We start from the raw sequence: 57671 nt of genomic DNA, 5'->3' as shown, positions 1-57671 counted from the left end.
CTTCTCCGGATACGTGGTCCGGTCATCGGCTGCGGGGTTGTAGCCTGCGCTTTCCACCTGCATCAGGTCCTGTCGAACTTCTGCCCGGGTGACCGGCTCGTTCGACTGCGCGAACGACAGCACGGGCAACGCGACGACGGCGGTAATGGCCACTGCCTTGACGAGCGACTTCATGATCGACCTCCGGTTGTGATTGACGGCGCGACGGGTATGCGCACCAGCATCCGGTCTTCAGCACGCGCTGTGCCCGGCGCGGACCGCGCACAATGGATGTGCATGCGAAGCAGCTGAGGTATCCTTCGACCCGACAATCGGATCGGCGGGCCATTTCCTCCGCATTTCCCGGGACATTCATTCAAGGAGCGGGTATGTCGGCATTGCCATGGGTTGCGATCTTCCTTGCCGCCCCGGCGACGTGGGTATCCGCTTTCCGATGGCTGAGCCTCGCGCTCCTCGTATGCGGCTACGGCGCCGCGCTCGCGAACGGGCAACTCGGTTTCGAGGCGCTGATGCCTCTCGCGCTGCTCCTGGCCGCCGCCTGCGCGGTGCCGCAGGAACGCAAGGCGTGGCTGCGCTTTGGAGGACATGCGCTCTTCATCGTGCTCGCGGTCGCGCTGAGCATGCACTGGCTGCCGGGCTTTCACAATGCGCGGGTCATAGGTCCCGAGCGCTTCACGCCCGACGCCGTGCCCTTCACGATGTATCTCAATCTCGACAAGCCGCTGGTCGGCTTCTGGCTGCTGCTCGTGCTGCCGTGGGTGCGGCCGCGGCACACGGCAGGCGCCTCGCTGAAAGCGGGGATCGGCGGCATGTTCGCGACGGCGGCGGCTTGCCTGATCGTCGCATGGAGCATCGGGCTCGTGGCATGGGCGCCCAAGTGGCCTGCCGCGAGCTGGCTTTTCCTGCTCAACAATCTCCTGCTCGTCTCGTTTGCGGAAGAAGCGTTCTTTCGGGGCTATCTGCAAGGGGGACTGGGTCGTCTCCTCGGCGCGCGGCCTTCCGGCAAGGTGCTTGCCCTCGTGATCGCGGCGGCATTGTTCGGGCTTGCGCATGTCTCCGGCGGCTGGCAATGGGTCGTGGTGGGCAGCATCGCGGGTATCGGCTACGGTCTCGCCTACCGGCACGGAGGACTTCAGGCATCCGTGCTCGCGCACTTCGGCCTGAACGCCATGCACTTTTTTCTCTTCACGTATCCGATGCTGCAACGGGCAGCAACATGACCCCGACCTGTCACGCGCGCCATGTTTTACTGCGCGGGACCCGGCCGCTCGCCTTGGCAAACGCGCGAAATATGCTGTACGGCATGTCTCTTTTACAAGGGCCGTGCATGCGCGAGCGCTCCAGGTCCGAACGCGCCGATCCGGTCTGACCGACCGATTGCCCGCATGGGGCCTTCGCCGCAGCCTGATCCGCGCGCAAGAATCTGGCGGGAGCAACCAGGTTCACGTATCGTTGTCTTCCGGGCAACGCGACGGCGCACAGGAGCGCGAGAGGACATGCGAGAGATCAATCAGCAGCGGTTGCGGTATTTCCACGAGGTGCTCGTGCACGGCACGATTCGCGGCGCGGCGGACAGCCTCAACACGTCGCCGTCCGTCATCACGCGGCAGATCAGGCTGCTGGAGGAGGAACTGGGCGCAACCCTCTTCGTGCGGGAAGCGCGGGGGGTCAAGCCGACCGAGGCGGCAGCCCATCTGCTGGAGTTCTGGCGTGGCTACCGCTCGCATCAGGAGCAGCTCGAAGACCGGCTCCAGGCGTTGAAGGGGCTGCAGGAAGGCCGTGTGCAGCTCGCCATCAGCGAAGGCTACGTCGACGCGCTGATCGACGAGGTGCTCACGCCGTTCTGCGCCCGCTATCCGAAGCTCGAAGTCGGCATCCAGATTCTCGCAGTGGACGACGTGCTGGAGGAAGTCGCCGAAGGCCGGGCGCACATCGGCCTTGCGTACAATCCGCCGCCGCATCCGCGCATCGAGTATCGCGCGACTTCGGCGCAGCCGATCGTCCTGCTGATGCGCGCGGGTCATCCGCTCGCGCTGCGGGGCTCTCCGGCCACGATCGAGGACATGCTCGCCTACCCGCTCGCGATCATGCCGGCCACGTTCGGAATCGGGCAGGCCGCGAAGCTGCTGGAGTTCACCGAGAACATCAAGATCCGGCCGACCCTGACCAGCAACTCGCTCACCGCCCTGAAGCGCTTCGTCGCCAGCGAGAACTGCGTGACGCTGATCGGCGAGTTCGCGGCGTATCGCGAGATCGCGTCGGGCGAGCTGGCGGTCGTGCCGGTCGACTACCCGCTCTTTCGCGGCATCAAGGCGAGATTGCTCGTCAAGTCGGGCCGTCCGCTTGTCGCCGCCGCGCACGAACTGCTCGACTGGATCCTGCAAAGAATGTCGATGTTCGCAGGCGACGCCGGCGCGAAGCGAGCGTAGACGCGCAGGCGCGCGGCGCGCTTCGGCGCGTCCGTGAACGCGAGGCTCGCGCCGCGCGATATCATCTTCGCTTGCGGGCCGCCGAGGAGCGCTGGCGGCACGGCACAGGCTGACGCGCGCAGGCAACCGACCAGACGCAATCTTGACGAACATGAACCAGCCAGCAGACAACACGAGTCCGACATCGTTCGCGGAACTGCCCGCCACGGAGCAGCGCGGGCCGCTTCGCGTCGAATATCAATGGCTGAGCGCGGAGCGCGCCGGCGCGGGCGTCGCGGTGTTCCTGCACGAAGGGCTCGGCTCGATCGCGATGTGGAAGGACTGGCCGCAGTCGCTGTGCGATGCGCTCGGCTGCCGCGGGCTCGTCTATTCGCGCCCGGGCTATGGACGCTCCACGCCTCGCGAGGCCGGCGAGAAATGGTCGGTCGACTTCATGCACCGGCAGGCCCACGACGTGCTGCCCGCGCTGCTCGATACGATCGGCATCGACGCTGACGAACGCCGGCGCATGTGGGTGATCGGGCACAGCGACGGCGGTTCCATCGCGCTGCTCTATGCGGCCGCTTTCCCGCAGGCGCTCCGCGCCGCCGTGGTGATCGCGCCGCATGTCGTGGTCGAGCAGATGTCGGTGGATGCGATCGGCAAGACGAAGCACGCCTACGAGCGCGCCGGTCTGCGCGAGAAGCTCGCGCGCTATCACGACAACGTCGATTCCGCGTTCTTCGGCTGGAACGACATCTGGCTCGATCCCGCGTTTCGCGCGTGGGACATCACGGACGTGCTGCCCTCGATCCAATGTCCGCTGCTCGCCATTCAGGGCTGCGACGACGAGTACGGCACGATGCTGCAGATCGACACGATCCGGCAGCGGCTGCCGCACGCACGGCTCGTGAAGCTGCCGGATTGCGGACACTCGCCGCACCGCCAGGCGCCGCAGGAACTCAACGACGCGATCGTCGCGTTCGCGGCGAGCCTCTGAGCGCGCGGGTGCGGTGCGTCAAAGACCGCGCTTGTACGCAGTGAAGATGAGGCGCAGACCGAGCGCGGCGATCGCCCCCGCGGCCACGCGGTCGATCCACTTCTTCGAGCTCAGATAGATCTCGCGCGGGCGGCGGCTCGAAAAGCCCAGCGCCACGATCGTGTACCAGCCCGCCTCGATCGCAAAGACCGCGGGCGGCAGGATGAAATAGCACCAGAGCGGCGGATGCTGCGGCAGCAGCGCCGCGAAGATGCTTCCGTAGAAGACCGCCGTCTTCGGGTTGCTCAACTGGGTGCTGAGTCCGATCCAGAACGACTTGCGCACATCGCGATGCCCCCGCAGTTGTTCGCCGCTGAGCGCGAGCGGTGCCGGTGCGCCGCGCCAGATCTTCCACGCGAGATAGACGAGATACGCCCCGCCCGCGATCTTCAGGCCCGCATACAGCCACTCGACCGATTGCAGCAGCGAATAGAGCCCGACCAGCGCGAGACTGCTGAAGCACACGCCGCCGAGGCCCATGCCGAGCGCGGTGGCGAGCCCGTCGCGCCGGGAGAGGCCGATGGCGTTTCTCGCCACCACGATGAAGCTGGGCCCGGGACTCATGGCGCCTACCAGAAGCGCCGCCAGAATGGTTGCGATCGCCGTCGAGGGATTCATTGTCGTCTCCTGAATGGGTGGTCGATAGCGCCACTGGAAATCGCGACATTGTGCGCCTTTGGCCGCGCTCATGCCAGGAACGGGTCGCAGGCCTGCGAGCGCGCGTATGCTGCCGGCCCCGGATGATCCCGCATCCCTGCTTCAGCGGGATGAGCCGAACGAGCATGTTGATGATCCGTCGCGCGATTCACGCGCACACGGTCCGCCCGTAAAGTTCCGTCATTCCGTCGCCGACGGGAACGCTCTCGCAAAGGTGCATGATCATGAAACGTCTTCATCACGCTCTCATCGTCGCTTCGCTGCTCGCATTGCCGCTCTCGAGCCATGCAGCCGGTGACGCTTCGCTCTCTCGCGCGCAGGTTCGCGCCGAACTGATCGCCGCCGAACAGGCCGGTCAATATCCGCATAGCAAGGTCCACTACCCGGACGCCGCGGCGAGCCGCGCAGCGATGTACGTCGCCAGCCGTACGGCGCACGATGCGGAGGCGGGTTCGTCCTACGGCCCCTCCGATACGGGCGGCTTCGCTTCAGGCACCCACGCGCTGCATGCACGCATCGCGGCGGGCGGGCGCGCTCCCGCCGACGACATCTATCGCGGCCACTGATCGACTGACAGGTCGCCCCGGCCGCCGGCACCAGGTACCCGGCATCGATAACTGAAGTGTCTCTCGTTGCAGATGCGCCGCTGGCGAAGACGAGTCCCGCTCGGGGCAACGAGCGCTCCCCCTTCTTCGCCAGTGGCGTCTTTGCCATGCATGCTCGCATGCGCAACAACGATGTCCGTTCCGATGCGCCATCCACGAATCCATGTTTATCATGAATGTCCACGATAGAGCGCGGTGTCATGCGCGAACCCTTGTGGACAGGCGCATTGCGGCCGATCAACAGCCCCGCCGTTCCACTGCAACCGGACGACATTAGTCCAGCATCGGCAACACTGATGTACCTGCAAACAGGGTTCCTTGTGCGCGGCGTCTCCCTATACTCGGCGTGTCAGTGGAACAGCATTCACATGCGCGCAGGAGACACTCGTGAAGCAGTTGGCTATCGCAGCAGCAGTGGGTATGGCACTGGTTGCATCGACCAGCCGGGCGCAAAGCTCGGTCACGCTCTACGGCCTGATCGATGCGGGCATCATGTACACGAACAACGTCGACAAGGGAGGATCGCGCGGCCCCGTCTTGCAGGCGACGAGCGGCACGATCAACGGCAGCCGCTTCGGCTTGCGGGGCGGTGAAGATCTGGGCGGCGGTCTCAAGGCGATCTTCGTGCTGGAGAACGGCTTCAACGTCGATAACGGCAAGCTCGCCCAGAACAACCGCCTCTTCGGCCGGCAGGCCTACGTGGGACTCGCGAGCACGCAGTACGGCGCCCTCACGCTGGGGCGCCAGTACGACTCGCTGGTGGACTTCGTTGCGCCGCTTTCCGGCGCGGGCGGCACGTTCGGCGGCACGACCTTCGCCCATGTGTTCGACAACGACAACCTCGAGCACTCCGTGCGCATCAACAACGCCGTCAAGTACACGAGCCTCTCATACGGCGGGTTCAAGTTCGGTGCGCTCTATGCGTTCTCCAACAGCACGGATTTCGCGGGCAACCGGGCATACAGCGTGGGCGCGAGCTACGATCGCGGTCCATTGAAACTCGCCGCAGGCTACCTTCAGTTCAACGGAACCAACAGCACGAATACGAGCGGCGCGGCGGATGTCGCGGAGTCGGGTTCGAACGGCACGGGGGGCTTCCGGCTCGGCGCCGGTGTGCAGCGCACGGCGGGCGCCGGTGTCAACTATGCATTCGGCCCCGCTCTCGTGGGCTTCGTCTACACGCATAGCCAGTATGAGCAGACGGAGTCGTTCGGTTCGGACAACGGCACCGTGCGCTTCGACAACTACGAAGTCAACGGAAAGTACGCGCTGACCCGCGCGGTGAGCGAGGGTGCCGCCTATACCTATACCGACGGCCACGTCACCAGGACGTCCACCTTCGGCGAAGACCCCAAGTGGCACCAGGTCGACCTCCAGACCGTGTATTCGCTGTCGAAGCGAACGGATCTGTATGCCGAGGCGCTGTATCAGCATGCGTCGGGGCATGGATACGTCGCGTTCATCAATGCCTCGGGCGGTGCTTCGTCAACGGCCAATCAGATCGTCGGAACGGTGGGCATGCGCACCCGCTTCTGATGGCATGCCCCCGTGATGGCCGCCCAGCGTGCTGGCCGCCCTCACGCGGCCGCGCTCAATGATGGCCATAGACCGGCTCGCCGACATACGACGGCATGCTGTCGGTCGTGTGCTGATAGACCGCGCGGTTGCCCGAGTCGCTGCTGCCCGCCAGCGACGATCCATACGAAGGGTCCGCTGCTGCCGCCCGGTTCGCGACATAGGCCGCTGCGGCGCTCGGCTGCGCGGCAGGATAGTGGCTCTTGCTTTGCGGATACTGGCCAGTCCGCTGCGCTTCGACCAACTGGGCGCGAACCTGTGCGCGCGTCACCGGCGCCATGTCCGATTGCGCGTGGCTCACGAGCGGCAGCGACAAAACCGATGCGAAGATCAGGGCCTGGGGGAATCGTTTCATGATGCGCTCCTTCGAGTGGATTGCCGTCGGCGACGGTAAGAACCGACTTTAAGAGTGCGCAGCACGTTCGTGAATGCCGGAACGAGTCATTGATCTGCTCATTCGGCTCACTGCCCCGGATGCGAGGCCCTGGCGACGCGCTCAGTTGCATCGCATGGCTGAGACGCCATGACATGACCTGAAAGTCGTTCAGGAAAACTACCATCTCGCGGACCTCGTCCACAAGAGGGCACCGTTTCCGCTGTAGCCTGTCTTTCGATAACCATGGGCAATGCCGGAGCAGCCTCGCGCAACGTGCCGGAATAAGCCGCGCGCACAGGTGTTGCCATGTGCATGCCTTCAATTGAAAGCCACCCGCCCCGCGGCGTCGACCGATTCAAGCCAGAGGTTGAGCGGCTGAACGTTTCGTATCGTTCTGCAATCGGTACGGGAAAGCGCCCTTTTGTCCGCATGACGCAATCATCGGTTCTTACGGCTGCATGCCGCCGCACACCGCCCCGCGTGGCTTCAGCGCCCGTCGCGTGTGTTCATCGTGCGTCCCGTGCGTCGCCTCGAAACAGACGGTAAAAAAACCGTCGGTCAAAAGACCGGTCGCAGCGCATAGAATCGCCAGATAGCTTGCATGCGCCCGTTGAGCAGGAAGCCTAACGCTCGATGCAGGCGCTTCGTTTTATTTCACCGGATGGTCGCGTCCTTTACAGGAAGCATGCGTGAACATAGATTCGCTTTCTGCCCGCAGCACTCGTCGCACTCTGCCGTCGCTGCTGTTCAAATACCTGTTGCCGCGAAGCCTCGCTTTCGCGGCAACGCTCGCCATCGCCGCCTGCGCAATCGGTCCCGATTATCGCCGCCCTTCCGTTCAGATTCCCGAAAGCTTCAAGCAAGGTGTGGACTGGCAGCGCGCGCAAGCGAACCCGCAAGGGTCGCTTTCGAGCAACTGGTGGACCCTCTATCACGACGACGAACTCTCGCAGCTCATCGAACGTTCGATGAAAGCAAACCAGTCGATCGTCGCGGCTGAAGCGGCCTATCGCGTCTCGCTCGCCATCGTCGAAGCGAACCGGGCAAACCTCTTTCCGATCGTGACCGCAGGCGTGTCGGCCACGCGCGGCAATGCGTTCGCAGGAGGCACATCGTCGAGCATTGCGGGAGCCGGCCGGAGTTCCTTGACCTCGGGCTCGTCGGGCGTGGTCAACAACGTCCTGGCGAGCGCATCGGCAAGCTGGGAGATCGATCTGTGGGGTGCGATCCGCAGGCAGATCGAGGCGGCAAAGACAAGCGCGCAGGCAACCGATGCGCAGCTCGCCGGCGCCCGCTTGTCGATTGCGTCGAGTGTCGCCATCGACTACTTCGAACTGCGCCAGGCGGACATCGACATCCGCTTGCTGAAGGAACAGCAGGACATCAACAGCCGCATCCTCGACATGACGCGCGCCGCCTACGCGCAGGGCGAGGCATCGAACGACAACGTGCTCGCCGCGCAGGACACGCTCGAACTCGTGATCGCGACATTGCAGAGCACCGAGGCCGCGCGCGAGCAGGACGAACATGCGATCGCAGTGCTGGTCGGCGTGCCGCCCGGCGACTTCTCGGTCGCCGTGGAACCGGCGTATGCGTTCGTCGTGCCCAACGTGCCGCTCGGGCTGCCGTCGCAATTGCTCGAACGGCGCTACGACGTGGTGAGCGCCGAGCGCACGGCGGCATCGGCGAACGAGCAGATCGGTGCGGCCGAAGCGGCGTTCTTCCCGACCCTCACGCTTTCCGCCGAAGGCGGCTTCCAGCACAACACGTTCGCGAATCTGTTCTCACTGCCGAACCGCCTGTGGACACTCGGCCCCGATCTCGCGGCGACCATCTTCGACGGCGGCGCGCGCTTAGCCGTCGTGCACGAGACCCGCGCGACCTACGACGAGAACGTGGCGCTCTATCGCAACACGGTGCTGAGCGCGTTCCAGAGCGTCGAGGACAGTCTTTCGTCGGTCAATCATCTGCGGCAGCAGACGCACGCGTTCGCCGACATATACGACCGCAACCAGCAGCTGTTCGAGAGCGAACGCGCGCAACTGCAGGCCGGCGCCGCAAGCGAACAGGACCTGTTGACCGAGCAGCTCACGCTGCTTCAGGCGCAACAGAACCTGAACGACACGCAGGCGCTCCTCACGCAGGGCAGCGTCGCGCTGATCAGGAACCTCGGCGGCGGCTGGCAGAGCGACGACGCGGCAGCGCAAGCCGCAGGCGGGCGCCACATGGCGTCCGCGAGTACGCCGGACACCCCCGCAACCTCCCCGCCGCCTCATTGAAGTGCGCCCGGTCCGGCGCCGTCCGCCCGTGCCGCGACACGGCGGTGTAGCAGTTGCACGGCCGGCGGGTATGCCATGACGCACCGGCTGTCCGGCATCCGTCTTCATCGCGGTCAAAAGAATGGAGTCTCCATGAAGTCACATGCGCTGCGCGCCCCCCTGCTGTGTCTGTGCCTGGGCGCCCTGACTGCGCTCGCCGGCTGCGGCAAGCACAATCCGGCCGCGCCCGCGCCGCCGCAGGTCGCGGTGGTGAAGGTCAGAACGCAGACCGTGCCGCTCACGCGGCAGCTCGTCGGCAGGCTCTCGCCTTATTACAGTGCCAACGTCACCGCGCGGGTCTCCGGGCTGATACTCAAGCGCGATTACACGGAAGGCAGCGAGGTGCGGCCGGGTCAGCTTCTGTTCGAGATCGATCCGACGTTCTATAAGACCCAGCTCGACAACGACCTCGCCCTGCTTGAAGAGGACCGCGCCACCTACGTCAACGACCACATCACCGCGGAGCGCAACCGCAAGCTGCTGCCGGTCGGGTCGGTGTCGCAACAGACCGTCGACAACTCCGACGCCGCCGAACGCAGCGCCGCCGCGAAGGTACGCGCAGATCAGGCGACGGTCGAAAGCGCGCGGGTGAACCTGGCCTACACGCGCGTGACCTCGCCCATCGGCGGGATCGCGGGGCAGCAGCTCGTCACGGCGGGCGCCGTCGTCGGCAGCAGCACGAACGACACGGGCGCGGGCGGCACGCTGCTCACCACGGTCGAGCAAATCGATCCGGCCTACGTGAACTTCACCATCAGCGCCGCCGACCTCATCACGTTGCGCCGGGCGCAGGCAACCGGCACGGTCGCGCTCGCGCAGCAGAACCGGACCACCGTGCAGATCGGCTTGCCCGACGGCAGCCAGTACGAGCACACCGGCACGCTCGACTTCTCCGATGTCGCCGTGAACGCGACGACGGGCGCCGTCAACCTGCGCGCCCTCGTTGCGAATCCGCAGCACGTGCTGCTGCCCGGCATGTACGTGACGCTCACGGTCGACCTCGGCGCGCAGAACGACGTGATCCTGGTTCCCCAGCAGGCGCTGCTGCGCGACACCGTGGGCGCATACGTGTTTGCCGTCGGCAGCGACGGCAAGGTCGTGCGCAAGGACATCAGCACAACCGACAGCCACGGCGCCGACTGGATCGTGACGAGCGGCCTCGCGGACGGCGACCGGGTGGTCGTGTCGGGGCTGCAGTCCCTGCACGAGGGCGAGGCGGTGCAGGCGGCCGCGTGGCGGCCGTCCGCGGCGTCCGGAGCTTCCATGGCTTCGGCGGCCTCGCCCACATCCGCTCCGGCGGCCTCCGGCAACGCGCACTAGGAGACCCGCCATGCCCAGTTTCTTCATCAACCGTCCGGTGTTCGCCTGGGTCGTCGCCATTCTGATCTCGCTGTTCGGCGTCATCTCGATGCGCAGCATGGGCATCGACTCCTATCCTGACATCGCGCCGCCGCAAGTGACGGTCACGGCGACGTATCCCGGCGCGAGCGCGGAGACGATGGAATCCACCGTCACGCAGGTGATCGAGCAGCAGCTGACCGGCATCGACAACCTGCTGTATTTCAGCTCGACTTCGAGCGCCAATGGTCAGACGACCATCACCCTCACCTTCGCGACGGGGACCAATCCGGACATCGCGCAGGTGCAGGTGCAGAACAAGGTGACGCTCGCGCAGCCGCTTTTGCCCGCGCAGGTCACGCAAGAAGGTGTCGTCGTGGCGAAGGCGAGCCCCGACATCCTGATGTTCGTCGCGCTCCAGTCGAACAATCCTTCGATCGACGCCGGGCGCCTGAGCGACATCCTCGCCTCGCAGATCCAGCCCGCGGTCGGCCGCGTGAGCGGTGTCGGCAACACGACGCTGCTCGGCTCGGAATACGCGATGCGGATCTGGCTCGATCCCGACAAGCTTCAGGCATACGGCCTCTCGACGACGCAGGTGCTCAACGCCGTCAACTCGCAGAACGCGCAGTTCGCCGCGGGCTCGCTCGGCGCGGACCCGGCGGTGAAAGGACAGATGTTTACCGCGACCGTCTCCGGCGACGCGCTCTTTTCCACGCTCAAGCAGTTCAAGGACATCATCCTCGTCGCCAACAACGACGGCACGGTCGTGAAGCTCTCCGACGTCGCGCGCATCACGTTCGGCGCGCAGACATACGGCGAATCGCCCGTCTTCAACGGCAAGCCGGCGGGCGGACTCGCGATCTTCCTCTTGCCCGGCGCGAACGCGCTCTCGGTCGCGAAGGCGGTCAAGGCCGAAATGACGAGCCTCGCGCGCGACCTGCCCGCGGGCGTCACCTGGAGCGTGCCGTACGACACCACGCCGTTCATCACCGCGTCGATCTCGGACGTGGTGAAGACGCTCGTCGAGGCGATCGTGCTCGTGTTCTTCGTGATGCTCGTGTTCCTGCAGAACCTGCGTGCGACGATCATCCCCACGCTCGTGATTCCCGTCGCGCTGCTCGGCACGTTCATCGGGCTCTCGATGCTGCACTACACGCTCAATCAGCTGACGCTCTTCGGCATGGTGCTTGCAATCGGGATCGTGGTGGACGACGCGATCGTCGTGATCGAGAACGTCGAGCGCATCATGACCGAGGAGCACAGCAGTCCGCGCGAGGCGACGCGCAAGGCGATGGGACAGATCACCGGCGCGATCATCGCGATCACGGTCGTGCTCTCGGCGGTGTTCGTGCCTTCCGCGCTGCAGCCGGGCGCGACGGGCATCATCTATGCGCAGTTCGCGCTGACCATCGCGGTCTCGATGGGCTTCTCCGCGTTTCTCGCGATGTCGTTCACGCCTTCGCTGTGCGCGGCGATCCTGAAACCCGGCCATGGGGTGAAGAAGAACGCGTTCTACCGCGCGTTCGACAGGGCCTTCGAAAAGACGACCGACTCGTACCTGGGGCATGTCGGCAGGGCCATTCGCCATGCGCCGCGCTGGATGATGGTGTTCGCGCTCCTGGTCGTGCTGACCGGCTTCCTCTACACGAAGCTGCCGACCGGCTTCGTCCCCGACGAGGACCAGGGCTTCATCCTCGCGCTCGTCAACCTGCCGCCGGGCGCGACGCTGCAGCGCACCGACCGCGTGATGACCGAGGTGCGCGAGCGGCTCGCGAACAGCCCGGTCGGCAAGGACATCGCGGGGATATTCCAGCCGGAGGGCTTCAGCTTCGTCGGCACGAGCGAGAACGTCGGCATGGCGTTCATCAAGCTCACCGACTGGGACAAGCGCTCGCAGACCGCGATGCAGCTGATCCCGCAAGTCAACCAGATCCTGCACGGCATTCCGGATGCGCAGATCTTCGCGACGAACCTGCCGACCATCCGCGGCCTGAGCCAGTTCGGCGGCGTCGACATGTATCTTCAGGCGCGCGCCGGACAGTCGCGCCAGCAACTGGGCGAGGCCGAAGACACCCTGCTTGCGAACGCGGCGAAGAGTCCCGTGCTTTTCGGCATCCGGCCGAACTCGCTGCCGACCGCGCCGCAGATGCACATCATGGTGGACCGCGTTCAGGCGCAGTCGATGGGCCTGTCGCTCTCCGACGTGTATGCCACGATCCAGATGGAACTCGCGCCCTTCTTCGTGGACCAGTTCACCTACGCCGGGCGGGTCAAGCGCGTCTACCTCGAGGCGGATGCGCCGTTCAGGATGGGGGTCGACGCATTCCAGCACCTGTACACGCCAACCGGCGTGACGAATGCCGCAGGCGCCGCAAACGGAACAAACGGCACAAGCGGCACAAACGGCGCGGCGAGCGGTACGAGCACGATGGCGGGCACGGCGGCCCCCGCGGCGAACGCGAGCGGATATCTGACGCAGGTCAACCCTTCGGCGAGCAACACGGCGATCAGCCCCTACGACATGGTTCCGCTGTCGAGCGTCGTGAAAGCCCAATGGAACGTCGGCCCGCTCGTGCTGCCGCGCTACAACGGCTACTCCGCGGTCGAGATCGTCGGCAATTCGGCGCCCGGCTATTCCACGGGCCAGGCGATCCAGTCATTGCAGAACATCGTCGACCAGCAGCTGCCGCCGGGTTTCGCCGCCGACTGGACCGGACAGTCCTATCAGGAACTGCTCGCCGGCAGCTCGGCGACCGTGCTGATGGTGCTCTCGATCGTCGTCGTGTTCCTGTGTCTCGCCGCGCTGTACGAAAGCTGGTCGATCCCGGCCGCCGTGCTGCTCGTCGTGCCGCTCGGCCTGCTCGGCATGCTCGCGCTGTGCCTGTGGTTCGACGTGCCGAACGACATCTACTTCAAGATCGGGCTCGTGACGGTGATCGGCCTCGCCGCGAAGAACGCGATCCTGATCGTCGAGTTCGCGGTGGAAGGACAGGCGCGCGGCATGACGCTCCACGAAGCGGTCATGGCGGCGGGCAAGCTGCGGCTGCGCCCGATCCTGATGACGTCGCTCGCGTTCATCCTCGGCGTGTTCCCGCTCGTGGTCTCGACGGGCGCGGGCGCGTCGTCGCGTCACGAGATCGGCACCGGCGTGATCGGCGGCATGCTGTTCGCCACGTTCCTCGGCCTGCTGCTGATACCCGTGTTCTACGTAAGCGTGCGGATGCTGCTCGGCGACAAGCTCGACGAGGTGTCGGTGAAGCTGCCCCATCACGGCGACGACGCGACCGATGCGCCCGTCTGAGCGCGCGTGGCCGCGCGGGGCTGCTCAGCTGTACGCGAGCAGGCGCCCCAGCGTGCCCGCGACGGGCCACAATGCAAGCGACAGCGCCGCCTGGATGCGTCCGGCGAGCGGCGGTGCCCGGTCCCACTCGGCGAGCCGCTCCGCCCACACGCGCCGGAAGAGGAGCGCGTTCGCCGTTGCCAGCGTGATGCAGCTCAGCTTGACGAGAAGAAGCGGGTTCTTGTGCAGCGGCACGGCGTCGGCGCTGAAGAGCAGACATCCGCTGCCGATCAGCATGGCAAGACCCGCTATCGCGCAAGGCGTGAGCACGGCGGAGACGTCGGCGAGCGCGAACCGGCGTCCGAGCCCGAGCAGCCTCAGATCGAGCAGCGCGATGGGACCGATCAGCAGCGTGAGTCCGAGCAGGTGGACGAGATTGACGGCCGGATACGCCCATCCCGACCCCCGCATCCACGCGGCGAGCGGCGACGCTTCGAGCGAGGCAGCCAGTACGCCGATGTCCATGGGGTCTCTCTAGCCGTGAGTGCGCGTCTCTTGGCGCATGGCTAGCGGAGCTCGGCGGTCTTGCCGTCCACCGTGATGCGCTCGGCGCGAATCTCGTGGGTGCCGTCCTGCCGCGGATAGCCCTCGATCGTCACCACCTTGCCGACCGTGAGCGCCTGTTCGGGCACGCCGCGCGCCTCCATGCGGCTGATCGGCGCCAGGATGACTTCCCAGCGGATGCCCTGATACTGAATGGCCACTTCGGCGTGCGGGTTGCGGTAGCGGACTTCCGCAAGCGGCGCCTCGATCTTCAGGATCTTGTTCGAGTCGTACGAGCTCCAGCCGTGATGCGCCGATGCCGTGAGCGCGCCCAGCGCAAGCGCGAAGCCGACGAGGAACGGTTTGACGTGCATGCGTTTCACCTCCTGATAGTCCGCGAAGACGACACTGCCGCAACGACATGCAAGAGGTTGCGGCAGCCGATCGGGTAAAAGCTTACAGAATCATAACCCGGGTTTGCCGTCCTGCGTGCATCGCCGACGCGATCGAATCATGTGACCCATCAGACATATCGCGCGCGCTGCCCGGCCTATAGTGTTCGGGTCACGCTGCATTCAGTCCGCGCACGAACGCGGAGACGGCCAGGGGAAACGCATGAGAAAGCGATGCAGCGGCGAAGTCATCGTGTCGGTCCTGATCGGGCTGTCCGTGTTCGCCGTGTTGTGGATAGCGAGCCTGACCGGGTCGAAGCATGCCGATGTGAACGGGCCGCAACCCGTGATGGCGGCTGCCGGTGGTTCCGCCGGGAGCCCCGCCTCTGCCGTCGCTGCGGGTATTTCCGGCGCTCCTGCGCAGACGGTCGCGTCGACGCGCGATCTCTCCGATGGCACGAGATTCCACGGCCCGAACAACACGGCGCCCATGTTTCAGGTGTCCGGCGAGCCGGCACAGACTCTGACGCAGACGCAAACACAGCGGTAAAAATGGTCGCGCCGCCATGCGGCGGCGCGATGCCTTCCAGTCCGAAAACTCCAGTCCGGAAACGAGGAGCCGCGCACGGTGCGCGCGCCGCCCCTGTCACGCGAACATCAATGCCCCGCGGATTCGACCGCGCCGATGCCCGTCTCCGAGCGCACCGTCTGCGCTTCGAAACCGGCCTTGTCCACGCGCGCCCGGGCCGACTTGTCGGTTACCGAGAACACCCAGATCCCGAAGAAGCCGAGCGCCATCGAAAAGAGCGCCGGCGACGCGTACGGAAACGGCGCGCTCGCGAAGTGGAACACGTCCACCCACACCGCCTTCGAGAGCACCGTTAGCAGCACCGCCGACAGGAGCCCGAGGAAGCCGCCGAGCGCCGCGCCGCGCGTCGTGCAGCCGCCCCACAGCACGGACATGAAGAGCACGGGGAAGTTGGCCGACGCCGCGACGGCGAACGCAAGCGACACCATGAACGCGATGTTCTGCTTCTCGAACACGATGCCGAGCACGACCGCGACAATGCCGAGCACGACCGTCGTCATGCGCGACACGCGCAGCTCGCTCGCGCTCGTCGCGCTGCCCTTCTTGAACACGGTCGCGTACAGGTCGTGCGACACGGCCGATGCGCCGGCAAGCGTCAGGCCCGCGACCACCGCGAGAATCGTCGCGAACGCCACCGCCGAGATGAAGCCGAGGAACACGTTGCCGCCCACGGCGCTCGCGAGGTGCACGGCCGCCATGTTCGCCCCGCCGAGCAGCTTGCCGCCGCCGTCCTTGAAGATCGGGTTGGTGCCGACCAGCACGATCGCGCCGAAGCCGATGATGAAGGTCAGGATGTAGAAGTAGCCGATCCACGTGGTCGCCCAGAACACCGACTTGCGCGCCTCCTTGGCATTGGGCACCGTGAAGAAGCGCATCAGGATGTGCGGCAGGCCCGCCGTGCCGAACATCAGCGCGATGCCGAACGAGATCGCGGAGATCGGGTCCTTGATGAAGTTGCCCGGGCCCATGATCGAGTCCTTCTTCTCGTGCACTTCCACGGCCTTCGCGAAGAGCGCCTCGGGGCTGAAGCTGAACTGCGCGAGCACCATGAACGCCATGAACGAAGCGCCGGCGAGCAGCAGGCATGCCTTGATGATCTGCACCCACGTGGTCGCCGTCATGCCGCCGAAGAGCACGTACACCATCATCAGTGCGCCCACGATCACCACCGCGATCCAGTATTCGAGGCCGAACAGCAGCTTGATGAGCTGGCCCGCGCCGACCATCTGCGCGATCAGGTAGAACGCGACCACCACGAGCGTGCCCGATGCCGCGAAGGCGCGAATCGGCGTCTGCTTGAAGCGGTATGCGGCCACGTCGGCGAAGGTGAAGCGCCCGAGGTTGCGCAGCCGCTCGGCCATCAGGAACGTGATGATGGGCCAGCCGACCAGAAAGCCGATCGAGTAGATGAGGCCGTCATAGCCGTTCGCATAGACCGCCGCCGAGATGCCGAGGAACGACGCCGCCGACATGAAGTCGCCGGCAATGGCAAGGCCGTTCTGAAAGCCCGTGATGCCTCCGCCGCCGGTGTAGAACGCCGCCGCGGACTTGGTCTTCGCCGCCGCCCACTTCGTGATGAAAAGCGTGGCGACCACGAACACGAGGAACATGCCGATCGCGGTCCAGTTGGTCGCCTGCTTGACGGTCTGGCCCATGTCGCCGCCAGCGGCGATCGCGCCGCCGGAGAGGCCCATGAGCGCCACGAGCGCGCCCGCCGTGAGAATGTGCTGCCTCTTCATACGGCCTCCCGCTTGATCTGCTCTGTCAGTTCGTCGTAGGTGTTGTTCGCGTGACGCACGTAGTAGCCCGTTATCACGACCGTGAACACGATCACGAAAAGCCCGATCGGGATGCCCCAGGTCATCACGCCGCTGTTCATGCGCGAGGCGAGCAGATCCTTGTCGAATGCGATCAGCAGCACGTACCCGTAGTACACGACGAGCATGGCCGCCGTCAGCGTCCAGCCAAGTTTCGAACGCTGGGCGACGAGGCTGCGATACTGTGGGATCGCCTTGATTTTGCTGACCAGATCTTCATCCATGTGTGTCTCCTGCCCTTCTCGATGAATTGGTGAACGCTGCCCGGATACCTTCCCGATGAGCGGCGCCGTGAACGGCGCCGCGGAATTCGGACATGGGCTGCCGCATCGAAGGGCAGCACAGCACGCGAATCGGTTCTTAAGCGCCTAATACACGGCGCCATTTATCGGAAGGTCCATGCAGCAAGTCTTGCCGCGCCGGTGATACCGCAGGGGCGGCATCCGCGTTCACGACTGCGCATCGGTCGTTGGGGGGATCGTTGCGCATGGCGCTAAGGTAAGCATAGCGGCTTACCCGCTTCTTACGCGGGGCGTCTCATTTCACCGGGGTATACGCTAACGCGCACGCGCGGCGCACGGCGGTCAGGGCTGCGTATCCGCCGGGAGCGGGGGAAGCCCGAGCCGATGCATCGCGGCCGAATAGTCGGACGCGAAGCGCGCGTCGCCGTCCGCTTCCTTCGCGAGCCACTCGGAGAGTTCCTTCATGCAGGCAGGGTGCTTGATGCGCACGAAGCACTTCGAGCGCGCGGGCAGCATGGTCGCCGCCCAGTAGAAACCGTACAGCGTCCGCTTTTCGGGTCCGTCCATGGCGAGTGCGTCGGGGTCGTCGCCGGAGAGCCAGCGCTTCACTTTCACGCGCAGCGACGCTTCCGTCTCGGCGGTGTCGTAGGCGAACATGTAGCCGCCGCCGGACTGCGCGGTTCGAAAGTCGTCGAGCGCGACCGCCGTCACGAACTCGACGGCGCGCACATTCGTCACGAACTCCGCGGCACGCGCGTACGGCACGGCCACGCAGACGGCGACAACACAGACGTTGATCCAGTTCTTCACGATATGACGATTCTCTGCGGACGGCCTTCGTGGCCGGACTGCTAGTTCACGCGAACCCAACCGTCGGGGCGCTGTTCGAGCACGACGTGAAGCTTCGTCTCGCCTGCTTCCCTGGTTGCGGCGTCGATTTCGGGGAACGCGCGCCGCACATCCGACTCCTTCGCCCACGAGGCGAGTTCGTCGACCCGGTACGTATAGGTGACCTGCGAGCGATGCGTGGCGGGATCGGGCTGCGTCCAGGCATCCACCTTGTCGAGCCGCGCCTTGCCGAAGCAGAGCTTCCACGCCTGCGCGGCGTCCTGCGGATTCGCATCGGCGGTGCGGCGCGTGATCACCATGGCGGACTTCCGGCCTTCGTCCGTCAGGCTGAAGACGGTCGCGGCCTCTCGCGCATCGGGCTTGCCGGCGGGCAATCGCCCGATCAGGCCATGCTTTTCGAGCGCCCCGAGCTGCTGCCGCAGGCCCGCGGCCGTGGGGTCACCGAGGTCCCGGTCGGCGACGGTGACCGGGAAGGCATACGCCTCGCGGGCGCCGCGCAGGCACAGCGCCCCCTTGTCGCCTTCCATGCCCGACGAGATGGCCGCGCCGAGATTCGACTCGGTCGGGTCGTTCTTGTTGCCGCATGCGGCAAGGAGCGCCGCGCAAGCGATCACGGCGACTGCCAGGCTGTTGTTCATGTGATCTCCTCGGATTGCCCGCCGGCGCGTTTCTCCTGCCGCCCGTTGCCGGTCATTTTACTGACAGAACCCGCATGAACGGGTGCGATTCGCACGACACGGCGGGTAGCGCGATGCATCGCGCCGCCTCACGCGCTCAGTGCGACGATGCTTGCCGCGACCACCGGCCTCGTGAAGCCGCGCAGCGTGAGCGGGCCGACGGGCTCGATATCGACGAGATGCTCGACCGCTGCAAGCGTCCTGCGCTCGGCCAGCACCTGCCCGGCCGCGGCCTCGGCGCACAGGCGCGCGGCGAGGTTCGTCACGGTGCCGATCGCGCCATAGTCGATGCGGCCTTCGAAGCCGATCGCGCCGATCGTCGCGTAACCCTGAGCAATGCCTATGCCCAGCGCGAGATCGAAGCCGAGCCGCTGCCAGTGCTCGGCGAGCGCCGCGGCGGCGTCGCGCATCGCGAGCGCCATGCGCACGGCGCGCTCGGCCGGGTTCGGCACGACGACGGGATCGTTGAAGAAGATCATCATGCCGTCGCCCGTGAAACGCTCGAGCGTGCCCTGCCACTCGAGTATCAGCCGTCCCATCGCCGCGTGAAAGTCGCGCAGCACGCCCATCACTTCCTCGGGCTCGGCCGTTTCCGCAAAGCGGGTGAAGCCCCGCAGATCGAGGAACACGACGGTGACTTCGCGCCGGTGGCTCACGAGCGGATTGTCGGCGGCGCCCGACACGATCAGGTCCGCGAGTTGCGGCGACACGCAGCGCCGCAGCCGCGACAGATGCTCCAGCTGCTCCAGCTGCTCGGCCACGCGCTTTTCGAGCTCGTGATTCCATGCCGCAAGCTCCGCCGCCTGCGCATCGAGCCGCGCGGCCTGCTGCTGGACCGCATCGTGAAGCGCCTTGATGCGCAGCATCGATTTCACGCGCGCCATGAGCGCGTTGTGATCGACGGGCTTGGTCAGGTATTCGTCGGCGCCGGCTTCGAGCCCCGCCACGACATCGCTGGACCCCGACTTCGCGGTGACCATGATGATCGGCATGAAACGAAGCGATGCATCGCGCTTCAGCTCGCGGCACACCTCGATGCCGTCCATGCCCGGCATCATGATGTCGAGCAGGATCAGGTCAGGCGCGTGCTGCTTCGCCGCCGCCAGCGCCGCCGGGCCGTCGGTCGCCGTGAGCGTCTCGTAGCCGTGCGCCGCGAGCCGGGTGCCGAGGATGTCGAGATTCTCGGGGTTGTCGTCCGCGATCAGGATGCGCGCGCCCGTCGTCATGGCGAACCTCTCAGCGCGCGCCGGAAGAAAGATATTCACGGACCTTCGCGAGCAGCTCGCGCGGCCTGAACGGCTTCGTCACATACGCTTCGCAGCCGGCTTCATAGGCCTTGACATCGTCCCCGCTGAGCGCGAACGACGTCACCGCGATGACCGGAATCGTCCGCAGCACCGGGATCGCCTTGATGCGCCGCGTCGCTTCGTAGCCGTCGAGACCGGGCAGCTGGATGTCCATCAGGATCAGGTCGGGCCGGTCGGTCTGCGCCTTCGCGACGCCCTCCTCGCCCGTGACCGCCTCGATCAGTTCGAATCCGGCGCTCGTCAGCAGATCGCGCAGGATGCAGCGGTTGTCTTCCTGATCCTCGATGACGAGTATGCGCTTGTTCATTTCTCCTCCGCCTGAGCTTCGACACGCACGGGCAGCCGCACGCGGAACGTCGATCCCTCGCCGACGCGCGACTCCACCGCGATGCTGCCGCCGTGCAGCTCGATGATCCGCTTCGCGATGGAGAGCCCGAGCCCCGTGCCGCCCTTCGTGCGCGAGTTCGAATCGTCGGCCTGCTGGAACTCCTCGAAGATGCGCTGCTGGTCCGAGGCCGCGATGCCCGGCCCGGTGTCGGCCACGGCGATCAGGAATTCCGCGTCCGCCATGCCCACCTCGACGCGGATTTCGCCCGCCTCGGTGAACTTGATCGCGTTGCCGACGAGGTTCAGCAGCACCTGCGTGATGCGTCCTTCGTCGCCCTTCGCCCTTGGCAGGTCCGCCGGTGCCGCGATCCTGAGCGCGAGCTTCTTCTCGGCGGCGAGCGGCTCCATGTCCGCGGCGACGGTCTGCACGACCTCGCGCAGCGAGTAGTCGCCGAGCGAGAGGTGCAGGAGGCCCGCCTCGATCTTCGACAGGTCGAGCACGTCGTTGATGAGCCCGAGCAGATGGTGTCCGCTGCGGTCGACGCGCGTGAGGATCTCGCGTATGCGCTCGGGCACGTCGCCGTAGATGTTGTCGAGAATCAGCGCGGTGTAGCCGAGGATCGCGTTCATCGGCGTGCGCAACTCGTGGCTCATGTTCGCGAGAAACTGCGACTTGTGCCGGCTCGCCCGCTCGATCTCGCGGCCCTTGTCCTCGATCTCGCGAAAGAGCTGTGCGTTCTGGATGGCGAGCGCGAGCTGCTGCGCGACGGGGTCCACCAGGTCGAAGTCGCGCTCCGTGTAGGCGCCGGGCGTGAGGCTGTCGAGGAAGAACACGCCTACCGCCTTTTCGCCCGCCAGCAGTGGCAGCGCGAGCGTCGAGCGCACGCCTTCCTGCGCCATGAACACGTCGTCGGTGAAATGCTCCTCCGCGAGCGCGAGATCGCGCACGAGACGCGGACGCTTGTGCGTCAGTATCCAGTCCGCCGCCGTGCCTTCCGTCTGCGACCACGACTCGCCCTGCCACGAAGCGAGCGGCGGTTCCGCCACCGAGAGCGCCATCACCAGCCGCTTGCCCTCGGGCACGACCACGCCGATGCGGTCATACCCGAGCAGCGCCTTGACCGCCTCGGCAAATGCGGGGTACACCTCGTTCAGCTGCAGCGAGCGTCTCAGGACCGGCTGCGACGCCGCATAGAGCCGCGCGTGCTCGAAGGCCAGCGCGGCCTGGGTCGCGAGCAACTGAAGCGGTTCGACCATGGCCGGCTCGAACGCGCGGCGGCTGTATTTCCAGCCGGCGTCGAGCACGCCGATCGACTGGCCCTGCACCACGAGCGGCATGATCGCGAAGACCTTCGAGCGGAACGCCTCGACCGAGTCGTAGGGAAAGCTCGGCCGCAGCCCTTCCGGCTCCTCGGACTCCCCGTCCCAGATCACCGGCTGCCGGGTCAGGTAGGCCCGCGCGAGGCCGCCGCCTTCGGGGCCGATCGGCACGCGGATCGCGTCGAGCGGCTCCGGCGTGCCGGTGCTGGCCACGGCGCGCAGCCACTGGCCGGTGGGATCGGCGAGCAGAATGCTGAGCCGGTCCAGGTGCAGCACTTCGCGGCCCTTGCGCAGGAAATCGTCGCCCCACTTCTTCAGGCCGAGCGGCTCCTGAATCTTGAGGCTCGCCTGGTACAGCACGTGAAACGACTCGGCCAGCTTGCGCTGCGTGATGTCGGCCCACGAGCCGACGATCTCCACCGGGCGGCCCGCGTCGTCGAAGATCACCTTGAACGTGTCCTGGAACCAGCGGTAGTGACCGTCGCGGTGCCTGAAGCGATATTCGACGGTCCCGCCGCCCTGCGAAACCAGCCGAAACACGTCGGCGAGCACGTGCCGCGCGTCCTGCGGATGCAGATGCGTGGTCCAGAAGTCGGGGTCGTCGAGCATCTCCTGGGGCGCGTAGCCCATGATCTGCAGGAGGCTTTCGCTCACGAACGTGCAGGCGTAGTCGCCGGACGCCTCGTTCGAATAGATGATGGCCGGCGTGACCGTCAGCACGTGCTGCAGCCGTGCACGCGCGTCGCGAAGGTCGAGTTCGACGCCCTGGCGCGCCGCGAGTTCGCGGCCGAGCGTGTCGACGGTCCTGAGCAACTCCGCGTTGCGCTCGGTCACCCGCTTTTCCAGTTCCTGTTCGAATTCGCGAGATGCCATGCCGTCGCTCCCTTGCAGCGCGAAGCGCGCGCAAAGATGTGCATGCCAGAAGTCTAGTTGATGCCGCCCGCGCCTGCGAGGACGGCGCAGCGCGTGGCGCCGGAGCGGCGCTGCAACGCGCGTCGCGTGCCACCTGCGCAGGTGGGGTTTTGCGCGCCGCGGGCAACTACCCTTCAGCCTGTGGATACCGTGATACGCGATGGCAGGAGGGACACATCATGAAACACTCAATTAGATCGGCGGGCGGGGTGCTCGCCATGCTGGCCGCATTGAGCGGGATCGGATCCGGCGGGTTCGCCCTCGGCGCCGAAGACGCGCCGCTCACCCTGAATCTGGAGGCGCCGTCCGGCGGCACGGTGCAGCTCGTCTATCGCGAGCGCGACGGCTGGAGCTTCGGCGGCGCTGCCGTGCAGCCCCAGCGCGTCGCGACGAGCCTCCCCGCCGCCCGCGCGACGCCGGATGAAGGCGCCGAAGCGGACAAGCCGCTCACCGTGTTCATCGACGGCCCGACCGGCTACACGTATGTCTGGGTTGCCGACCAGGGCTGGAAGTTCGTCGGCAAGGTCACGCAGCGTATTCGCTAACTGCTGCACGGGATGCGCGGCCCGAAAACCGGTCCTCGATTCGCGCCGCGCCCGCCTATGCTTTGAGCATGCATCGAACGAATGCGAGGCAACGGGAGGCACGGCGTGAAGAACTCGGCGGCCACGGCGCACATCCGGCAGCTTTGCTGCCTCGGCCTCGGCGGCGAAGCGATCATGCCGGCGCTGCTGCGCGATCTGCACGACCTCGTGCCCTGCGATTCGGCCGGCTTCTTCTGGGTCGACGACAGCCACGAGATGTCGAACCTCTACGCCGAAAAGATGCTGCCGCCGGACCTGATGCGGCTTTTCTTCACGCGCTTCTATCACAGCGCGGACCAGCCGTTTCGCGGCGGCTTCGAGGCGCGGGCGAAACGCGGGCCGCCGATCGCCGTGGCCGCCTTCGACACGGACTTTTATCGAAGCGAGTATTACAACCTGATATGGCATCACCTCGACGCCCATCACGTGCTCTACGCGATGATCCGCGAGGGCGACCGGGTGCTCGGCCAGCTGAGTCTCTACCGAACGGCGCGCGATCCGCCGTTCGGGCGCGAGGATCAGGAACGGCTTGCGGGCGTCGTGCGCTACATCGCGCACGGGCTGAGCCCCGCGCCCGCGCATCAGGGCGACTGGACGACGCTCGCGCCCGATGCCGCCGAAGCGAACGGCCTCCTCATCCTCGACCGCGAGGGCAGGCTGCTGCAGGCGTCGTCACAGGGACGGCGCCTGCTCTTTCTCGCGGCCTGTCCGCGCATCTGCGGCGACGCGCTTGCCGCGCTGCGCAGCGACGTGCCCGCGCCGCTCGCCGATCTGTGCGTCAACCTCGGCCGCGTGTTCGCCGGCGAGCCCGCGCCGCCGCCGGCGCTGCACGTGCGCAACGCATGGGGCGATTTCGACTTTCGCGCGTACTGGATGGACGGCGCGCCGGGGGCTTCGGACGCCACCATCGGCGTCACGGTATGCCACCATGAATGCGCGCCGATCGCGCTGCTGCGGGCCATGAAGGCGCTGCCGCTCTCGTCCACGCAGAAGGCGGTCATCCTGATGCTCGCGCGCGGCGACTCGCAGCAGGAGATCGCGCGGCAGATGAACGTGAGCCTCAACACCACGCACTACCACGTGAAGCAGATCTACGAGAAGCTCGACGCCCACGATCCCGCCGACGTCATGCGCCACGTGTTCGCGGGCCGCGGCGGGAGGGAAGCGCGTCCACCTAGAACGTGAACGTGTCGAAGAACGTGTCGCGCTCGATGACCGTAAGCGCCGCGCGCTTGTGCGGGAAATCGAACTCCTTGAGCGTATAGAAGCCCATCCGGTGCATGTACGCGATGTGCCGCACGTGATCGACGCGTGGCTCGCCCACGAGGCGCTGCGTGCGCGGCTCGTCGACGAACATATAGTGAAGCACGCCGCTCCACCACGCCTTCAGCTTGCCCGCGCTCTGGAACTGCGAATCGCCGATCAGAAGATGCAGTCCGCGGTCGAAATCGCCCGCGTCGTAGAACGGCCCGATCCGGTCCTCCTTCGCCCAGTAGAACTCGAAGTACCCGAACGGCTTGTCGTCGAAATAGCCGATCATCGGATGCATGTGCGGGTCCGCGAGCCGCTCCGCGAGATAGGCGGCGTGCTCCTCGCGCGTGCCCTTCTGGTCCCAGAAGTACGCGACGCGATCGAGGTTCATCCAGCCGCTGAAGACATCGGCGTCCGCTTCCGGATCGACAGTGCGCAGGCTGAGCGTCATGCCGATCTGCGGAAAGTGGCGCTCGTAGATCGCGCCCGCGGCGTTCGGCGGGCGCACCGGATGGCGCCGCCCGTCGGTGACCGCATGGTCGAGCGGCATGTCGCTCGAAGCCGCTGCCTTGAGCCACGGGCGCGGCTGCTCCCAGAAGGTGCGGCGCGAAGTCGTCAGAAGCAGGTGGCCGTCGTGCGGCACGGCGCTGTCGATCAGCCCTGCTTCGGCCGCGCGCGCCGCGAACGCGTGAGCCGCCGCCGCACCGGCGTTCGACAGCGGGACCGCGAGCGTCGCGCTCCGCCGTCCGGTGTCGGGGCAGAACAGGTCGATGAGCGCGGGCAGCAGCGCCTCGGGCGTCAGGTCCGGCCGCCAGTCTGCGAGCGTGTGGTCGGGCTCGGCGGCAGCGGTCGAGCCGGCCGTCGGTTCAGGATGAAAACGGATGTTCATCGTCATGTCTCCGGCGTTTGACGGGGTTGGGTTGCGCGGCGGCAACGCCCGGGCGTTGCCCGTGCGCCGCGCCGCATGGCCGGGCGCAAGGAGGCGTTCGCATCGCGGTCGGCATGCTCAGATCGCCTCTTTCGCAAAGCTGTCCGCCATCGTCGCGAGGCCGCCTTCCAGCGCGGGAAAAAGGCTCTTGTGAAAATTGTTCCAGCGCAGTTCGAGGATCGTGTCGTTCACGTCGATGTCCGTTTCGAGCACGTCGAAAATCACTTCGCCGGAATCGATGCCGTTGTCGACGTAGTGAAACGACGCGCCCGTCTTGTTCACGGGCGGCACGGGCCGCGTCTTGCCCGTCGTCCAGTCGACGACCTTCTCGCCGCGCGCGCCGTGAAGCGCATCGAGCGTCGCGTAGGCGCCGCGGCGCTCGTAGCGCGAGCCGAGGCGCGTCACGCCCGGATGAATGTTCGCGATGCGCCGGTGATAGGGCGCGCCCGGGAGCACCAGTTCGTCGAGGATGACGAGCAGCCCGTCGAGCACCACGAAATCGGCGTCGAGCGCGATCAGCCGATCGAGCAGGCGCCGCTCGAACTCGCTCTTTTGCGCGGCGCGCGCGGGCGCGTTCGCCCCGGTCCTCGGCAGGCGCCGGTAGGTCGAAGGAATCGCGTGCAGCAGGCTCGTCAGCGGCCTGCCCTGCACGGTCAGATCCGCCGGATGGATCCATTGCCTGCCCGGCTGGCACGAGAAGCCGTAATGCTTCAGCTTCTCGCGGTCGGCGGCAGACCCCTCGTCGTCGTCGTAGATGACGCCTTCGAGCGAATAGAGTTCGCCGAGACCGGTCTCGTTGAGCCGCTCGGCCAGAAATTCGAGCGGCGATTTCATGTATCGCAGTCCGCCCTTGTATTCGATGTCCTGTCCGGCCCGGTCGGCCGCGGCGTTTCTCAGTGACAGGATGTAGACGAGTTTTTTCTTCGACATGGATGTGTGTTGGAACAGCGGACGGATGTGTCGCGCGAAGCCCGGCGCGCATGCGCGGCCGGGCTTCGCCGCCTCAGGCGGCCGGGCGCATTACCAGTTGTACTTCGCGGTCGCGATCACCGTGCGCGGATTGCCGTAGAAGCACGCCGAGGACGACTGGCAGCCGCTCACGAACGTGCGGTTGAAGATGTTCTGCGCGTTCACGGCGAATCTCCAGTGGGGGATGGTGTAGTGAATGGCAGCGTCATATACGGTGTAGCTCGGCACGTAGAGCGAGTTGTCGTAGGCGCCCGCCAGGCCGCTCTGGTAGCGGATGCCCGCGCCGATGCCGAAGCCTTCGAGCGTGCCCGCGTGCCACGTGTAGTCGGCCCAGAGCGACGCCATCTGGCGCGGCAGCGGAATGGAGACCGGCCACTTGCCGAGCGAGGCATCGTTCGCCTTGATGTTCTTCACGTCCTGATACACGTACGCCGCGATCACCGACAGATCGCGCGTGACCTTGCCGACTGCGGAAAGCTCGATGCCCTGCGAGCGCACCTCGCCCGTCTGCACGAAGAAGGTGCCGGTCGGATCGTTCGGGTCGGGCGTGAGGACGTTCTTCTGGTGGATCTGGTAGATCGCCGCGTTCAGCATCATGTTCTTGCCGGGCGGCTGCCAGCGCAGGCCCGCTTCGATCTGACGCCCCTTGGTCGGTGCAGGCAGCCCGCCGCCCGCCATGTTCGCGCCGACGATCGGATTGAACGAGGTCGAGTAGCTGATGTACGGCGAGAGCCCGAAGTCGCCCAGATACGTCATCCCGACGCGGCCCGAGAACGCGCTGTCGTCCTGCTTCAGCTGCGTGCCCGCGGCGATGTTGTCCTGCTTCGTGTTGCTCCAGTCCTCGCGGCCGCCGAGCGTCAGCACCCAGCGCTGCCACTTGATCTGGTCCTGCGCGTAGACGCCGAACGAATCGAGCGTCGTCTTCGTGTTGGTCTGGCCGAACGAATCGGGGCCGCTGAAGATCGCCGTCGACACCGGCGTGTACACCGGGTTGTACATGTTCAGGCTCGGGCCCTGCGCGAGCCACTCGCTGTCGGTCGAATTCTGGCGGTTGTACTCGAAGCCGAGCAGCACCGTGTGCTCGAGCGGCCCGGTGCCGAAGCGCGCGATCGCCTGGTTGTCGATGTCGAAGCGGCTGTAGTTCGGCTGGAAGAGGCCCGCATAGCGCGCGAGCGTCTGCTGCGTCGGATCGCTCGGATCGAGGCCCGCGCCCCAGACCGCGCCGTTGTCAAGCGACACGTGCATCCAGCGCGTGTTCTGGCGGAACGTCCAGATCGGGTTCGCCTTGTGTTCGAACTGATAGCCGAGCGACCACTGCTTCTTGCGGTAGTACGAGTAGGTCGGGTCGCCGGTATAGAGGTTCTCCGAGATCTTGCCGTTCGGATTGGGCAGCACCGTGCCTTCCGCCGGCAGGAAGTTGTTCGACGCGTCGCCCCAGTCCTGCAGATAGGTCGCATCGACCGTGAGCGACGTGCTCGCGTTCGGCTGCCACCGGATCGACGGCGCGATCGCGACGCGCTGCTCCGCGTGCGGGCCGGTGAGCGAATTGCCGTCACGCGCGACGCCGACCACGCGGTACGACAGCGTGCCGTCCTTGTCGATCCTGTCGCCGATATCGAACTCGAACTGCTTGCGCGCATAGTCGCCGATCTGGAGGCCCACTTCGCGGATGCGCTCGCCGTTGGCGAGCTTGCTCTGGATGTCGACGATCGCGCCCGGGTCGCCCTGGCCGTACAGCACCGAGGTCGGGCCGCGCAGCACGGTGATGCTGTCGATCATGTACGGATCGACGCGCCAGCTCGACAGGTTGAGCGTGTTGGGCACCTGCAGCCCGTCGACGAACACCGTCGGCGTGAAGCCGCGCAATGCCGAATACCAGTCGGAGCGGACGTCCGCGCCATACGACGAGAAGCCCGGGATGTAGCGCAGCGCCTCGTTGACGCTCGTCGCGCCCGTCTCCTCGATCTGCGCGGCGGTCACGACGTTGATCGTCTGCGGGATCTCGTCGATCGGCGTGTCGGTCTTCGTGCCGGTCGAGCTGCGCCGCGCGACGAGACCAACCGTGTCGCCGGCATCGGCTTGCGCATTGATCGTGATCGCAGGCAGCGTGTTGCCTGGCGCCGCGCCCGGTTGCGTGTTGTTGTTCTGCTGCTGCGTACCGCCTGCCGGCTCTGCCGCCTGCGCCACTTGCGCAGGCGCCGGGGCCCCTCGCGCCCCTTCCTGCGAAACCTGTTGCGCGTGCGCCTGGCTGGCTGCCGCCGCGTAGAACGCCATGCCTGCCGCGGCTGCGATCGCATTCCGACGCGTGCCTGTTGCCCACTCCATTTTCCGTTGCTCCAAATTGCAATGCGGCCGACCGGCCGCGCTCCTGTCAAAGAGCGAAGGCCATGCGGCCGCCGCTCACCCCGTTTTTTTGTCGAGCCGGATTCCGGCTGATGGTCTCGTCGCCTGTTGCATGCTCCAGAAGCGACGCGGCGATCTCGTCCGAGCGCAGCGCCAGGACGGACAGCAGCGTGTCGGAGAGGCCGTGGCTGTCTTCGCAGCAGCCTTGCAGATAGATGCGCGGCTTGAAGTGCCCGGGCGTCGCGAGCCGGTAGTCGCGCGCTACGTTGCCTTCGGCGAGCGCATCGCCCAGATGCGGTGCGAGCCCTTCGAGCAGCGCGATATGCGTGTCGCGGCGATAGCCGGTCGCGAGCACGAGCGCGTCGAAGCGTTCGGCGCGCGCATGGCCGGTGAGGCGGTCGCGCATCGTGAGTTCGATCTGGCCGTTCGCGGTGCGCATGGCCGCTTCGATCGCGGTGTTCGCAAGCAGCCGGTGGCGCGGCTCGTCCGATACGGTCTGCAGGTACAGCATTTCGTAGATCTGCTCGATGAGCGGACGGTCCACCACCGCGTAGTTGGTGTCGCGAAAGCCTTCTATCAGCGTGCGCCGCGCGTCCTTCGGCTGCGCGTAGACCACGTCGGTGTATGCGGGGTTGAAGATCTCGTTGACGAACGGGCTGTCGTCGGCGGGCTTGAGCGCGCCCGAGCGGATCACGAGGCTCGCGTCGACATGCGCGAAGCGCCGCGACAGGTCCATGAACACTTCCGCCGCGCTCTGCCCCGCGCCGATCACGGCCACGCGCTTTTTCGCCTCCTCCGGCTTGCCGACGACACGCTCGATCGAGGTCAGATACGACGACGAATGAACCACGTTGTGCGGCCCGAGCGCGGCAAAGGCTTCGGGCACCTGCGCCGTCCCGCCGACGCCCACCGACAGGGCGCGCGTCACGCGCTGCCACTCGCGGCCCTCGCCGTCGCGCGAGAACACGCGCAGCGAGCCGATCGCGCCGCCCTTGCCCGCAGCGTGCACGGGCTCGATGCTGGTGACGGTTTCACCGTAATGCACGCGCTTGTCGAAGGCATCGGCCACCCAGCGCAGGTAGTCGTGAAACTCGACGCGCGTCGGATAAAAGCTCTTCAGGTTGACGAACTCGTTGAGACGCCCGCGCTCGAACAGGTAGTTGATGAACGTGAAGCGGCTCTTCGGATCGCGCTGCGTGACGAGATCCTTCAGGAAGGAAATCTGCATCCGGCAGTCGTCGAGGAGCATGCCGCGATGCCAGCCGAACTCCGGCTGGCGCTCGATGAAGCAATGCGCCAGATCCGCCGCGCCCGCCTCTTCGGCCAGCCGCACGGCAAGTGAAAGATTCGACGGTCCGAAGCCGACGCCGATCAGATCGAATACGGTTTCTCTCTGCATGTCTCAGGTCCTTTCTCGGATTGCAGCCGGCACGTCGGACGCGCCGGCTGGAAAAAATGCTTCGCGCAGGCAAACGCCTTCGCTGTCGAGCACGCCGCTCGCGACGAGCGCAGCGAGTGCGGCGCCCGGCAGCGAGGTCGGATCGAGCCGGACCTTCGCGAGCCGCGGACTGCCTTCGAATGCCGCCGACAGCGCGGCGGCGAGCGCGAGGCGCTGTTCGGCGACGGTGGCGCGCAGGTTGTATGCGATGAGGCGTAGCGAGGCGGCGGCGCCGGTCTCACAAGTGGCATCGGTGATCTGCGCGCGCAGCAACTGCGCCGCGAGTCCTTCGGGGCGCCCCACGCGGATCACGGCGCCGTCACGCTCGACGGCGAGTCCCGCTTCCCGCACCAGCGCGAACGACGCGCCTTCGGCCTGAACCGGCAGCGCGGCTTCAGCCAGCATCGCGCACCTCCGCGACGGCGGGCGAGCGCGCCGCGATGCGCCGGCCGAGGCCGGCCAGTTGGGGCGTCGCGAACACGTCGCCGATCGACAGCGCAACGCCGGCCGCGCGGGCCGCATCGACGAAGCGCACGACGTCGAACGACGTGGCGCCCGCTTCGAACAGGTTGTCGTCGTGCGCGAGCGCCCGGCCGTCGAAGAGATCGCGCCAGATCGCCGCGAGCGCGCGGGCCGTGCGCTCGCCCTGCGCGCGCACGGCATCGTCGCCGGCCGCGGGCGGCGCGTCGCCCGTCTGCGGCGCGCAGGCAAAGCGCGGCTCTGCCGCGCCGAGCGCCTCGTGCGGCGCCTCGACGAACTGCCGCACGGCCGCGAGATAGCCGGCCGCGAGCGCTTCCACGAACGCGCCGCCGACGAGCTCGTTCGCATACGAGAACGCGCCCGTCACGCGCCCGTCCGGATGCTCGACGACATCGAGCTCCAGCTCGAACACGACGCGGTGGCGCACGTCGCTGAACTCGTCGAGCGCGAGGCCCGCCCAGTTGCGATGGGCCGCGCCCGCCGGGCGCAGGTAGTTGAACATCACCTGAAAGAGCGGATTGCCGAGGCCCGCGCGCGGCGCGCCGAGCGCGGCGACGACATCGGCGAACGGCGTGTCCGCGTGCGCGTACGCGGCGAGCGCCGCTTCGCGCACGGTGTCGAGCACGGCGGCGGGCGTGTCGCGGTGCGTGAGGCGCGTGCGCACGACGACCGCGTTGATGAAGAGCCCGAGCGCATGGCGCGCCGCGTCGCCGGTCAGCTCGCGCGTGGAGGCGAGCACGCCGACCGGCTGGTCCGCCGCGCCCGTCACGCGATAGAACGCGACGTTCAGCGCCGCGTGCAGCAGCATCGGCAGCGTCGCGTGGGCGTCGAGCGACATCGCGCGGGCGCGGGCGACGAGCGCCCCGTCCAGTTCGAACGCGATCCGGCTCGCGGCCCACTGCGGCCGTTCGGCGCGGCCCGCGGCGGGCGGAGGCAGGACGAACGCAGGCGCGGCGTCGAGCGCATCGCGCCAGAACGCGAGCCGGGCGGGCGGCGCGGCCACGGGCAATACCGGCACCGCCGGCAGCGCGCGAGCGCCCGGGAGCGGCTGCATCGCCGTGCGCGCGGGCACGGCGCCCGCTTCGAGCGCCACGTAGGTGGTGCGGATATCGTCGAGCCAGACATCGATCGACTGGCCGTCCGACACGATGTGATGCACGACGAGCGACAGCACGTGATCCTCGCGGGCCAGGCGCACGAGGCGCGCGCGCCAGAGCGGCGCCGCGCCCAGCAGATCGAACGGGGCGAGCGCGTCCTCGTCGGTGAGCGCCGTCGCCTGGGCGAGCCGCACCGCTTCGGCCGGCTCGGTGCTCAGGTCGATCACCGGAATTTCGACCGGCCGCGCCGCCTCGATACGCTGGCCCGGCAGCGCCCCGGCACGCTCGACGAAACGCGTGCGCAGCGCCGGATGGCGCGCGGCGGCCTGCGCGAACGCCTCGCGCAGCGCATCGACGGCGAGCGGGCCGCGCAAACGCAACGCGACCGGAATGTTGTAGGCGGCGCTCTCCGGCTGCGCGCGCCACAGAAACCACAGGCCGAGCTGCGCGGCCGAAAGCGGCAGCACGCCCTCTTCGTCGGGCACGAGCGCCGGGGACGCTGCCGGGGCCGACGCACCCGGCGCGATCGGCGCATGCGCGGCGAGCGTCACCCGCTGCGCGTACTGCGAGAGGATCGGCGCTTCGAAGAGCGTGCGCACCGGCACTTCACGGCCGAGCCGCTCGGCCACGCGCGTCGCCACGCGCACCGCGGCAAGCGAATGTCCGCCCAGTTCGAAGAAATGATCCGCGCGCCCGACGCGGCCGCTGCCGAGCACCTCGCGCCAGATCTCCGCGAGCGCTGCTTCCGTGCCGGCCGCGGGCGCTTCGTACAGGCGCTCCCTGCGTTTGGGCTCCGGCAGCGCCGCGCGGTCGACCTTGCTGTTGGCGTTGCGCGGCAGCGCGTCGAGCACGACGATATGCGCGGGCACCATGTAGTCGGGCAGCGTGTGGCGCAGATGCGCGTCGAGTTCGGCGGCGTCGGCGTGCACGGCGCGCTCGCGCGCCTCGGCGCTCAGCTCCACGTACGCGACGAGCGCCGCCTGCGCGCCCTTGCCGTGCACCACGGCCACGGCTTCGCGCACGTCGCCGTGAGCGGCGAGCTGCGCCTCGATCTCGCCGAGTTCGATCCGCAGCCCGCGCAGCTTCACCTGATGGTCGACGCGGCCGATGAAATCGAACACGCCGTCGGCGCGGCGCCTGACGAGATCGCCCGTCCGGTAGAGCCGCCCTCCCGGCGCGCCGAACGGATCGGGCACGAAGCGCTCGGCCGTGAGCGCCGGACGGTCCAGATAGCCGCGCGCGACGCCGATGCCCTCGCCGCCCAGATACAGCTCGCCCGTCACGCCGACCGGCAGTGGATTGAGCCGCGCATCGAGCACGTGGGCCGTGCGCGCGCCGACCAGCGTGCCGATCGGCAGATACGCGCTGTCGGCGAGCTTCGCGGGATCGTCGCCGGGGTGGAACATCCACAGCATCGGCGTGATGACGGTTTCGGTCGGCCCGTAGCCGTTGACGATGCGCGCATCGGGAAACGCGCGGCGCATCAGCGCGAACGCCTCGCGCGAGGTGGCCTCGCCGCCCACCGTGAGCGAGCGCAGCGTCGGCGGCGCGCCGTGCGCGAGCGCCCACTCCGCGAGCTGCGTCGCGCACCCCGGCGGCACGTAGGTCATCGTCACGCCTTCGCGCGCCATCAGGCGGCACGTGAGCGCGGGCGGCCAGAGCGTGTCGGCCGTCACCGCGACCGCCGCGCCCGACATGTACTGCGAGAACCATCCTTCGTGCGCGCCGTCGAAATTGACCGACTGAAACAGCAGGAACACGTCCTGTTCGCCCGCGCCGTAGCGCTTCGCGATGGCCTCGCAATGCAGCGCGAACGAGCCGTGATCGACGATCACGCCCTTCGGCCTGCCCGTCGAGCCGGACGTGTAGATCACGTAGGCGGCCTGCATCGGCGCGACCTCGGGCAGCGGCACGGCGGAGGTCTCGTCGTCGGCGAACAGGTTTTCGTCGTCGATGAGCCAGACGCGCGCGCGTGGCGGCACCGGCAGCGCGGGCAGGCTCGCGCGCTCGGTGATGATGTGCGCGATCTGCGCGTCGCCGAGAATCTGCGCGAGGCGCTCGCGCGGGTGGCTCGGGTCGAGCGGCACGAACGCGCCGCCCGATTTCAGCGCGGCGATCAGGCCGACCAGCAGGTCGACGGAGCGGCCAAGCGCCACGCCCACCCGCATTTCGGGGCGGACACCCGCGGCGACGAGCCGCTGTGCGAGCCGCGCCGCGCGCGCATCGACCTTGCCGCGCGTGAACGCACGGTCCATGTCCGCGACGCCGCGCGCCTGCGGCCGGGCCCGCGCATGCGCGGCGATGCGCTCGTGCACCGCCCGGAACCGTTCCGGCTCGTGCTGCGCTTCGTGCTGCGCTTCGTGCTGCGCTTCGTGCTGCGCTTCGTGCGGAGCATGGCGGTTCCATGCGTCGAGCTGCTCGCGCTCGGCGCGCGGCAGCCATTGCAGGTCGCCTGCGAGCGCGTCGGGCGTATCGAGCGCATTCGAGAGCAGCTCCACGAAGCGCTCCGCGAGCCGCCGAACCGCATCGGCTTCGAACAGGTCGAGCGCATAAATGAAGCCGGCGTCGATCGAGCCGTCCTCGCGCTCCTCGAAGGCGAGCGTCAGGTCGAACTTCGCGAACGGCGTGCCGGAGGGCAGCTCGGTCACGCGCACGTCGGCGAAGGCCGGCAGCGGACGGCGCGCGCCGAACGCCGCCATCACCTGAAAGAGCGGATGATGGCTCGCGCTGCGCACGACGCCGAGCGCCTCGACCACCTGCTCGAACGGCACGTCCTGATGCGATTGCGCATCGACGAGCCCGCGCTGGGTCGCATCGACGAGCGCGGCGAACGAGTCGCGGGCGCCGATGCGCATGGCGAGCGTGAGCGTGTTGACGAAAAAGCCGATGAGCCCCGCCGTCTCGGCGCGCTCGCGGTTGGCCGACGGCACGCCGATCTGGATGTGCGTCTCGCCCGACGCGCGCGCGAAGAGCGCGTTGAGTGCCGCGAGCAGAACGGCGAACGGCGTCGCGCGGCGCGCATTGGCGAGCGCCCTGACGCGCTTCGCGAACGCGGCGTCGAGCGTGAACAGATGGCGCGCGCCGCGCGCGCTGCGCTGCGCGGGACGCGGCGCGGCGCCGGGCAGCATCAGCACGTCGCGGGCCGGGTCGAGATGCGCACGCCAGAATTCGAGTTGCCGGTCGCGCTCGCCCGCATCGAGCCAGCGGCGCTGCCAGAGCGCGTAATCCGCGTACTGGATGGGCAGCGGCGCGAGCGAGACGGCCTCGTTCTTCGCATACGAGCGATAGAACGACGCCAGTTCGGCAAGCGCGACGTCGGCGGACCAGCCGTCGGAGACGATGTGGTGCGTCGTGATCGTGAGCCAGTGCGTCTTTTCGTCGAGCCGGATCAGGTGCGCGCGCATGAGCGGGCCATGCCCTTGCCCTTGCCCGAGATCGAACGGCAGGGCTTCGTCGGCGAGCGCGATCGCGTGCGCGCGCGCCTCACGCGCGGTGGCGGGCACGCCGCTCAGATCCACCGATTTCCACGGGCAGCGCGCGGGCGCGTGCACCGTCTGCAGCACCCCGTCCGCGCTCTCCGCGAAGGTGGTGCGAAGCGCCTCGTGGCGCGCGACCAGCGCGTCGCACGAGAGCCTGAGCGCGTTCGCGTCGAGCGCGCCGTCGAGCCGCAGCCGCTCGGTGATGTGATAGGCGGCCGGCTCGTCGATCATCCGCGCATGCAGCCAGAGGCGCATCTGCGCGAACGACGCCGGCACGCTCGCCGCGCGCTCGGCGCGAGGCGGAACCGGCAGCATCCGAAAGTCGATGCCCGCTTCACCGAGCTTCATGAGGAACACCTTGCGCTGGCCATCGGGCAACTGCGCAAAGCGCGTCGCGAGAGAAAGCAGATCGGGTCTTGCAGTCGTCATCCGTCGATCCTTATTGCGTTTCCAGTTCACCGAGCAGCGCATCGATCGCGCTCGCGGCGTCTTGTCCGGCATGCGCGCCGCGTTCGGCGAGCGCCCGGTCGATCGCTGCCGCGCAACGGGCGAGCGTGCGTTCGTCGAAGAGCGTGCGCAGCGGCAGCATCAGCGACCAGTGCAGGTTCGCCTGCGCGTTCGCCTGCGTGGCGAGGAGCGAATGGCCGCCGAGGGCGAAGAAGTCGTCGTCGCGTCCGACCGGTCCGACGCGCAGCACGCGCTGCCAGATCGCGGCAAGCTCGCCCTCGGTCGCGGTCTGCGCTACGGCGACGGCCCGTTCCTCGCGCACCGGCGCGGGCAACGCGTTGCGGTCGCACTTGCCGTTCGGCGTGACGGGCAGCGCGTCCAGTTCGATCAGCTGCGCGGGCACCATGTACGCGGGCAGCTGCTCGCGCAGCGCGGCGAAGAGCGCGGACGTGTCGAGCGCGCCTTGCGCGCCGCGCGCGACATAGCCGATCAGCTGTTCGTCGCGCACGATCACGACCGCGTCGTGCACGCCCGGCGCGGCGCGCAGGAGCGCCTCGATCTCGCCCGGCTCGATGCGCTGGCCGCGCAGCTTCACCTGCGTATCGATGCGCCCGAGGTAGTCGAGCGCGCCGTCGGCGCGGCGGCGCGCGAGGTCGCCCGTGCGGTAGAGGCGCGCGCCGGCCGCGAACGGGTCGGGCACGAAGCGCTCCGCCGTGAGCGACGGCCGGCCGAGATAGCCCCGCGCGAGACCCGCGCCGCCCAGATACAGCTCGCCCGTCGCACCCGGCGGCACCGGATGCAGCGCGGCATCGAGCACGTGCAGCTGAAGGTTCGCGATCGGATGGCCGATCGGCACCGAGGCCGCCTCGCCGTCGCGCGGCTCGCAGCGCCAGTGCGAGACGTCGATGGCCGCTTCGGTCGGGCCGTACAGGTTGTAGAGGCGCGCCTGCGGCAGCAGTTGCGCGACGCGCGCGACGAGCTCGGGCGCGAGCGCCTCGCCGCTCGCCACGATCCGCCCGATGCTCGCGCAGCGCGCGGCCGCGTCAAAGCTGTCGAGATGGGCGACGAACGCGGCCAGCATCGACGGCACGAAGTGCAGCGTGCTCACGCGATGCGTCTCGATGGCCGCGACGAGCCGGGCCGGGTCGCGGTGATCGCCCGGCGCCGCGATCGCGAGCTTCGCGCCGAGCGCGAGCGGCCAGACGAACTCCCACACGGAGACGTCGAAGCCGAACGGCGTCTTGTGCAGCACGACGTCGCTTTCGCTCAGGCGGTAGGCGTCCTGCATCCACGCGATGCGGTTCGCGAGCGCGCCGTGCGTGTTGCCCGCGCCCTTCGGCCGGCCGGTCGAGCCCGACGTGTAGATCAGGTAAGCCAGCTGCTCGCGCTCCACTTCGACGCGCGCACGAGGCGCAGCGCCGCCCTGCATCAACTCGTCGACGGTCACGATGCGCGCGCCGTCGCGCGACACCGCCGCCTCGACGCGCCCGCGCAGATGCGCCTGCGTCAGCACGACGGCGGGCCTCGCGTCGTCGAGCAGATAGGCGATGCGCTCGGCGGGGTAGTCCGGGTCGACCGGCAGGTAGGCCGCTCCGGCCTTCAGCACGCCGAGGAGCGCGATCACCATCTCGAACGAGCGCTCGACGCATAGCGCGACCGCCGTATCCGGCGCGACACCTGCAGCGACGAGCGCGGCGGCGACGCGGTCCGCGTGCGCGTCGAGTTCGCCGTAGCGCATCTGGCGCAGCGCGCCGTGCGCGTCGGCGAATTCGAGCGCGACCGCGTCCGGCGCGGCATGCGCGGCGCGCTCGAACTGGCGGTGCAGCGGCAACTGCCGGTCCTCCGGCCAGCTTCGCGCCGTCGCGTTGCAGCGCGCGAGTCCGGCGAGATCGCCGGCGGTCGCGATCGAAATCGTGCCGAGCGGCGCGTCGGGGTTCGCGGCGAACGCGTCGAGACATGCCGCGAACGCGCGATGCAGCGCGGCCACGCGCGCTCCGTCGATGCGCGCGGCGTCGTAGCCGTAATCGATCGTCATCGCCGTGCCCGCCTCGATCACGAGCGTCACCGCGAAATCGGTCGCCTCGATGTTGCGCAGGTCGCGCATCCTGAGCGCGCGTTCGTCGCGGCCCGCCCATGCTTCGTCGACGGGATAGTTTTCGAACACGACGAGCGTGTCGAACAGCGCCCCGCCGCCCTGCCGCGCCCAGCGCTGGATATCGGCAAGCGGCGTGTGCGCGTGTTCCGCGGCGGCGGCGTTGTCGCCCTGCAGTTCGCGCAGCCACGCGGACGCCGCGCGCTGCGGCAGCGGCGCCGTGATGACCGGCAGCGTGTTGATGAAAAGGCCGAGCACGGTGTCGGCGTCGGGCAGCGCGTCGGGGCGGCCGGCGACCGTCGCGCCGAACGCCACCGACGCCTGATGCGTCATGCGCTGGAGCGTCAGCGCCCAGGCGCCCTGCACGAGCGTGTTCGTCGTGACGTGCAGGCGCCGGGCGGTGTCGGTCAGGCGCGCCGTCGTGCCGGCATCGAGCGTGGCGCGCCACGTGGCGCGCACGGCCGGCGCCTGCGCGGGCTCTGCAACGAGTGTCGGTTCGTCGAGGCGCGCGAGGCGTTCGAGCCAGAAGGACGCGTCGGCGGCGGTGTCGCGTGACGCGAGCCACGCGATGAAATCGCGATACCGCGCCTTCGCGGGCAGCGCGAACGGCTGCGCGCGGGGCGGCTCGATGTAGTCGGCAAGCACGTCCGCAAAGAGCCGCGCCGTGCTCCAGCCGTCGAGCAGCAGATGATGGCGCGTCCACACGAGGCGCCATTCGTCGTCGGTCAGGCGGATCAGCGCGACGCGCATGAGCGGCGGCACGGCGAGATCGAAGCCGCGCGCGCGATCGGCGGCGAGCCAGCTTTCGAATGCCGCAAGCGCGCCGTCCGCCTGCGCGCGCCAGTCGAGGATCTCGACCGGCAGCTTCGCCTGCCGGTGCACGATCTGCATCGGCGCGGCCTCGTCGGGCGTGAAACCGGTGCGCAGGATGTCGTGGCGCGGGATGGCGGCCCGGAAGGCCGCCTCGAGGCGCGCGGCGTCCGGCGCGGCGAGGGTCGCCACCAGCTGGTTGACGTACGTGGCCTGCTCCGGCGCGAGAAGCGAATGGAACAGGATGCCCTGCTGCATCGGCGAGAGCGGATAGATGTCGTCGATCGTGCGCAGGTCGAGCGGCAGCCGCTCGAGCGCCGCCTGCGTGAGACCCGCTGCGCGGGCGAGCGGATAGTCGCCCGGCGTCGCGCCGCCGCCGCGCCCGGCGAGCCGTTGCGCGCACGCGGTGGCGATGTCCGCGAGCGCCGTCTCGAAGCGCTTCGCGAGCGCTTCGATGGTCGCGCGGTCGAACTGCGTCGCCGCGTACACCCAATGCAGCTTCAGCGTGCGCGGACCGTCCGCGTCGAGATACGCGTGGATCGCGAGCGCGTTGCCGAGCGGGCCGGCCGGGTCACGTTCGCAGCCCGCGCCGCCGAAGCGCGGCACGAGCGCGGCGTCGCGCGGCGCATCGAACTGGCCGAGATAGTTGAACGTGACGCGCGGACGCGGCACGCGGCCGAGCGCCGCGCGGGTCGCATCGTCGCCGTAGTGGCGCAGCGCGCCGAAGCCCAGGCCCTTGTGCGGCACGGCGCGCAGCGTGTCCTTGACCGCGGCGAGCGTGCCCGCGGGGTCCGCGTGCACGGGCAGCGCCACCGGATAGTGGCTCGTCAGCCACCCGAGCGTGCGGCTTGCGTCGATATCGTCGAAGAGCGGCTCGCGGCCATGCCCTTCCAGTTCGAGACGGCACGACGCGGCGCCCGCCTGCGCACCGACGGCATGCGCGAGCGCGGCGATCAGCAGTTCGACCGTCTGCGTGCGGTAGGCGGCGTTCGCGTCGGTGAGCGCGGCGCGGGTCAGCTCCGCGCCGAGCGTCTGTTCGACGACGGCCGCATCCGCGTTCGTCGCCGCGGCGTGCGGACAGTCGAGCGGCAGATCGTCGTGCGGCGCGGCGAGTGCCGACCAGTACGGCGTTTCCTCAGCGAAGGGCGAACCCGGCTCGCGCGCGGCCCGCGCAAGACGCGCCGCCCATTCGTGGGCGCGCGGGCCCGCCGGAGAAAGACGCACGCTGCGGCGCTCGGATGCTGCGCGGTAGGCCGTTTCGAGGTCGTCGAGCAGCACGCGCCACAACACGCCGTCGACGATCACGTGATGAATTGCGAGATACAGCGTCGTGCGGCCGTCGGGCAGCGCCGCCGCGAGTGCGCAGGCAAGCGGCCCGCGCGTCAGGTCGAGCGTACGCTGCAGCGCGTCGAACTGCGCGAGCGCGTCCGTCTCGTCATGCGCCGAAACGGCGGCGAGCGGCAGCGCGTCGAACGCCTTCGCCGCATGGACGAGCCGCCACGCACCCGGCGCATCGCCCGGCGCACGGCTGGGCTCGAAGCGCTGGCTGAAAATTTCGTGATGCGTGAGGAGCGCGTCGAAGGCGCGCGCGAACGCATCGAGATCGAACGGCGAGCGCGTATCGAATTCGACCGACTGGTTCCAGTGGCCGCGTTGCGGAATATCGAGCGCGAAAAAGCGCAACTGGGCGGGCGTGAGCACCGCCGGGGCGGCGCTCGACGGCGCAGCCGCGTTCGCCGCGGCGGTGGCGGCGCGAGGCGCCGATGCGTCGGCGGCAGTGGCGACGAGCGCTAGCTGCGCGACCGTCGGGCCGTCGAACAATTGCTTCGGCGTGAACCGCAGGCCGCGCTTGCGCGAGCGCGCGATCACCTGAAGCACCAGAATCGAGTCGCCGCCGAGTTCGAAGAAGTTGTCGTCGCGGCCCACCCGCTGTGCCTTCAGCACGTCCTTCCATACGGCGGCAAGCGTTTCCTCGGCCGCACCGCGCGGCGCGTCGCCGGCGCTCGCAGCGCAAGCGGGCGCCGATGCCAGCGCGCGCAGCGCGGCGCGGTCGATCTTGCCGTTGGCCGTCACGGGCAGCACGTCGAGCACGGTCAGCACGGCGGGCACCATGTAGTCGGGCAGAACCGCGGCGAGCGCGTCGCGAAGCGTGGCTTCGGTGTGCGCGGATCCGCTGCCGGACGTGCCCGGCATCCCCGACGTCACGAACGACGCGAGGCGCAGGCGCCCCTCATGCTCGATCGCGAGCGTTTCGGCCTGCGCGACACCGGCGATCGCACGCAGCGCCGAGCTCACCTCGCCCGGCTCGACGCGATAGCCGCGGATCTTGACCTGATCGTCGAGCCGGCCGAGAAAGTCGAGGCGCATGTCGGCGCGCAGCCGCACGCGGTCGCCGGTGCGATAGAGCCGTTCGCCCCGCGCGAACGGATGCGGCACGAAGCGCTCCGCGGTCGCCGCCGCGCGGCCGAGATAGCCGCGCGCGAGCCCCGGTCCGCCGAGATACAGTTCGCCGATGCCGCCCGGCGGCACGCACGCGCCGTGCGCGTCGAGCACGTACGCGCACGCGTTGGGGAGCGGCTGCCCGAGCGGCACGCCGTCCGAAAGCGCCGCCGACGCGCGCAGCGCGGCTTGCGCGGGCGCGGACGTGTCGCACGTGAGCGCGCCGACCGTCGCTTCGGTCGGGCCATAGTGATTGATCACGCGGCAGCCGGGTCGCGCCGCCGCCACCCGCTCGACGAGCGCCCACGGCAGCGCCTCGCCGCCCGTCACGAGCGCATGCGACGGCAGCACGTCGGCCGCGCGCTGCGCGTCGAGCAGCGCATGCAGGTGGCTAGGCACGATCTTCAGCACGCCGACCTCGCGCGCGCGCATTTCCTGCGCGAAGCGATCCGGGTCGAACGCGCAGTGCGCGGGCAGCAGATGCAGCGTGCGCCCCGAACACAGCGCGCCGAAGAGCGTCGTGTGGCCGAGGTCGGCGGCGACGGTGGACACCATCGCCATCGATGCGCCGGGCGCAAACGCCAGTTCGTCGAGCATGCCCTGCACGTAGTCCGCGAGCGCGCGGTGCGGGATCGTCACGCCCTTCGGCGTGCCCGTCGAGCCCGACGTGAAAATCAGATAGGCGGCCTGCTCCGGCGCGGGCGGCACACGGCGCGCGGTGGCGTGCGCGAGCGACGCGTCCTGCGCGAGCGCGTCCACGTCGAGCACGGCGGCCTGCCCGAGCGCGTGCACCCCGCCAGCGCCCGCGACGAGCGCCCACTGCGCGCCGCACGCGTTCGCGGCGGCGGCAAGGCGTTCGGGCGGCATCGCGGGGTCGAGCGGCACGGCATACGCGCCCGATTTCAGCACGCCGACGAGCGCGACGACAAAGCGCGCCGAGCGTTCGATCACGACCGCGACCGCCCGCTCCGCCCCCGCTCCGCGCTGCTGGAGCGCAAGCGCGACGCGGCTGGACGCGTCGTCGAGTTCGGCGAACGTGAGTTGCGTGTGCGCGTCGGCGAGCGCGATGCGATGCGGGCTCGCGCCCGCATGCTGCGCGAAGAGCGCGAGCACGTCGCTGGCGGCGAGCGGCAGCGCGCGGCCCTGCTGCGCGGGGCGCAGGACTGACGCGCCGGCGCACTCGAGCAGCGCGACCGGGCGCTGCGGATCGCGCACCGCATCCGCGACGAGCGCCGCGAAGCTCGCGAGCCACGCGCGGGCAGTGGCGGCGTCGATGCAGTCGAGCGCGTGGGCCGCGACGAGTTCGATGCCTTCCGTGCCACGGGCATCGTCGGTGAAATCGAGCGCGAAATCGAAGCGGGCCGCGAGATCCGGGCCCGGCGCCGCCACCGCCGACGCACCCGGCAATTCCGCCTTCAGCACAGCGTCGAACTGCTGCGCGAATTTCACGCGCAGCCATTCGTCGCCGCGCCGCACGGGCGGCTTCACGGCATCGATCACCTGGTCGAACGGCACGTCCTGATGCGCGAACGCGGCGAACGATGCGCGACGGACCTCGTCGACGAGCGCCGCGAAGGGCCTGAACGGCTCGACGCGGGCGCGCAGCGCGAGCGTGTTGAGGAACAGGCCGACGAGCGGCGCGGTTTCCGGCCGCTGGCGATGCGCGACGGGCACCGCGACAACCAGGTCGGTCGCGCCCGTCAGGCGATGCAGCCACGCGTCGAATGCGGCGAGCAGCACGGCGAACGGCGACGCGTGGGTGCGCCGCGCAAGCTCGCGCACGCCGGCCGACGTCCGCTCGTCGAGCCGCAGCGCCACCCGCCCGCCGCGATGATCGCGAACGGCGGGACGCGGGCGGTCGAAGGGAAGCGCGAGCGGCTCCGGTGCTGCGCCGAGCGCCTCGCGCCAGTACGCAAGCTGGCGCTCGCCTTCGACACCCGCGACAAGTTCGCGCTGCCACGCCGCGTAGTCGGCGTACTGGATGGGCAGCGCGGGCAGCGCCGGCTCGCGCCCCTGCACGAACGCCGTGTACGCCGCCGCCAGTTCGTCGAACGCGCAGCGCGAACTCCAGCCGTCGGTGATCGCGTGGTGCGCCGCGAGCATCAGGCGATGCGAATCGTCGGCGAACGTGACGAGCGTCGCGCGCAAGAGCGGCCCCGCCGACAGGTCGAACGCGTCGGCAGCGTGGCGCCCGGCGAGTTCGGCGGCGCGCTCGCTGTCGCCGGGGCCGCGCAGGTCCACGTGCGCGATGCGCACCGGCAGCGCCGCATGGATGCGCTGCATGACGACGCCGTCGTCGTTCTCGACGAGCGTCGTGCGCCACGCCTCGTGCCGTTCGATCACGCGGTCGAGGGCGCGCTGCAGGCTGGCGGTGTCGAGCACGCCGCGAATGTCCCAGTGTCCGGCGATGTGATACGCCGACCCGGCATCGCGCGTCCGTGCGAGCACCCAGAAGCGCTGCTGCGCAAACGACGCCGCGCGGTCCACGAAGCTCGCGCCCGGCGCGGCGGCCGGCGCGCTTGCCACCGGAATGCGCAACTCGCCCGTCTCGGTCTCGCTGCGGTCGATCAGTCCGGCAAGCGCGGCAAGCGAAGGATCGTCGAACAGCGTGTCGAGCCGCAGATTCACGCGCCACTCGATGCGGATCGCCGCCTGAAGCTGCATCGCCGCGAGCGAATCGCCGCCGCGCTCGAAGAAGCGCCCGGCGCGGCCGACAGGCGCCCCGTCGTTCAGGATGCGCTGCCAGCATTGGGCGAGGCGGCGCTCGGTGTCGGTTTCGGGCGGCGCATAGTCCGCGCCGGGGGCAGAGGCCAGCGCGGCGGCGGCGTGCTTCAGCGCGTCGCGGTCGAGCTTGCCGTTCAGCGAATAAGGCAGGCGACCGAGCCGCGCGTAGCGATGCGGCTGCCACGCAGCCGGCAGGCGCTCGGCGAGATACGCGGTGAGCGCCGCATCGGCGGGCGCGTCGTCGCCGCAAACGATGCACGCGGTCAGGCGCGTGCGGCCGTCCGCGACGTCGGCGAGCACGGCTGCGTCGCGCAGCGCGGGATGCGCGCGCAGGCACGCCGCGATCTCGCCCGGCTCGACGCGCACGCCGCGAATCTGCACCTGATCGTCGATGCGGCCAAGGTAGTCGTAGGCGCCGTCGGCGCGTTCGCGCGCGAGGTCACCCGTGCGATAGATGCGCGAGCCCGGCTCGCCTGACGCATCGGGCACGAAGCGCTCGGCCGTGAGCGCGGCACGCCCGTGATAGCCGCGCGCGACGCACACGCCGCCGAGCAGCAGTTCGCCCGGCTCGCCGGGCTGCTGCGCGTTGTCGATCCGCACGACGCGCGGTCCGATCGGCCGTCCGATGGGCAGCGACGCGTAGGCGCCGTCGCCCGCGAGTTCGGGGGCAACGCCCGGCTCGACGGGCCAGAGCATCGGCGAGATCACGGCCTCGGTCGGCCCGTAGCCGTTTATGAGGCGCACCGCCGGAAAGACGCGCCGCACGGCTTCGAACGCTTCCTGCGACAGCGCCTCGCCACCGAACGCCAGCACCTTCAGCGACGCGGGCACGCCCGTGCGCGCGGCCACGGCGGCGAACTCGCGCAGATAGGCAGGCGGAAAGGCCGCGACACTCACCCGTTCGCGCTCGATCAGCGCGCGCGCCGCATCGGGCGCGAACGGCGGCGGATCGGTAATGACGATGCTCGCGCCCACCGCGAGCGGCGCGAGCCAGCACTCGTGCGCGGCGTCGAAGTTGACCGACGCGAAGTGCAGCAGGCGGTCGTGCGCCTCGATGGGAAGCGCGGCGGCGAGCGCGTCGCAGTGAGCGGCAAGCGGCCCGTGCTCGACGACCACCGCCTTCGGCGTGCCCGTCGAGCCGGACGTGTAGATCATATAGGCGGCGGCGCGCGGATGAACGGGCGCGTCGTCTTCGTCGCCGTGCGCGGCATCCGTGAACGCGGGCGCCGCGTCGCCGGGCAACACCGTGAAGCAGTGCGCGAAGCGCGCGCGCAGCGCGTGGCCGGCAGAAGCATCGACGATGCCGTGCGCGAGACCCGCGTCGTTCGCGATCCAGTCGAGACGCGCGGCGGGGTGACGCGGATCGAGCGGCACGAACACGCCGCCCGCCTTCAGCACCGCGAGCAGCGCGACAAACAGCTCGCACGAACGCTCGACGCACACGCCGACGCGCACCTCCGTCGTCACGCCCGCCGCGCGCAGCTGCTTCGCCAGATGCGTGGCGCGGGCGTCGAGTTCGCCGCGCGAGAGCCGCGTTTCGGCAGGCGAAAACGACGCGAGCGCAGGCGCTTCGGGGGAACGGCGCGCAAGCGCGCGAATGCGGAGATGCAACGCAGTCGGGAAACTCGTCATGAGCGTGAGGTCCTTCGTGTGGCCGCCCGGGCCTTTTCGCGGGGCCGCAGGAATTGCGGCTTCCTTGGGATGACGAACCGCACGCGCGGATTTTTACTCCTTTGCTGATTTATCTTTCGCGCCTTCGCCGGGTCATCCATGAAGCGCTAAATATTTCGCGGCCCCAACCGTCTATCAGGACAAGAGGCGCATTCCGCGCCCGCGCGTTTTCCTTCTTCCAGTGACCTTCTTCCAGTGACTTCTCGCCGATGACCGTTGCCAACGAGCGTTCCGACGCCCCGTCCTCCCATGGCGCCGCCGCGCCGCCCAAGCCCGCCGCGCGCCTGATCCTCGCGCTCCTCAAGCGCTCGCGCGGCGCGTTCTCGATCGCGCTCGTCGCGTGCGTGCTGAACGGCATCGCGAGCGTGATGCTCGTCGCGACGCTCAACCGCGCGCTCTCGCAATCGTCTCTCGCCGACAGTTCGCTCGCGTGGCGCTTTGCGCTGTGCGCCGTCGTCGCGCTCGCGACGCGCGTCCTGTCGGGCGTGCTGTTCGCGCGCCTTTCGCAGGACACGATGGCGCAGCTGCGCGAGCACGTCGCGCGGCGCGTCGCCAGGGCCGAATTGCGCGATGTCGAGCGTATCGGCGCGGCACCGGTGCAGTCGGTGCTGACGGACGACGCCACCAATGTGTCGATGCTGTTCTTCGCGCTGCCCAACATCGTGATGCACGGCTCGATCGTGTTCGGCTGCCTGGGTTATCTGGCATGGCTCTCGTGGCCGGTCTGCCTGCTCGCGCTGGCCGCGATCGTGACGGGCTCGCTCGGCTACCACACGGGCGACAGGCGCGCGATCGCCTCGCTCGAAGCGGCGGGCAAGTCGCAGGACAAGCTCTTCGGCTATCTCGGCGCGCTCTTCGCGGGCGCAAAGGAACTGAAACTGCATCAGGCGCGGGCGCGGCAGTTCGTCGACGGGCAGCTGGGCGCCGCGATCGGCGAAGTGCGCGACCACCGGCGCCGCGCGTTCAGCGCGTATGCGGTCGGGGTGGGCTGGATCATCTTCCTGTTCTATGCGTTTCTCGGCGCGGCGGCGTTCTGGCCGTCGCTCGGCGTGCGCGCGGACGCGCCCGTCGCGGCCGGCTACGTGATCGTGTTCCTCTTCATGCTGGTGCCGCTCGACGGCCTCCTGAACAACCTGCCCACGGTGAACGCGGCGCGCGTGTCGCTCGATCGCATCGAGAAGGTGATGGCCGAGTTCGGCGGTCTGGCCGAGGCGCCGCCGCCTTCGGAAAACGCGGCGCACGCGCCGTTCGAGACGCTCACGCTGCGCGGCGTCACGCATTCGTACTTTCACGAGCGCGACGAGCGCATGTTCCGCATCGGCCCCGTCGATCTCACGTTCAGGCCGGGTGAGATGGTATTCATCGTCGGCGGCAACGGCAGCGGCAAGACCACGCTCGCCAAGGTGCTCACGGGTCTCTACGAGCCGGAAGACGGCGTGATCGAGGTGGACGGCCGGCCGGTGGGCGCGCACGAGCGCGCCGCGTACCGCGAGCGCTTCACGGCGGTCTTCAACGATTTCCATCTGTTCGATGCGCTGCTCGGCATCGTCGATCCGGACGATCCGTCGCGCGCCCAGGCCGACGCGCGCGCGAATGCGCTCGTCGCCAAGCTCGCGCTCGATCACAAGGTGCAGGTGGTGGACGGCGCGTTCTCGACGCGCGCGCTCTCAACCGGGCAGCGCAAGCGCCTCGCGCTCGTGGTGGCGTATCTGGAAGACCGGCCGTTCTACCTGTTCGACGAATGGGCCGCCGATCAGGACCCGGCGTTCAGGGCGGTGTTCTACGAGCAGTTGCTGCCGGAGCTGCGCGGGCGCGGCAAGACGGTGGTGGTGATCACGCACGACGACCGATATTTTCCGCTCGCCGACCGGGTGCTCAAGCTCGACAACGGAAGCATCGTCAGCGAGACGCGCGGCGCGCGCGCGGCGCGCGCGATCGCGCCCGAAGCGGCGAACGGCACGGCGGGTTGAGGGGCTGGGCGGCGGGGTTTGGTGCGCCGTTCGTAGTCTCGGTGTTTCGCCGTTTCGGTGTTTCGCCGTTTCGGTGCTTGCCGTCTCGCTGCTTGCCAAACGCCAAACGCCGCCTCGCGTTTGGCCTTTGGCCTTTGGCGTCGAATGGAAAACGGCCGCTTGCTTTCGCAAGCGGCCGTTTTCCATGGCGATGCAACTGACCGCCGCATCCGGCGACGGCGAACCACCAGCCGTCTAGCGCGCCGCCACCGGCGCTGGCGGCAACGCGATCAGCTTGTCGGTGATCATGTCCGCGAGGCGCAGCGCCGACATCGGCCCGCCGAAGCCCCATATATTCGGCTCGACGAGCGTCACGCGCCCTGCCCGCTTCGCCGGCACGAACCGCCAGACGGGGGAATCGAGCTTCGTGTCGAGCGCGACGTCCGCGCCCGTCGCCGTGACGAACAGCACCGCGAGATCCGGCTTCTTCAGCATGTCCGCCGAGGTGACGTAGACCGTGCCTTCGCGCGTCGGCGTGCCCGGCCACAGATCGACGCCGAGCGCGCGCGCGACGCCCGCCGCCGTGCTGTTGCCGGTGTACGCCCAGTAGCGGTCGGGCAGCCCCAGTTCCTGCAGCAGCGCGAACTGCGCGCCGCTTCTTCCCGCCTGCGCGAGACGCTGCGCGTCGCGGGCAAGGCCCGCGTCGAGCTTCGCCTCGACCGCGCGCGCCTCGGCCTCGCGCCCGGTGAGACAGCCTATCGTGCGAAAGATCGTGCGCGTCCAGTCGAGCTGTGTCTGCGGCACGCCCTCCTGTGCCACGTTCGGGCTGAACTGAAAGAGCACCGTCGGCGCAATGCGCTCGAGCGCGGCAAAGATCGGCGCGTGCCTGAACCCCACGCCGATGATGAGATCGGGCCTCGCCGACGCGATCGCCTCCAGGCTCGGCTCCTGCCGGGTGCCGACTTCGGGCACGCCGGTGAACCGCGCGCTGTCGTAGCCGATCCAGCCCGCATAGTAGGCGGCATCGACGAGACCGGCCGGCGTCACGTCGAGCGCGGCCAGGTCTTCGGCGAACATGAATTCGAGCACGACGATGCGCTTCGGCTTCACGGGCATCGTCTTGCTGAACTGCGAGACGGTCGGATTGCCGGCGAGCGGCCCGCAATAGGGCGCGCCTTCCGGTGCCGTGGCGAGAGGAACCGGTGCCGCGGCGGCATCGGCGGCAAGTGGCTGCGCGGCTGCCGCCCCGCCACCCGCGAGCGCCGCCCACGCGAGCGCCGCCGCGGCGCCCGCCCGCATCGTGTGGATCGTGTGCTTCAACGGATGGCTTCCTGCAGGGCGAGCGCCTCGTCGGGCATCGTCAGCAGTAGGGGGCAGCTTGCGCACAGTTGCGTCTCTCCTGGAATTTCATAGCGCACGCAGCACACGCGGCGCGCGCGAAACGGGCTCGGCAGCAGCGCCGAGCGCGGCGTCGTCTCGCGCACCGGCATGCGCAGCGGATTGGGCTCGCCGCCGGCGCCCGTGGGGCCGAAAAGCCATGCGGCATCGTCGTGCGTGGCATGCGCCGCGTGACGGTCCGTCCCGCCGGGCAGGAGCGCACACTGTTCGAGCAGATAGTCGAGCAGGTTGCCGACATTGCTCCACAGGACGCGCGGCGCAATCCGCGTCATGCCCGCGAGCATGCCGATCACCGCATCCAGATGCGCAACGAGCGGGCCGTAGCGGTGCGCGGGATCGTCGGCGGGCGGCCCGAGCGCATCGGCAGCGAAATACAGCTTCGCAGGCATGCCCGCGCTCAGCACGAGCTGCGTGCGACCGGGCGACATGTCGAGCGGACGCCGCAGCAGGCACGCCGCCACGACGCCCGCCGGCGCGGCGAGCCCGAAGTAGTACTTGCTCCACTGCGACAGCAGCGCGCGCGCGTGAAGCGCGGCGTCGCCCCCGTAGCGCTGGACCATCGCATCGAGCAGTTCGCCGCGATGCGCGCCGAGCGTCAGCAAGGGGATGCGCACGCCCTCTTCCGGCGTGTCGCCGGGGACGCCGAGCCACACGTGTTCGAGATACGGCGCGATCGGCCCGGGTGCGAATTCGGCAAGGCAGCGCGCGCGGGGCAGCGGATCGCCGCGCGTCGCGGCGCCAGCCTGCGGCGGCGCGGAATGTGGCGGAACCGCCGTCATCGCGCGCCCCGCTTTTCCCGCCGCGTCTGGATGACCAGCAGCGCGAGCAGGTACGGCGCGCCGATCAGCGCTGTGAGCACGCCAGCCGGAATCTCGCGCGGCGCGAGCAGCGTGCGCGCGGCGATATCGGCGGCGGCGAGGACGAGCGCGCCGAGCGCCGCCGCAAGCCAGAGACGCGTGCCGTGCGAGCGCGCGCCGAGCATCGCGGCAAGATGCGGCGCCATCAGTCCGATGAAGCCGACGGGCCCCACCGCCGCCACCGCCGCGCACGCGGCGAGCGTCGCCACGGTGAGCACGAGCGGGCGCAGCACGCCGATCGGCAGGCCGAGCGCGACCGCCTGGTCGTCGCCGAGCGCGAGCAGATCGAGCGGCCGCGCGAGCAGCGCGAACACCGGCAGCGCGAGCGCGCACCACGGCAGCAGCATCGCCACCTCGCCCCAGCTGCGCCCGTACGTGCCGCCGATCAGCCACACGACGAAGCGCGCCGGCTGCACGCTTTGCTGTGTGATGAGCCACTGCGCGAGCGTCGTCCACAGCGTCCCGACGACAATCCCCGTCAGCGCCACCGCGAGCGGCGCGTACTGGTGCCGCCGGTTGAGCAGCAGCGTGAGCGCGAGTGTCACGCCGCCGCCGGCCAGCGCCGCGACCGCGAGCAGCGAATGGCCGGCAAGCGGTGCGACCATCAGCACGGCGAGCGTCGTCAGCCCCGCGCCCTGCGTGACGCCGAGCACTTCCGGCCCGGCGAGCGGATTGCGCACGATGCTCTGCATCAGGACGCCGCTCGCCGCGAGCAGCGCGCCCGCGAGCAGCGCGCACAGGAGCCGCGGCACGCGCAGTTCTAGCAGCATGCGGGCGACGTCGTCGCGGTGGTTCAGCGCGGCGAGCCAGCGTCCGGGCGAGAGCGATACCGGGCCGAACGACGCCCCGGCGGCGAGCACCGCGGCGCCCGCCGCCAGCAGGATCGCGGCGAGCGCGAGCCACGGCAGCGCGGCGAGCGCGCGCACGACGTGCGTGCCGGCCGCGGACATCGCGCGCTCGGGGCCCGCGTGCAGCACGCCCGACCATGCGGCGCCGCTGCGGATCATCGCGAGCATCAGCGGCGTGCCGACGAAGGCGATCGCGACGCCCGTCGACATGGTCGCGTCGAGATCGAGCGCGAGCACGGCGCTGTCGGTGACGAGCACGAGCGCGCCGCCCGCGAGCGCGGCAAGCGGCACGAGCACGCCGAGCTTCGACGCCCGCGCGCCGCGCACCTGGCGCAGCAGGTTCGGCGCGATGAGCCCCACATACGACAGCGGTCCCGCGACGCTCACCGCCACGCTCGCGAAGCCGACCGCGACCGTCATTGCGGCGAGCCGCGTCGCATCGACGGGCACGCCGGCGGCAGCCGCCGCGTCGTCGCCGAGCGCGAGCGGGTCGAGCGGACGGATCACGAACGGCAGCGCGGCGAGCGGCACGACGAGCCAGCCGAGCGCGATGCTCAGGCCCGCCGCGCCCGGCTGGTACAGGCTGCCGCTCGCCCACAGCGACGCGCCGACGACGGTCTGCTCGAAGAGCGCGAGCAGCAGCGTGGTGATGGCGGAGAACAGCAGCATGCAGACGCTGCCCGCGAGCACGAGCCGAAGCGGCGTCGCGCGCCAGCCGCCCGCGGCCGCCGCTACGCACGCCGCGGCGGCAAGGCCGCAGACGAACAGCAGCGGCACCGAGGCCGCGCCGACGAGCGACGGCACGATCATCGCGGCGAGGAGCCCGAGCTGCGCGCCGCCCGTGATGCCGAGCAGATCGGGCGACGCGAGCGGATTGCGCGTGAGCGCCTGAAAGAGCGTGCCCGCAACCGCGAGACAGCCGCCCGCGACGAGCGCCGCCGCGATGCGCGGCGCGTTCAGGTCGAAGAGAAGAATGCCTGCGAGCTGCGCGGCGTCGCTGCCCGCGGGGGCCGCGAGCCAGGCGCGCAGGTCGGGCGCGAGCCGGAACACCGCCACCGCCGCGATCAGCGCCACGAGCGCCGCGCCGATCGCGCCGGCGCGGCTCTTCACGGGAGCGCGCAGGCGCTCGGCTGCGGCGGGCGGCGGCGGGCGGCGCAGGCGTTTTCTGGCGGCGAGCGTCGTCATGCGGCGATGTCCTTGCTCGCGCGCGCCGCGGCCAGCGCCTCGCCGTGCGGACCACGGGCGGCATCGATCGCGGACGCGCCTTCGTAGGCCGGCACGCACATCGGCGCGCCGGTCTGCGGATGCGCGATCTTGAGCATCGGCACGCCGAACGCTTCGTGCAGATGGCGCGGATCGAGCATCGCATCGGGCGCGCCGTGCGCCACGATGCGGCCCGCGCGCATCAGCACGATCTCGTCGCTGTAGGCGGCCGCCTGGTTGAGGTCGTGCAGCACCCAGACGATCGTCAGCCCGCGCTCGCGGTTCAGGCGCCGCAGCTCGCGCAGGATGTCGAGCTGATGATGGATGTCGAGATAGGTGGTGGGTTCGTCGAGCAGCACGATCGGCGCCTGCTGCGCGAGCGCCATCGCGATCCACGCGCGCTGCCGCTCGCCGCCCGACAGCGCCGCGACGTCGCGCGCGGCGTCGTCGGCGAGTCCGCTCGTTTCGAGCGCTTCGTCGATCGCCGCATGGTCCGCGCGAGACAGGCCGCGCAGCCAGCCGCCGTACGCGTAGCGCCCGTACGCCACCAGCTCGCGCACGGTCAGCCCCGCCGGGATCTGGTTGAACTGCGCGAGCATCGTGAGCGTGCGCGCGAGCGCGCGCCGCCGGAACGAGCCGAGCGGCGCGCCGTTCACTTCCACCTGCCCGGAAAGCGCCGGCTGCAGCCCCGCGAGCGTGCGCAGGAGCGTGCTCTTGCCGCAGCCGTTCGGGCCGCACAACGCGGTGATGCGCCCCGCTCCGATGGTCAGGTCGAGTCCGTCGAGCACCACGTGATCGCGGTAGCCGACCGTGAGCGAGCGGGCCGCAAGCGCCGCTCCTGCCGTCTTCGTCATCGTTTCGCCATCCGCTCGCCGTCCCGCGCTTCGCTGTAGCTTTGCGCCATCGCGACGACGACCTTGCGCGGCCCCTCGAACGGATCGCGCGCATGCGCGGTCAGCATGTTGTCGAGCATCAGCACGTCGCCGGTCACCCACGGGAACACGATGCGCTGCTGGTCCAGCACGCCGCGGATCTCCGCGAGCGCGTCCGCTTCGAGCGGCGCGCCGTCGCCGTAATACACGTTGCGCGGCACGTTCTCGATCCCCACTGCGTCGACGAGCGCCTCCTGCATGTCGTCATCGAGCGCGGAGAGGTGAAAGAGATTCGCCTGGTTGAACCACACCATGTCGCCCGTGCGCGGATGGCGCGCCACCGCCTGGCAGCGCTCCTCGGTGCGCAGCAAGCGCTCGCCGTCGTCGCCGTCGCGCCATTCGCAGGCGATGCCGCGCGCCGCGCAGATGCGCTCGACGGCGCGCGGATCGTTGGCGCCGAACGCCTGCTGCCACGGCAGGTCGAGCCCCTGACCGAAGTTGCGCACGTAGCGCAGCTCGCGCTTCGCGAAGCGCGCAACGAGCGCCGGATCGAGCGCGCGATAGACGGCGCGGCTGTCGGCGATCGGCGTCGCGCCGCCCGTGCGCGCGGCGAGCGCGCAATGAAACCAGATGCGCAGCGGCCACTCGCGCGTGTACGACTGCTCGTTGTGCAGCGGAATCGAGCGGTGTGGCGGGTATTCCGTCGACGTGTACACGGCGCCCTCCACCTGGCTGCGCGGCGTCGATGCGAATTCGTAGCCGATCAGCGGATCGCCGAACGAGCCGGCAAAGCGCTGGAACGCATCGATCGACTCGACGTGAAAGCCGGTGAAGAGCACGCCACCCGCGCGCTCCAGCGTGCCGCCGACGACCTCGCGCAAAAGCGGCGCCGCCTCTTTCAGCGACAGCGCCGCGCCCGCCGCGGACGAGACGACAGTAGGCAGGCCGGGCTCGATCTTCAGGTCGGCGAGCGTCGGCTGCGGCAGGGAAAGATTGGTCATGCAAAAACCTCGTGCAAATCCTCGTGCAGAAGCGGCGCGCGCCCGGCGCCTCGCCGGGCGCGCGGGATTACGATGCGCGCGCTTTCGACGCGGCTGCGCCCATGTGACGGCGCAGGCTCGCGGGGCGCATGTCGGTCCACACGGTCTCGATGTAGGCGAGGCAGTCGCCTTTCGGGCCCTTCACGCCGGCCTCGCGCCAGCCTGCGGGCACGGCGCGGAACGTCGGCCAGATCGAGTACTGCTCTTCGTCGTTGACGACGACGGTGTAGACGAGGTCGTCCGCGTCGCCGGCGGCGGCCGCGGGGGAATGCTGGGCATGCGTCATGATCGTTGGCTCGGTCGGAATACGGTCAGGAGAAGCGGCGCACGAATACCCGGGTGACGGCACGGGTCTTTCCGGGCGCCGCATGTACCTGATTGACGTTTGGAGCGCGCGTTTTTTTACCCGAGGCGAACGCGCGCCCGAAACGCGTCGTATCCGGCGGGCGGGGCGGCGGGTTCCGGCGGGCGCCGTGCCTTCCCGGGCCTCGCCGGAAGGCGCACGCAAGCCGCCCGAGGTGCCGCGCACACCTCAGGCAAAAGCACCGAAGCGAGGCGCGTCAGGCGGGAACCTGGGGCAACTTCAACAAATCGAGGAACGCGCGCGCGACCGGAATGAGCGGCTCCCCGTCCCGCCCCTTGAAGACGGCCGCCAGCTCCCAGCAAGGTTCCTCGGCTTCGCGCAGGGTCGCCATCGCCACGGGCGCGCCGTGCGATTCGCGCACCCGCGCGGCGGCGACGGATTCGGGCACCATCGCGATCGCGAGGCCCTGGGCGGCGAGTTCGAGCAGCATCGGCATGTCGTTGGCCTCGAAGCCGGTGCGCCGCTGCAGCCCGAGCGCCGCGAAGCTCTGATCGACCAGCCGCCGCACGGTCCATTCGTGGCGCAGGTCGGCGAAGGTCTCGTCGACGAGATCGGCAAGCCTCAGCCCGCTCGCGCCCGCGAACCGGTGATGCGCCGCGCAGACGACGACCATCCCTTCGCACGCGAACATGCGAAAGCCGAGATCGTCGGGTGCGGGCGTGCACGGCTGCGTGAACGCGATGTCGATGCGCCCTTCGCGCACCTCGTCGATCAGTGCGCGCGAGCCGTCGAGCGTCAGTTCGATGTCGATTCCGCCGAACGCAGCGCGGAACTGACCGAGCGACGCGGGCAGATCGATGAAAGGCGCGAGGCTGTGAATCGCGCCGATGCTGAGCCGCCCGCGCGCGAGCCCGTGGACCTGCGTCACGGCGTTGCGCGCGTCGCGCGCGGCGGCCAGCACGCGCCGCGCTTCGTCGAGCAGCACCTCGCCCGCGGGCGTGAGCGCGACGCGCCGCGTGCTGCGCATGAAAAGCGGGCCGCCGAGATCGTCCTCCAGCGCGCGGATCGACGCCGACAGCCCCGACTGCACGAGATTCAGCCGCCGCGACGCGCGCGTGAAATGGCGCTCCTCGGCGACCGCCACGAAATGCTCCAGCTGCTTCAGGTCCACGCTCGTCTCCGTTGCGTCCCGTCGATTAATCAAAGTTGATGATTAATTTAAGCATATATTTCTGTTGGAACGATGAGTCAACTTCCGATATCGTCGATGGTCTGGGTCCTGGTCTTCGCTTCTGCGCCGGCCGGCGAGGAACGCGCCGCCGGTCTTCGGCTGCTGTCCGGCCACATTCAGCCACATCCGGCAACATTCACGGGAGATTGCTTCAAATGGAATATCGTCAGCTGGGCCGCTCGGGCCTCAAGGTGTCGACTGTCACCCTGGGCACGATGACAATGGGCGGCAAGGGCAAGTTCGCGAGCGTCGGCGAAGTGGGCCTCGACGAGGCGCGCCGCCAGATCGACATGTGCATCGACGCGGGCGTCAACCTGATCGATACGGCGGACGTCTATTCGAACGGGGCGTCGGAGGAGATCGTCGGCGAGGCGCTCGGCGGCAAGCGCAAGGGCGGCGTGCTGATCGCGAGCAAGGCGCGCTTTCCGATGGGCGACGGCCCGAACGACCGCGGCCTGTCGCGGCATCACCTGATCCGCGCCTGCGAGGCGAGCCTGCGCCGCCTGAAGACCGACGTGATCGACCTGTACCAGGTGCACGAATGGGACGGCATCACGCCGCTCGAGGAAACGCTGGAAGCGCTCGACACGCTCGTGCGACAGGGCAAGGTCCGCTATGTGGGCTGCTCGAACTACTCCGGCTGGCATCTGATGAAGGCGCTCGCCGTGAGCGAGCGCGACCGCCTGCCGCGCTTCGTGAGCCAGCAGATCCACTACACGCTCGAAGCGCGCGATGCCGAATACGAACTCGCGCCGATCTCGCTCGACCAGGGCCTGGGCATGCTCGTCTGGAGCCCGCTCGCGGGGGGCCTGCTGTCCGGCAAGCACCGCCGCGACGCCACGCCCGAAGGCACGCGCCAGCTCGCCGGCTGGACCGAGCCGCCGATCCGCGACGAGGAGCGGCTCTGGTCGATCGTCGACGTGCTGCTGGAAGTCGCGGGCGAGCAAGGGGTGTCGGCGGCGCAGGTCGCACTGGCGTGGACGCTCGGGCGGCCCGCGGTGGCGTCGGTGATCATCGGCGGGCGCAACGAAGCGCAGCTGCGCGACAACCTCGGTGCGGCGAATCTAATGCTCACCGCCGGCCAGCGCGAGCGGCTCGACCGCGTGAGCGCGCCGCCGCTCCTGTACCCCTACTGGCATCAGGTGCAGACCGCGAGCGACCGGCTGGGCGCCGCGGATCTGTCGCTGCTCGCGCCGCATATCAAGTCGTAACGAACGGCAGGCCGGGGGAGCGCCCCCGGCCGCCGCGCTGGACACGGTCACATTGTTGCAACACCCCATCTGCTACTCTTCGCCGCACAAAAAATAGAGCGCAGATTCGGGGAACAAGAAAAATGCGTATCGTGTACTTCTGCACGTCGCCCGGACCAGGCGAGCATGCAGGCGGGGTAAGGGTTATCTACGATCATTGCCATGCGCTGAACGGCATGGGCATCGAGGCGTTCGTGCTTCATCACAGGCGGGGCTATGAATACCCGTGGGCGGAGCGTTCCGCGCGGACGATCTCCGAAGACGAACTGGGACCGGCCGACCATCTCGTGCTGCCCGAAATCAAGGCCGCGGCACTCGCGCGACGGCTCGCCGCCGCCGGGGTGAGCTATTCGGTGTTCGTCCAGAACGGCTACTATCTGCGCGACCGCGACCGCGGTTCGTGCGACGCCGATATCGACTTCGCCTATTCCAACGCCACGTCGATCCTGTCGATCTCGTCGGATACGTCAGCGTTGCTCGAACTGCATTATCCGCATCTCGCGCGGCGGATCGTGGGGGTTTCGTGCACCGTGAACCAGCACGAATTCAGGGCGGGCGGCGAGAAGAAGCCGGTCATCACCTACATGCCGCGCAAGAACGGCCCGCATGCGGCCGCCGTCGTCTTCGCGCTGCGAAAGCGCCTGCCGCCAGGCTGGCAGGTGCGCGCAATCGACGGAATGAGCGAACAGGAAGTCGCAGGGGCGCTGCGCGAGTCGCGCATCTTCATGTCGTTCTCAGGGCTCGAAGGCCTCGGCCTCCCGCCGATCGAAGCCGCGATGTGCGGCAACTACGTGATCGGCTACCACGGCGGCGGCGGCCGGGAGTACTGGGTGGCGCCCAACTTCGAACCGGTCGAGGCCGGGGATATCGCCTCGTTCGTCAGGAAGGTGACGGCGTGCGCGGAATCGATCGACGGCGGCCGGGATGCGAGCGGACTCATCCCCGGCATCACGGCACTGCAGGAACGCTACTCGGCGGCGAACGAGCGCGCCGGGCTGGAACGCTTCGTCGAAGCGATCGCACTCGACGCACCCGCCCGCGCCGCCGCGCGGCCACGCGGCAGTGCAAGCCTGAAGCTGCAAAAGCGCCCGAGCCTGCGGTGGTGGCTCGGCACCTGGAACGCGCGGCGGCCGGGGCAGCTCGCCCGCTTCGCCGCATCCGGCGCGCTCTTCGCGCCAAGGCGCAGAGCCTGATGACGCGACGCCGCGGCGCGCGGGCGAATCGAGTGTTCATCCCGATGCGTTGCCGGCGACAGGTGCGCGTCATGCCGCGGTGAGCTTGTTCATCGCCGTTTCGTCGATCAGTGCCGGTGCGCGGGACCAGCCGGGAATCGGCTCCGTGACGCCGCCGTTGCGTCTAGCCGTGGTGATGCGTCGGGTCGTTGCAGGTATGC

Annotated in this window: 40 protein-coding genes (1 of these 40 running past the window's edge); 14 read left to right on the top strand and 26 right to left on the bottom strand. The window is 69.0% G+C overall.

Annotated features, from left to right (window positions below):
- A protein-coding gene (locus tag BG61_RS15185; RefSeq protein ID WP_035938936.1) for a DUF4148 domain-containing protein crosses the window boundary here: on the bottom strand, positions 1–174 show its 5' portion. It extends 147 nt beyond the left edge of the window; only the first 174 of its 321 coding nucleotides appear in the window; it begins with the start codon at positions 172–174; its stop codon lies off the left edge, out of view.
- 194 nt (positions 175–368) lie between these two features.
- On the opposite strand from BG61_RS15185, the gene BG61_RS15180 reads away from it, so the two are divergent.
- From BG61_RS15180 to BG61_RS15170, 3 genes are all read left to right on the top strand, one after another.
- Positions 369–1220 carry a CPBP family intramembrane glutamic endopeptidase gene (locus BG61_RS15180; RefSeq protein ID WP_035938938.1) on the top strand — a complete coding sequence of 284 codons (852 nt, stop codon included), beginning with the start codon at positions 369–371 and terminating at the stop codon, positions 1218–1220.
- A gap of 276 nt (positions 1221–1496) precedes the next feature.
- The gene (locus tag BG61_RS15175) at positions 1497–2429 is read left to right on the top strand and encodes a LysR family transcriptional regulator (protein WP_035938941.1); all 933 of its coding nucleotides are present in this window, start codon (positions 1497–1499) and stop codon (positions 2427–2429) included.
- Between the two features lie 151 nt (positions 2430–2580).
- Positions 2581–3408, top strand: a complete 828-nt coding sequence (locus BG61_RS15170; RefSeq protein WP_035938942.1) for an alpha/beta fold hydrolase — start codon at positions 2581–2583, stop codon at positions 3406–3408.
- Positions 3409–3426: 18 nt separating this feature from the next.
- Here BG61_RS15170 and BG61_RS15165 read toward each other — a convergent pair whose 3' ends face one another.
- The gene (locus BG61_RS15165; protein ID WP_035938944.1) at positions 3427–4065 is read right to left on the bottom strand and encodes a LysE family translocator; all 639 of its coding nucleotides are present in this window, start codon (positions 4063–4065) and stop codon (positions 3427–3429) included.
- A gap of 263 nt (positions 4066–4328) precedes the next feature.
- Between BG61_RS15165 and BG61_RS15160 the strand changes: the two genes are divergently transcribed.
- Entirely contained in the window at positions 4329–4670 is a 342-nt protein-coding gene (locus BG61_RS15160) for a DUF4148 domain-containing protein (RefSeq protein ID WP_035939034.1), read from the top strand.
- Between the two features lie 459 nt (positions 4671–5129).
- Positions 5130–6245, top strand: a complete 1116-nt coding sequence (locus BG61_RS15155; RefSeq protein ID WP_174479725.1) for a porin — start codon at positions 5130–5132, stop codon at positions 6243–6245.
- Between the two features lie 55 nt (positions 6246–6300).
- Here BG61_RS15155 and BG61_RS15150 read toward each other — a convergent pair whose 3' ends face one another.
- Entirely contained in the window at positions 6301–6639 is a 339-nt protein-coding gene (locus BG61_RS15150; protein WP_035938949.1) for a DUF4148 domain-containing protein, read from the bottom strand.
- 710 nt (positions 6640–7349) lie between these two features.
- Between BG61_RS15150 and BG61_RS15145 the strand changes: the two genes are divergently transcribed.
- The 3 genes from BG61_RS15145 (at position 7350) to BG61_RS15135 (ending at position 13620) form a co-directional block, all read left to right on the top strand.
- On the top strand, positions 7350–8939 hold the full coding sequence (locus BG61_RS15145) for an efflux transporter outer membrane subunit (protein ID WP_081868074.1): 1590 nt from the start codon (positions 7350–7352) through the stop codon (positions 8937–8939).
- Positions 8940–9071: 132 nt separating this feature from the next.
- The gene (locus tag BG61_RS15140; RefSeq protein ID WP_035938952.1) at positions 9072–10298 is read left to right on the top strand and encodes an efflux RND transporter periplasmic adaptor subunit; all 1227 of its coding nucleotides are present in this window, start codon (positions 9072–9074) and stop codon (positions 10296–10298) included.
- Between the two features lie 10 nt (positions 10299–10308).
- The gene (locus BG61_RS15135; protein ID WP_035938955.1) at positions 10309–13620 is read left to right on the top strand and encodes an efflux RND transporter permease subunit; all 3312 of its coding nucleotides are present in this window, start codon (positions 10309–10311) and stop codon (positions 13618–13620) included.
- Between the two features lie 24 nt (positions 13621–13644).
- Here the strand turns inward: BG61_RS15135 and BG61_RS15130 are convergent, their stop codons facing one another.
- Both BG61_RS15130 and BG61_RS15125 read right to left on the bottom strand, forming a co-directional pair.
- Positions 13645–14124, bottom strand: coding sequence for a hypothetical protein (locus tag BG61_RS15130; protein ID WP_035938958.1), 480 nt, complete (start codon positions 14122–14124; stop codon positions 13645–13647).
- 41 nt (positions 14125–14165) lie between these two features.
- Positions 14166–14516 (bottom strand): DUF6152 family protein, encoded by a 351-nt coding sequence (locus BG61_RS15125; protein WP_035938961.1) that lies wholly within the window; start codon positions 14514–14516, stop codon positions 14166–14168.
- Positions 14517–14757: 241 nt separating this feature from the next.
- On the opposite strand from BG61_RS15125, the gene BG61_RS15120 reads away from it, so the two are divergent.
- On the top strand, positions 14758–15084 hold the full coding sequence (locus BG61_RS15120) for a hypothetical protein (protein ID WP_035941712.1): 327 nt from the start codon (positions 14758–14760) through the stop codon (positions 15082–15084).
- A gap of 107 nt (positions 15085–15191) precedes the next feature.
- Here the strand turns inward: BG61_RS15120 and BG61_RS15115 are convergent, their stop codons facing one another.
- The 7 genes from BG61_RS15115 to BG61_RS39265 all read right to left on the bottom strand — a co-directional run bounded on the left by BG61_RS15115 (position 15192) and on the right by BG61_RS39265 (position 22535).
- Positions 15192–16862: a cation acetate symporter gene (locus BG61_RS15115; RefSeq protein WP_035938964.1), complete on the bottom strand. Its 1671-nt coding sequence runs from the start codon at positions 16860–16862 to the stop codon at positions 15192–15194.
- Positions 16859–17164: a DUF485 domain-containing protein gene (locus tag BG61_RS15110; RefSeq protein ID WP_035938965.1), complete on the bottom strand. Its 306-nt coding sequence runs from the start codon at positions 17162–17164 to the stop codon at positions 16859–16861. Before BG61_RS15110 ends, BG61_RS15115 begins: the two co-directional genes overlap by 4 nt.
- A 360-nt stretch (positions 17165–17524) precedes the next feature.
- The gene (locus BG61_RS15105; RefSeq protein ID WP_232256420.1) at positions 17525–17992 is read right to left on the bottom strand and encodes a hypothetical protein; all 468 of its coding nucleotides are present in this window, start codon (positions 17990–17992) and stop codon (positions 17525–17527) included.
- Between the two features lie 41 nt (positions 17993–18033).
- Positions 18034–18669, bottom strand: a complete 636-nt coding sequence (locus BG61_RS15100; protein ID WP_035938967.1) for a hypothetical protein — start codon at positions 18667–18669, stop codon at positions 18034–18036.
- 128 nt (positions 18670–18797) lie between these two features.
- Positions 18798–19934: an adenylate/guanylate cyclase domain-containing response regulator gene (locus BG61_RS15095; protein WP_035938969.1), complete on the bottom strand. Its 1137-nt coding sequence runs from the start codon at positions 19932–19934 to the stop codon at positions 18798–18800.
- 10 nt (positions 19935–19944) lie between these two features.
- A complete protein-coding gene (locus tag BG61_RS15090) occupies positions 19945–20322 on the bottom strand; it encodes a response regulator (RefSeq protein ID WP_035938972.1) in 378 nt (125 codons plus the stop codon).
- A complete protein-coding gene (locus BG61_RS39265; RefSeq protein WP_051672545.1) occupies positions 20319–22535 on the bottom strand; it encodes an ATP-binding protein in 2217 nt (738 codons plus the stop codon). The genes BG61_RS15090 and BG61_RS39265 overlap by 4 nt, the downstream gene beginning before the upstream one ends.
- A gap of 218 nt (positions 22536–22753) precedes the next feature.
- Here BG61_RS39265 and BG61_RS15080 point away from each other — a divergent pair, with 218 nt between their 5' ends.
- Positions 22754–23119: a hypothetical protein gene (locus BG61_RS15080; RefSeq protein ID WP_035938973.1), complete on the top strand. Its 366-nt coding sequence runs from the start codon at positions 22754–22756 to the stop codon at positions 23117–23119.
- Positions 23120–23224: 105 nt separating this feature from the next.
- Positions 23225–24343 carry a LuxR C-terminal-related transcriptional regulator gene (locus BG61_RS15075; RefSeq protein WP_161783678.1) on the top strand — a complete coding sequence of 373 codons (1119 nt, stop codon included), beginning with the start codon at positions 23225–23227 and terminating at the stop codon, positions 24341–24343.
- Here BG61_RS15075 and BG61_RS15070 read toward each other — a convergent pair.
- From BG61_RS15070 to BG61_RS15040, 7 genes are all read right to left on the bottom strand, one after another.
- Complete coding sequence (locus tag BG61_RS15070; RefSeq protein WP_035939042.1) at positions 24333–25298, bottom strand: GNAT family N-acetyltransferase; 966 nt, start codon at positions 25296–25298, stop codon at positions 24333–24335. The genes BG61_RS15075 and BG61_RS15070 overlap by 11 nt on opposite strands.
- A 117-nt stretch (positions 25299–25415) precedes the next feature.
- Positions 25416–26267 carry a formyltransferase family protein gene (locus BG61_RS15065; RefSeq protein ID WP_035938978.1) on the bottom strand — a complete coding sequence of 284 codons (852 nt, stop codon included), beginning with the start codon at positions 26265–26267 and terminating at the stop codon, positions 25416–25418.
- Positions 26268–26357: 90 nt separating this feature from the next.
- Positions 26358–28631, bottom strand: coding sequence for a TonB-dependent siderophore receptor (locus BG61_RS15060; RefSeq protein ID WP_035938980.1), 2274 nt, complete (start codon positions 28629–28631; stop codon positions 26358–26360).
- 46 nt (positions 28632–28677) lie between these two features.
- The gene (locus BG61_RS15055; protein ID WP_035938982.1) at positions 28678–30048 is read right to left on the bottom strand and encodes a lysine N(6)-hydroxylase/L-ornithine N(5)-oxygenase family protein; all 1371 of its coding nucleotides are present in this window, start codon (positions 30046–30048) and stop codon (positions 28678–28680) included.
- Between the two features lie 3 nt (positions 30049–30051).
- A complete protein-coding gene (locus BG61_RS15050) occupies positions 30052–30492 on the bottom strand; it encodes a hypothetical protein (protein ID WP_051672543.1) in 441 nt (146 codons plus the stop codon).
- Positions 30482–35572: a non-ribosomal peptide synthetase gene (locus BG61_RS15045; RefSeq protein ID WP_035938984.1), complete on the bottom strand. Its 5091-nt coding sequence runs from the start codon at positions 35570–35572 to the stop codon at positions 30482–30484. The genes BG61_RS15050 and BG61_RS15045 overlap by 11 nt, the downstream gene beginning before the upstream one ends.
- A 10-nt stretch (positions 35573–35582) precedes the next feature.
- Positions 35583–45287: a non-ribosomal peptide synthetase gene (locus BG61_RS15040; protein ID WP_035938986.1), complete on the bottom strand. Its 9705-nt coding sequence runs from the start codon at positions 45285–45287 to the stop codon at positions 35583–35585.
- 248 nt (positions 45288–45535) lie between these two features.
- Here BG61_RS15040 and BG61_RS15035 point away from each other — a divergent pair, with 248 nt between their 5' ends.
- The gene (locus BG61_RS15035; protein WP_035938989.1) at positions 45536–47296 is read left to right on the top strand and encodes a cyclic peptide export ABC transporter; all 1761 of its coding nucleotides are present in this window, start codon (positions 45536–45538) and stop codon (positions 47294–47296) included.
- A gap of 234 nt (positions 47297–47530) precedes the next feature.
- Here the strand turns inward: BG61_RS15035 and BG61_RS15030 are convergent, their stop codons facing one another.
- The 7 genes from BG61_RS15030 to BG61_RS15000 form a co-directional block, all read right to left on the bottom strand.
- Positions 47531–48574 (bottom strand): ABC transporter substrate-binding protein, encoded by a 1044-nt coding sequence (locus BG61_RS15030; protein ID WP_051672553.1) that lies wholly within the window; start codon positions 48572–48574, stop codon positions 47531–47533.
- 17 nt (positions 48575–48591) lie between these two features.
- Positions 48592–49452, bottom strand: coding sequence for a siderophore-iron reductase FhuF (gene fhuF, locus BG61_RS15025; protein WP_081868073.1), 861 nt, complete (start codon positions 49450–49452; stop codon positions 48592–48594).
- Positions 49449–51563 carry a Fe(3+)-hydroxamate ABC transporter permease FhuB gene (gene fhuB, locus BG61_RS15020; RefSeq protein ID WP_035938991.1) on the bottom strand — a complete coding sequence of 705 codons (2115 nt, stop codon included), beginning with the start codon at positions 51561–51563 and terminating at the stop codon, positions 49449–49451. Before fhuB ends, fhuF begins: the two co-directional genes overlap by 4 nt.
- Complete coding sequence (locus tag BG61_RS15015; protein ID WP_035938994.1) at positions 51560–52435, bottom strand: ABC transporter ATP-binding protein; 876 nt, start codon at positions 52433–52435, stop codon at positions 51560–51562. Before BG61_RS15015 ends, fhuB begins: the two co-directional genes overlap by 4 nt.
- Positions 52432–53454 (bottom strand): TauD/TfdA family dioxygenase, encoded by a 1023-nt coding sequence (locus BG61_RS15010; RefSeq protein WP_035938996.1) that lies wholly within the window; start codon positions 53452–53454, stop codon positions 52432–52434. The genes BG61_RS15015 and BG61_RS15010 overlap by 4 nt, the downstream gene beginning before the upstream one ends.
- A 67-nt stretch (positions 53455–53521) precedes the next feature.
- On the bottom strand, positions 53522–53779 hold the full coding sequence (locus BG61_RS15005) for an MbtH family protein (protein ID WP_035938997.1): 258 nt from the start codon (positions 53777–53779) through the stop codon (positions 53522–53524).
- A gap of 274 nt (positions 53780–54053) precedes the next feature.
- Positions 54054–54968, bottom strand: a complete 915-nt coding sequence (locus BG61_RS15000; protein ID WP_035939000.1) for a LysR family transcriptional regulator — start codon at positions 54966–54968, stop codon at positions 54054–54056.
- 215 nt (positions 54969–55183) lie between these two features.
- Between BG61_RS15000 and BG61_RS14995 the strand changes: the two genes are divergently transcribed.
- Both BG61_RS14995 and BG61_RS39260 read left to right on the top strand, forming a co-directional pair.
- Positions 55184–56239: an aldo/keto reductase gene (locus tag BG61_RS14995; RefSeq protein ID WP_035939001.1), complete on the top strand. Its 1056-nt coding sequence runs from the start codon at positions 55184–55186 to the stop codon at positions 56237–56239.
- Positions 56240–56361: 122 nt separating this feature from the next.
- Positions 56362–57471 (top strand): glycosyltransferase family protein, encoded by a 1110-nt coding sequence (locus tag BG61_RS39260; protein WP_129572310.1) that lies wholly within the window; start codon positions 56362–56364, stop codon positions 57469–57471.
- The last annotated feature ends 200 nt before the right edge of the window (positions 57472–57671 follow it).

Source organism: Caballeronia glathei (assembly GCF_000698595.1).
Classification (GTDB): Bacteria; Pseudomonadota; Gammaproteobacteria; order Burkholderiales; family Burkholderiaceae; genus Caballeronia; species Caballeronia glathei.
The sequence above is the reverse complement of the archived record's forward strand: the minus strand, read 5'-3'. Positions and strand labels throughout refer to the sequence as shown.

What these genes read in the sequence shown, in the direction of transcription:
- BG61_RS15180 (WP_035938938.1), top strand. Translation starts at nt 369, where the DNA reads ATGTCGGCATTGCCATGGGTTGCGATCTTCCTTGCCGCCCCGGCGACG.
- BG61_RS15175 (WP_035938941.1), top strand. Translation starts at nt 1,497, where the DNA reads ATGCGAGAGATCAATCAGCAGCGGTTGCGGTATTTCCACGAGGTGCTC.
- BG61_RS15170 (WP_035938942.1), top strand. Translation starts at nt 2,581, where the DNA reads ATGAACCAGCCAGCAGACAACACGAGTCCGACATCGTTCGCGGAACTG.
- BG61_RS15165 (WP_035938944.1), bottom strand. Translation starts at nt 4,065, where the DNA reads ATGAATCCCTCGACGGCGATCGCAACCATTCTGGCGGCGCTTCTGGTA.
- BG61_RS15160 (WP_035939034.1), top strand. Translation starts at nt 4,329, where the DNA reads ATGAAACGTCTTCATCACGCTCTCATCGTCGCTTCGCTGCTCGCATTG.
- BG61_RS15155 (WP_174479725.1), top strand. Translation starts at nt 5,130, where the DNA reads ATGGCACTGGTTGCATCGACCAGCCGGGCGCAAAGCTCGGTCACGCTC.
- BG61_RS15150 (WP_035938949.1), bottom strand. Translation starts at nt 6,639, where the DNA reads ATGAAACGATTCCCCCAGGCCCTGATCTTCGCATCGGTTTTGTCGCTG.
- BG61_RS15140 (WP_035938952.1), top strand. Translation starts at nt 9,072, where the DNA reads ATGAAGTCACATGCGCTGCGCGCCCCCCTGCTGTGTCTGTGCCTGGGC.
- BG61_RS15135 (WP_035938955.1), top strand. Translation starts at nt 10,309, where the DNA reads ATGCCCAGTTTCTTCATCAACCGTCCGGTGTTCGCCTGGGTCGTCGCC.
- BG61_RS15130 (WP_035938958.1), bottom strand. Translation starts at nt 14,124, where the DNA reads ATGGACATCGGCGTACTGGCTGCCTCGCTCGAAGCGTCGCCGCTCGCC.
- BG61_RS15125 (WP_035938961.1), bottom strand. Translation starts at nt 14,516, where the DNA reads ATGCACGTCAAACCGTTCCTCGTCGGCTTCGCGCTTGCGCTGGGCGCG.
- BG61_RS15120 (WP_035941712.1), top strand. Translation starts at nt 14,758, where the DNA reads ATGAGAAAGCGATGCAGCGGCGAAGTCATCGTGTCGGTCCTGATCGGG.
- BG61_RS15115 (WP_035938964.1), bottom strand. Translation starts at nt 16,862, where the DNA reads ATGAAGAGGCAGCACATTCTCACGGCGGGCGCGCTCGTGGCGCTCATG.
- BG61_RS15110 (WP_035938965.1), bottom strand. Translation starts at nt 17,164, where the DNA reads ATGGATGAAGATCTGGTCAGCAAAATCAAGGCGATCCCACAGTATCGC.
- BG61_RS15100 (WP_035938967.1), bottom strand. Translation starts at nt 18,669, where the DNA reads ATGAACAACAGCCTGGCAGTCGCCGTGATCGCTTGCGCGGCGCTCCTT.
- BG61_RS15095 (WP_035938969.1), bottom strand. Translation starts at nt 19,934, where the DNA reads ATGACGACGGGCGCGCGCATCCTGATCGCGGACGACAACCCCGAGAAT.
- BG61_RS15090 (WP_035938972.1), bottom strand. Translation starts at nt 20,322, where the DNA reads ATGAACAAGCGCATACTCGTCATCGAGGATCAGGAAGACAACCGCTGC.
- BG61_RS39265 (WP_051672545.1), bottom strand. Translation starts at nt 22,535, where the DNA reads ATGGCATCTCGCGAATTCGAACAGGAACTGGAAAAGCGGGTGACCGAG.
- BG61_RS15080 (WP_035938973.1), top strand. Translation starts at nt 22,754, where the DNA reads ATGAAACACTCAATTAGATCGGCGGGCGGGGTGCTCGCCATGCTGGCC.
- BG61_RS15070 (WP_035939042.1), bottom strand. Translation starts at nt 25,298, where the DNA reads ATGAACATCCGTTTTCATCCTGAACCGACGGCCGGCTCGACCGCTGCC.
- BG61_RS15065 (WP_035938978.1), bottom strand. Translation starts at nt 26,267, where the DNA reads ATGTCGAAGAAAAAACTCGTCTACATCCTGTCACTGAGAAACGCCGCG.
- BG61_RS15060 (WP_035938980.1), bottom strand. Translation starts at nt 28,631, where the DNA reads ATGGAGTGGGCAACAGGCACGCGTCGGAATGCGATCGCAGCCGCGGCA.
- BG61_RS15055 (WP_035938982.1), bottom strand. Translation starts at nt 30,048, where the DNA reads ATGCAGAGAGAAACCGTATTCGATCTGATCGGCGTCGGCTTCGGACCG.
- BG61_RS15050 (WP_051672543.1), bottom strand. Translation starts at nt 30,492, where the DNA reads ATGCTGGCTGAAGCCGCGCTGCCGGTTCAGGCCGAAGGCGCGTCGTTC.
- BG61_RS15045 (WP_035938984.1), bottom strand. Translation starts at nt 35,572, where the DNA reads ATGACGACTGCAAGACCCGATCTGCTTTCTCTCGCGACGCGCTTTGCG.
- BG61_RS15040 (WP_035938986.1), bottom strand. Translation starts at nt 45,287, where the DNA reads ATGACGAGTTTCCCGACTGCGTTGCATCTCCGCATTCGCGCGCTTGCG.
- BG61_RS15035 (WP_035938989.1), top strand. Translation starts at nt 45,536, where the DNA reads ATGACCGTTGCCAACGAGCGTTCCGACGCCCCGTCCTCCCATGGCGCC.
- BG61_RS15030 (WP_051672553.1), bottom strand. Translation starts at nt 48,574, where the DNA reads ATGCGGGCGGGCGCCGCGGCGGCGCTCGCGTGGGCGGCGCTCGCGGGT.
- fhuF (WP_081868073.1), bottom strand. Translation starts at nt 49,452, where the DNA reads ATGACGGCGGTTCCGCCACATTCCGCGCCGCCGCAGGCTGGCGCCGCG.
- fhuB (WP_035938991.1), bottom strand. Translation starts at nt 51,563, where the DNA reads ATGACGACGCTCGCCGCCAGAAAACGCCTGCGCCGCCCGCCGCCGCCC.
- BG61_RS15015 (WP_035938994.1), bottom strand. Translation starts at nt 52,435, where the DNA reads ATGACGAAGACGGCAGGAGCGGCGCTTGCGGCCCGCTCGCTCACGGTC.
- BG61_RS15010 (WP_035938996.1), bottom strand. Translation starts at nt 53,454, where the DNA reads ATGACCAATCTTTCCCTGCCGCAGCCGACGCTCGCCGACCTGAAGATC.
- BG61_RS15005 (WP_035938997.1), bottom strand. Translation starts at nt 53,779, where the DNA reads ATGACGCATGCCCAGCATTCCCCCGCGGCCGCCGCCGGCGACGCGGAC.
- BG61_RS14995 (WP_035939001.1), top strand. Translation starts at nt 55,184, where the DNA reads ATGGAATATCGTCAGCTGGGCCGCTCGGGCCTCAAGGTGTCGACTGTC.
- BG61_RS39260 (WP_129572310.1), top strand. Translation starts at nt 56,362, where the DNA reads ATGCGTATCGTGTACTTCTGCACGTCGCCCGGACCAGGCGAGCATGCA.